Source organism: Alkalihalobacterium alkalinitrilicum (assembly GCF_002019605.1).
GTDB lineage: Bacteria > Bacillota > Bacilli > Bacillales > Bacillaceae_F > Alkalihalobacterium > Alkalihalobacterium alkalinitrilicum.
The window spans coordinates 4,200,218-4,257,888 of sequence record NZ_KV917368.1; the positions used below are offsets into that span (position 1 = coordinate 4,200,218).

A 57,671-nucleotide genomic window follows, 5' to 3' on the forward strand; every position below is an offset into this window, starting at 1 on the left:
AAAGGACAAGATATTTGAACAGGAAATTACCTTAATCTTGAACTAGTCAATAGCAGGATTTAATGAATAGTTTGTCGAAGTAAGTCTGTGGATTATTTGCTATTTTAAAATAAATTGAATAACGTATACATAATCAATACTTTTAAAGAGAGAGGTTATTTTCTTGAGTAAAATTGCTATCGTTACAGACAGTACTGCTTATTTGCCAGAAGAAGTTCGTGAACAAAACAATATCAAAATGGTTCCGCTAAACGTTGTGTTTGGGGAGGAATCGATCCAAGAAGAAGTCGAAATTACAGCTAGCCAGTTTTACGAACGCATGAAAACGACTGAGAAATTACCGACAACATCTCAGCCAGCGATTGGTCTTTTTGTTGAGTTATTTGAACAACTAAAGCAGGATGGCTACGAAGCGGCCATTTGTATAACGTTATCGAGTGATATTAGCGGTACATATCAGTCGGCTATGAGTGCTGTGGACATGGTAGACGATTTTACTGTAAAAGGTTTTGATTCAAAAATCAGTTGTTCTCCGCAAGGCTACTTTGTACTTGAAGCGGCCGAACTTGCGAAAGCTGGAAAAAATATAGAAGAAATCATAGCCACCCTTGAAATCATGCGAGATCAGGTTAACGCCTATTTTATGGTCGATGATTTGAACCATCTTCATCGCGGTGGTCGACTAAACACTGCACAGCTTTTTGTCGGAAGCTTGTTGAAGATCAAGCCTGTTCTTCATTTTGTGGATGGTAAAATTCAACCGTTTGAAAAAGTTCGCACGGAGAAAAAGGCACTTCAACGCATTTATAATTTGTTGGCTGAGGAAGTCGCTGGTCAACACTCAGCGAAAATTACTGTCATACATTCCAACCGTTTAAATGACGCAGAATCGATCGCGGATGAACTTAAATCCAAATACACTCAAGCGGAAGTGACAATCAGTTATTTTGGTCCTGTTATCGGTACGCATTTAGGGGAAGGAAGTTTAGGGGTAAGTTGGTTTGTGAAAAATGAGTAGTATGGTCATAGCTAAGCACCATTACGGTGTTTGGCTATTTTTTTGACTAAAAGAATGTAGGATTTTTGCGCTGATTGGAAAATTTAATAAAAATTTATATAAATTCATTAAACATTTGTCGTATAATGTCGATATAGAAAATGTATCATACGAAAAGGGCAAAATCATTGAAAAATGATGACGCAAAGCTAGAGGGGCTTCATTGAAGTTCTTTTCAATATGCCAGCCAGTTACCGAACTGATCGTCCTCCGTATGATGAAAAAACAATAGTGGAGGTTTAGAACGTGTATTTAACACCAGAAGAAATTCAAAAAAAGAAAAAACGTAACAAAATGATGGTTAATTTTGTGGTCATTCCATTAGTGGCAGTATTAGTAGGTGCTCTAGTGGCACTATTGGGTGCTGCTCTTTAGTCATTGATAAACGAACTTCCGTGCTTAGGTACGGAAGTTTTTTTGTTCGATTGGGCAGCATCAGCAATTTATTTTTGTAGATAATAGTATTAAAAAAAGAGTAAACCAATTAGAAACGAGCCAGTAAAATTGTTTCATAGAGCCTATAGGAATAGGAGGAACCAATGGAACGGTAACTATGAGGCGTTCATAGTGCCCAAAGTGAAGTAGGAGAAGCGAGAACGGTAACTATGAGGCGTTCATAGTGCCCAAAGTGGAGTAGAAAAAGCAAGAACGGTAACTATGAGGCGTTCATAGTGCCCAAAGTGAAGTAGAAAAAGCAAGAACGGTAACTATGGAGCGTTCATAGTTACCAAAGTGAAGTAGGAGAAGCGAGAACGGTAACTATGAAGCGTTCATAGTGACCAAAGTGGAGTAGAAAAAGCAAGAATGGTAACTATGAGGCGTTCATAGTTACCAAAGTGGAGCTGAAAAAGCAAGAACGGTAACTATGAGGCGTTCATATTTACCAAAGTGGAGTTGAAAAAGCTAAGAACGGTAACTATGGAGCGTTCATAGTTACCAAAGTGGAAGTGGAAAAGCAAGAACGGTAACTATGAGGCGTTCATAGTGCCAAAGTGGAGTAGAAAAAGCAAGAACGGTAACTATAGAGCCTTCATAGAACCCAACGAGTAGTTGAAGAGGCTGAACGGGGTCTAAAGAGTGATCCTATAGTTCAAGTGCGCGAGTCAGTCGTTACAATCGCTCCATTGTGATTGGAAATACTCTAGAATTAATCCCAAAATCTATCATTCCTATGGTAGAGTAGAGACTAAACAAAATTCAACATGATGACTAGGAAGGAAAATGATGAAAAAAGTATTAAAATGGTTCTTAATTATTTTTATTATTTTAGGTTTGCTTGGAGGTTATGACCAAAACAAAGATCGCCTCGTTGCGACACTGGCACCGAACAAAGCATGGGGACTGATTCAATTTTTAGTGAAGACGGGAGCCGATCCGAATTCCTACAATCGAGGTGATTTCCCAGCGCTCCATTACGCTGTCGCCGATGGAAATCTCGACATGGTACACTTTTTACTGGATCATAATGCTGATGTAAATTTAAAAACGACGTATCCGAGGATAGATTTTGTTTATCAGTTTGCCCCACTTGATCTAGCTATTATCGAACAACCTAACAACTTACCAATTTTCCAGGCGTTATTTGCTGCAGGAGCGGATCCGATTGCGTTAGCCCCATCAATTTCCTCGATGATTCAAGCAGAAATGTATGAGGTAATTGAACTCGCCTTAGCGGCAGGAGCCAATCCAGAGCCGTATATGCGAGAGGCGCAGTGGCACCAAAATCCGTATGTGTTGGAGCTCGCCACAACATATGCTGGTGTGCACGCAGAACCAGTGTCAACAACAGAAATCAATATAACGGATAAACATGTAGAAAATGCTGGGCCGTCTAACCCTAGTATTGATCTCATTTCGATAGAGTTAGGGATCCATCCTGAAAGCGCAATTCAGATTGGTGACTCCGTTGACCGAGTAACGAGTGTGTTAGGGCCACTTCCGGACGATGTGATTTATGATGTTGGGCAAACAGCATATATTTATGGGCAGCATTTTTATACGATAACAGACGATGAACCGCGGTATGTTACGTCGATGACGCTGAATTTAGAAATGGACCAACGTTTTTTTACCCATGAAGTGATCGGGTATTGGGGGCAACCGTTTCGGGAATTCGAGGATATCATCGATTTCCAACGCAACGGGAACATCATTCGGTTCTTTTTTGACCCTTCAACAAATGAAATAAACAAGATCATTGTTTGGAAACTAGAAGATTAATTCATTAGTAAATGACTATTTAGCAAAATACATAGCATACGTATTACACATACATATGGCTGGGGCTTGAACCGGATCAAGGACAAACTAGAAATTCCGTCCCTCCTAAAAATGAAAATGCCACAACAACACCAAACCCACCTAGCCGCAAAGACTCAATCCTGCGGCTTTTTTTCATCCATACAAAACCTTTACAAAAACTCCATCTCTTCTTAATAGGAATATAAAGCGAAATCGAGAATCAATATATTAACATTATAAAACTAGGTGGTGACTATTTTGCGTTTTGCTGTTGTAACGGTCGCAGGAAAAGAGTACCTCACCCCTGAGCCGTTATTGAAAGACCTCGTTGACCCTACCGTCATCTCTCCTCCTATATCCATTCGTCAGATTCCGTCTCTTCCCGAAACCCCAATCAATTCTCAATTTGCTTTTTCAAAAGAACTACAATCCTTCCTTGCAGGCCGTGAGCTACTATTGGATGAACTTCCGTATCCACTTCACGTCCTTCATGATCATTATCAAAATGGTTATATTCAGTATGAGTATGGAATTCAGTTTCGCGCTGGATATCCGCACTGTTCGCGGTGCGCCAATCAAGAAGCCGAATATTTTTTCGCTTTTGTTTGTGCCAGGTGCCGCCAAATGTGCACGTATTGTCGAAAATGCATTATGTTAGGACGCCTGTCGCAATGTACGCCACTGATCCGCTGGGCTGGACCACTACCGCCAGTGAAGATCGTTGAGCCGATCCTCGCTTGGGACGGGCAATTATCAGCTGAGCAATCGGTCGCATCAGATCAACTCGTACAAGCGATTGAAAAGAAAACACCGTTTCTCATTTGGGCGGTTTGTGGCGCTGGAAAAACAGAGATGCTGTTTCAAGGCATCGCTCAAGCACTTGCCAGAGGACGCCGTGTCTTACTCGCGGCGCCGCGTACCGACGTTATTACTGAATTAACCCCTCGTTTTATCGCGGCCTTTCCAACCACGGCGATTGTCTCCCTTTATGGCGGCAGTGACGATCGAGGAAAAAACGGTCAACTTTTCCTTTCCACGACCCATCAATTGCTTCGGTATCGTGATTACTTCGATGTCATTATTGTTGATGAAGTCGATGCCTTTCCGTATTCAATCGATCAAAGCCTTCATTGTGCTGTCCAAAAAGCGCAAAAAGAAGACGGTGTGACGGTGTTTTTAACGGCAACTCCTTCCAAAGAATTAAAGAAACTGCATCATCAAAAAGTCCCGAAACGGTATCATGGCTATCCGCTCCCTGTCCCCGAGTTTCAATGGTGCGGCAACTGGAAAAAGAAGCTGGCGAAAAGGCGTCTTCCACAGCCGCTCCAACTTTGGCTCACGAAGCGCCTCACGTCAAAAAAGCAGATGTTCCTTTTTGTTCCGACGATTGAAGTTGGCCAGCAACTCGTACCGATTGTTAGGGATCTCGGAATTTCAAGTGAAAGTGTTCATGCTGAAGATGAGAAGCGGCATGAAAAAGTCGCAAAGTTCCGCCGCGGTGAGCTGCAACTATTAGTGACAACTACCATTTTAGAACGGGGAGTGACCGTCCCTAATATTGATGTTGCGGTCCTCGGTGCGGAAGAAGCGATTTTTACCGAAAGTGCGCTCGTTCAAATCGCAGGTCGCGTCGGTCGGCATAAAGATTATCCTAGTGGTGATATTATTTTCTTTCATTATGGAAAAACGATGGCGATGGTGGAGGCGAAACGGCATATTGAGAGCATGAACGAGGAAGGAGGTTTTTCATAAATGTCCAATTGTTTGTATTGTTTTGCTCCGAATCGTTCACAGGCGAGTTGGGCGAGCTTTTGGGGGCTAGAAAAGGAAGACATGCTTTGTGAGTCGTGTCGCGCAAAGTTAGACCACTTGGCCGAGCCTCTTTGTCAGTTATGCGACAGGTCGCTCCGAAATTTAGCGAGTGATTTTCATGATGGGAAAAGGTGCCGCGACTGCATGAGGTGGGAACAAGCGGAAGAGTGGCGCGGTGTGCTGATGAAAAATCGTTCGCTTTATCCGTACAATGCGTTTGTAAAAGACGTGATGGCGCAGTACAAATATCGCGGAGATTATGCACTGGCCCAATTGTTTACTGAGAAGTTACGATTTCATTTTCGAGGTGACTTCAACGGTCGTCTTCTTGTTCCCATTCCGTTAAGTGAGGAGCGTCTATATGAACGTGGCTTTAATCAAGCAGAGGCACTAGCATGGCTCATTGGGGAACCTGTCCTTGCCCTCGAACGTCGGCATCATGAAGAAAAGCAAAGTAAGAAAAAAAGGAGTGAGCGTATCCATCGAAAAGAAAATCCGTTTGCGTTAGTAAAGAGCTTTCAAGCTCAAATAACTTCTCAACAACTTCTACTCGTCGATGATATTTACACAACAGGGGCTACGTTACGTTACGCCGCAAAGGTTCTTATTGACAGTGGAGCGAAGTCGGTGTCAGCGTTGACCATAGCGCGAGGGTAGTTGCACTGAGAATGGTCGTAACACAAAATAAAAAACGAAACACAGCTAGAAAAAACAAAAACTAAAAAATCCGATCACACTTGCCGATATATAAAATAGAGAAAAAGAAGCGAAGCCGTTCGTCAACCATGTACGACAACTAACATGAGCTCAAAGTATCCTAAATGAACCGCTTGTATAGTGCAGAAACCGATGTATATGGTAATTCATTATGAAATGGTTAGGATATACTAGGGATGTGAGGGGAAATCGTTATGATGCAAAATTTGGAAAATTGCCCACGATGTGGCAAATTATTTGTAAAAGCATTACGGTCGGTTTGTAATAAATGTCATAAAGAAGTCGATCAAATGTTTCAGACCGTTTATACATTTATACGGAAAAAGGAAAACCGGAAAGCACACATAAAAGAAGTGGTAGAAGGTACAGGGGTAAGTGAAGATTATATTTTTCGCTTTATCCGTGAAGGGCGTTTGCAGTTAGCTCAATTTCCGAATCTAGGATATCCATGTGAAGCGTGTGCAACCATAATTCGCGAAGGAAGAATTTGTACAAGCTGCCATACAAACATAAGAACGGGTATTGATCAGCATAATAAGGAAAAGGAAATTGCGAAACGAAATGAAAAACAGGAAAAAAGTACTCGGATGACCTACCATCTTTTTAACGATGAGGTAAGAAGAAAGTAGTATTTCACATAGAAGCACTTTCGCCAATACTACAGTCGTGAGATATTTAGATAGTAGAGAACTTCACAAAAACTCGCATAGGGGGTGTCATCATTGAAAATTAATCCTTATCAAAATATCCAAAACAACCCGTATCGTAAACAGGTTGAAAAGCAAGCCGCTCAACATGAAGTCCAATCGAAAAAGGATCAAATTCAAATTTCAAAAGCAGCATTAGAACTTCAACAAAGTACAAAGATCGATGCCGCTCGTCAAGAAAAAGTAAATCAATTAAAAGAGCAAGTTCAGTCAGGAAACTATAAAGTCGATGCACAAGCTGTCGCGAGTAAAGTGTATGACTACTGGATGAAACAGTAATTGGACACATCAGGAGGTAAAAGCGGCTTCATAAATATATAGTAAAATGTATAAATATACGATATGATTTACATATAAAAATTTACTATAGAGGGTGTTTTTTATGAGAGATAAAAACACTATGCTCAGTATCGGTGAAGATGCGGAATTACTGGGTGTGTCCGTTCAAACATTACTGAATTAGGAAAAAGAAGATATATACAATCCGAAAGAACTCCTTCAGGGCATCGAAGATACGCTCTTTAGGATGTCCGTTTACACATAGAAGATCAACCTAGTGAAAAGCAAGCCTTTTTATATGTTCGTGTTTCTACGAAAAAACAAGAGGAATCTGGAAATTATTAAGGCAGAATGAGCGTTTGATGAATTAGGTTGTAAAGTTATCATTGCGGAAGAAAAATAAATGAGTGAAGAACAAGAATTGGTAGATGATCTTATTGCCATAACAACTTCTTTTTCAGCCCGTATTTATGGTAAACGTGGCGGGAAGAAGGTATCAACTCAAATCATACAGGTGATTGAAGGAGGTGCTTCTGAATGAAAACAACTCGAGAGTTAAAACTTAAAGGATTGTCGAAACAGGATAAACGTGAGTTAGACGATTTATTGCGAGTGTTTTCTGCCATGTCGCGTTTTGCCTTTAATCGTTTACTCGAGGAGGAAAAACCTGGTGATTTAAACAAAACACTTCCTTCAAAATTTAAAATGAATAAGCGGTATGCGGAGGATGCGGTTTTACAAGCGCAGAGTATCATCGCCAGTCAAAAAGAACGACTGCCAGCTCGTATCGAAGATACGGATGTTAAACTAACTAAACTTGAGAAGAAGATTCACCTCTACCAAACTGGTCAACGAAAACCTAAAAAAGTTGACCTTCAAACATGTTTAAATGGTTTAAGTATGAGAAAGGAAAAGCTTGAAAGAAAACTCTTCGAGCTAAACAGCTATAAAGAGAAGGAAACAATCCCTCCTGTTATTTTTGGTGGAAAGAAGAATTTTGTCTTACGTCGAAAAGGGTTAATTTCTAAACAGGAGTGGAAGGATCTTCGGACCAATCACTTGTATGCCCGTGGAGATAAGGCTAAAAAGGGAAACTTAAATATTCGTTTGATCCATCATGATGATCGTTTCTTCTTAGAAATTGCGAATCCTCTTCTTACTCCAGGAGGTAAAAAATATGCCCCTCGGATGAAGGTAGAAGTAACGGTGCCAAATAAATACATGGAAGAAATCGTGAATATTGCTATAGCTAATGACCCAAAGAAAGGGCCGTTTCAGGCTTATTCGATAGAGATTGTCCGTAAAAATGGTGAGTATTTTGTTCATTTTACTTATGATGAAAAGGAGTACGGTGAAGCGGTTTATGAGATTCCTGAATATCACGACATCATTGCAGGAATTGACTTAAACATTGATCGAATCGTCGTCACGCTTCTTACGAAGCAAGGTAACTTCATTGAAAGCCATATCTTTTATTGCCATAAACTAGAATACACTTCTTCAAATAAGCGAGATAACATCGTTGGTGAAACGGTAAAAAATCTCTTTAACTGGTTAATCGAAAAGAAGGTCGGAGCGATTGTGTATGAGGATATCACACTTAAACAACAGCATGAATCTAATAAGCGCTTTAACCGTCAAACGCATACCTTTGCGAAGAAGAAGTTAACCAATGCGATTGTTCGTAACGCATTAAGAATGGGGTTTCACTTTAAAAAAGTAAATCCAGCCTACACATCGGTAATTGGTCGATTCAAATATAGTAAAAAGTATGGAATTTCTGTTCACGAAGCTGCCTCTTTTGTAATCGGTAGACGAGGGTTAGGTTATGATGAAAAACTTCCGAAGGAAGTTTTTCATGTCCTTCGTACGGTTGTAAAACCTTATTTGATTAGTAAACTTGGTTCAATGGAAGAATCCGTAAAGCGATCAAAACAAGGGAAAAAGCAACGTCAGTACATAGGTATGTTACTAAAGAACATCGATTCTTTTAAAGAACATCATTTATGGAAGATATGGAATGTCGTTCATAAGACATTACGTTTTGATCAATACAAATTTAAATTGAAGGAGGTGTAACCTGGAAGCTAAAATCTTTGGCGATGACTGATCGATAGAAGAAATGGTTAATCGCTAACGCCGTCCCTAACAGGGAGCCGCGGATCATCTTTTGCAATAGGTAAATGATAGGGTCCAATCCCCTTCCGGCGGAATGGAGTGAGAATCTCCACGGTATGTCACCTTTCACTTGGTTCGGTGGCGATTGTAGGTTTTTATAGATTTTAGTAACCAGGAATGAGTATGTCAGCGAAAGAAATCATAGCCGTCATAGCCGAGATGATTAAGCTTCATAAGACGTTTAATGAACTCGCTATCGAAAAAACAGACATCATTAAAAAAAGTGATATCAAAGCGCTCGATATGCTTATTAAAAAAGAGGGGGCCCTGATTCACCAATTAAATCAGCTCGAACAAAAGCGCATGTCAGTAGTCGAAGCGTTTTTAAATCGTAAGGGATTGGTAACAGAAGGCGTAACGATGGAGCAAGTGATCGAGATGGCTCCAAAAGAAGAACAACCGATTTTAACCAAACTTCAACGTGCGCTCATGTCAGAAATAGACAGATTAAAAAAGAATAATGAACAGAATCAACAGCTTATTGAAGACTCATTGCGGTTTGTGAACCTTTCCCTTGACTTATTGGCGCCAGAGCCAGAAGAAATCAATTATCAACGACCGGCACAAAAAAACTACGACTCAGATACGAAACGATCAATTTTTGATTCGAAGGCATAAAGGTTTGATACGGTATAGTTGAAGCAAAGTATTAGAATTAAAAGCTATTAATGTTTTTAGTAATTCAATTAAAATACTAGTTTAGTAGATCGAATAATACGGAGGATACGCAAATGATTTCTACATTTCACGGATTGGAAACGGCACGTCGTAGCCTGATGGCTCATCAAGCGGCGCTCCATACGACAGGGCATAATATTGCCAATGCAAACACACCAGGTTATTCCAGGCAGCGTGTCAACCTGACACCAGGTGAGCCATTTCCGAATACGTCTTTTCAACAGCCTGGAATTCCTGGGCAAATCGGGAGCGGGGTAAAAGTCGATTCGATCCAGCGGTACCGCGAACAATTTTTAGATTTGCAGTATCGAAATGAAAATGCCAAGCATGGATTTTGGGCGGCACGCTTCGATTCCCTTCAGAAGATGGAAGATATTATGAATGAACCTTCTGAAGACGGAATTGCCAATACAATGGACAGGTTTTGGAATGCGCTCCAAGATTTATCGGTTCATCCTGAAGATTCAGGTGCTCGTTCGGTCGTTCGTCAGCAAGGCTATGCGCTAGCAGATACGTTTAATTATATCTCTGATTCTTTGAAAACTGTTCAACGCGACCTTCAACAACAAATTGATGGAACGACACATGAAATGAACTCGCTCATTCGCCAAATCAATAATCTTAATTTACAAATCTCAAAAGTCGAACCGCACGGATATGTACCAAATGATTTGTATGACGAGAGAGATCTCCTAGTCGATCAGCTTTCGAAGATTGTTAACATTAAAGTCGAAACCGTTTCAAGTGGTGGAAACCCAACGAGTGTTGCCGAAGGTCTATATACCATTAAACTAGCGGATGAAAATGGTCGAGAGTTCGGTGTTACACTTGTGAATGGACAAACGTTTGAAACAAATGAAGTAAAAATCGGCTATGAACAAGGTACGTCTGCAGAAAAAGGATTAATCGAAAAAATCTATTTTGGGTCTCCAAATACGCTCAATTCAGGAGCGAACATAGAGACAACGGGCGGGGTTACCGCTTTTTCCGTGAATGATTTTAAAGCTCATGGAAAACTGGTCGCTGAAATGGAAGCCTATGGGTACTATGATGCTGCTGGAAGTGAGTTAGGCGTCTACCCTGATATGTTGTATCAGCTCGACTTAATGGTGCATACGTTTGTCGAAGAATTAAACGCGATCCATCGTCAAGGCTGGTCGTTAAATGATGTCGCAAACGGTACAAAAGTTGAAGCACTGGACTTTTTTACGTACGCAGGCGATCCGAGCACTTGGCCAACGAGTGACAATGCGAAAGGAGCCGCTTCAAATATACAAATTTCACGAAAAATCCAAGACGAACTCGATAATATTGCCGCTTCAGGTGCATCGAATGTTAAAAGTTTAGTAGCAGCTGATGGCACATACACAGGTCCTCTGCCGACCGCTGCTGGACTGTACACTGGTGAAGATCCGAAACAAATCGATGTGCGCTATGATGTGACTGAAAACAAGTGGTTTTATACGTTGGATGGGGCTGAGCAAGAAGTGGTGAACGGCCATATTTTTACAGACGGCATTGTTATTAATGTGCCGCGCAACCAACCAAGTGAAGATATGAATTGGTCAATTGGACTCGAAACGTTTAATCAGCGATCATTTTCAGGGGACGGGTCAAATGCCCAAGCATTAGCTAATGTGAAAGATCAAATACTGAACTACGGTGGTTCAACGACCAATGTGCAAAGCTTCTATCAAGCGATCATCGGTGATATGGCGGTTAACACAAGTGAAGCGAATCGAATGATGCGAAATGCCGACACGTTACGGACAACGGTTGATGAACGAAGAATGTCAGCGAGCAGCGTGTCACTAGATGAAGAAATGGCGAATATCATTAAATTCCAGCATGCGTATAATGCAGCGGCACGGAATGTGACGATGATTGATGATATGTTAGATCGAATTATTAATCGAATGGGCCGATCAGGTCTATAACAGGTTCAACAGATAATTAGTGGAGGAAAATAACCATGCGTGTGACACAAGCAATGCTTTCACAAAATACTTTGCGTCATATTAGCCAAGGCTATGATCGTCTTGGACAACTTCAAGATCAATTAGCAAGCCAAAAGAAAATTACCCGAGCCCATCAAGACCCTGTTGTAGCGATGAATGGCATGCGCTATCGTACGCAAGTAACAGAAGTCGATCAGTTTAAACGTAATATTGGTGAAGTGTATAATTGGATGGATACGGCTGATTCGACACTCGATAAAACAACCCAAGCCCTACACCGAATTCGTGAACTAATCGTTCAAGCATCGAATGATACGTATGAAGACACGCAACGTACCAATATTGGTAAAGAAGTGACGCAAATTCGCGAACATATCGCGTCGATGGCAAATACGAAATCGAATAATAAATATATTTTTAATGGCACAGATACATTAACCTCACCCGTTGATATGAAGAAAATGGATATGGGCATTGAAGAGATGGCAAACTTCCCAAATGACAGTTTAGAAGTCGCCTACAACGGTCGAATTTACACATTTGACGAAGAGGCCAATGCATTTGTAAACGGCACCCGAAGCATCACAATTGGTGCAAATCATGAAGTTCATCACACATATCCAGACCCAGACGATCCCACCAACGTTATCGCTGAAGAGTTATTAGAACGAGACATTGTCATCTCGCCAAAAAATGCTGTGTCTGAGAACAAAGATCAAGTTCAAATTGAATTACTGAAGGGCGTGAGTATGCCCGTTAACATCAATCCTGCCAATGTCTTTTCCAATGCCCTATTTGGAGATATTTTACGGTTAGAAAAGATGTTAAATGACCCAACGACGACAGGATCTGAACTAACAGGTATGCTCGACAACCTTGATAAGCATATCGACCAATTTGTAGCCGAACGCGCAGAACTAGGAGCACGCGTCAATCGCGTCGAAATGATCGACAATCGCTTAATGGAACAAGAAGTCATCGCCAAGCGCATCATGTCCCAAAATGAAGACGCGGATATCGAAAAAGTCATCATCGAACTGATGACCCAAGAAAGTGCCCACCGCGCCGCCCTTTCTGCAGGCGCAAGGATCATGCAGCCAACACTCATGGACTTTTTAAGGTAAAAAATAATACAGCAGAAGCAAAGAAGCAAAGGGCCTGACCCCTTGTTAGTCGGGGTCAGGCCCTTATGATACACTCCTATCAATGAATAAAAGGGGGAACGAATATGACCTTACCCCGCCTAGAAATTTCAACAACTCGTAGTGAGGTCGGTCTACAAACCGAGCGGCCGCAAATACAACTTCGCCAACAGGCAGCTGACTTACAAATCCAGCAACAGTACATGGATAATTTGCAAATCAGTAAAAAGGCGTCGAAGTTGTATATTGACCAAACCGAAGCATTTGCAGATGCAAATCTTAAGAGCGTCTTTCGTTTTACAAAAGATTTTTCGCAAAAGGCACATCAAAAAGTACTGAGTTACATCCAAAAACAAGCGCAACAAGGCGACCAGCTGATGAAAATTGAAAACGGAAATGGCGCAATCGGCCATATCGTAGCGGAAAATAGTCAGCGCAAGCCAAAGGAAATCAATTATGGCACGATTCCTAAACCGTTTGCGGTTAAGATCAACTATGATCCAGGAGAAACAAGTATTCGTGTCAATCGAAATACAGTCGATATTCAAATCAACAGAAACGAGCCGCAACTTACAATCCCAAAATGGCAAACTCAGGCCTATTTAAAACAAAAGAACAGCATCTCGTTTCAAGCTGTAGGAACCCAAGTGAATCGAGGGCTATAAGAAGTCACCAGAAAACATTGGTGGCTTTTTACGGTATATATTCCTCACCTGCTATAACAGCATCGCTCTAAAGGTATGGGGGTGAAGATATATGGTAGAATATTGAATATAATCTAAGGAAATTTGGTGATCGTCGTGAAATTAGAAACAAAATTTAAAGGTCAAGTTGAAGTCGCTGACGAAAAAATTATTATGTTTGCTAATGGCTTACCCGCTTTTGAAGCAGAAACCGAATTTGTGCTTTTGCCCTTTGATGAAGGCACACCTTTTTACATATTACAATCGGTAAAAACCGTTGATGTCGCTTTTATCATGGTCAACCCATTTAACTTTTTTCAAAATTATCAAGTAAAACTTACAGACGGACTGATTGAAAAACTAGAAATTGAAAAAGAAGAGGACGTCGCGATCTTTTCCATCGTTACCGTGAAAGAGCCGTTTTCAGATACAACCGTGAACCTGCAAGGCCCGATCGTCATTAATGCGAAAAAACAAAAAGGAAAACAATTCGTCATGGCTGACTCGGAATATGGCACGAAGCACTTACTTCTTGAACAACAAGCGGCTCACGCTGGGGAGGGGAAGTAAATGCTCGTACTCACTCGAAAACCAAACGAGTCCATCAAAATCGGCGATAACATCGAAATCAAAATCCTTTCCGTTGAAGGCGACCAAATCAAAATCGGCATCGACGCCCCGCGCAACATCGAAATCCACCGCAAGGAAATCTACCTTGCAATTCAGGAAGAAAACAGCCATGCCGCAGCTAGTACTTCGATTGCAGGGTTGAAGGATTTTATAAAAGGGCTTTAATCGAATTCATCTATCGCGAAAGATCTTCCAACAAGAAGACAGGTATTTGTCTAATATAGACAGGATCTGTCTTTTATTATTAAATTTTTAACGCGAAGCTTTAACTAGATTTAACAGTGGCTTTATATTCATTTGCTACACTTTTAGAAAGAGATGGTGGAGGTGTTGCAAATGAAAGTTCGGAAGGCGATTATTCCAGCGGGAGGCTTAGGTACCCGTTTTTTACCCGCAACGAAGGCACAGCCAAAAGAAATGCTGCCAATCGTGGATAAGCCGACAATCCAATATATTGTCGAGGAAGCTGTTCAATCAGGGATTGAAGATATTTTAATCGTCAGCGGTCGCGGGAAACGAGCGATTGAAGATCATTTTGATAAATCCTATGAATTAGAAAACACACTGGCTACTAAAGAAAAGTGGACGCAACTGGAAGAAGTTCAGTCCATTTCAAGTATGGCAAATATCCACTACATTCGGCAAAAAGAGCCGTTAGGATTAGGTCATGCGATTTTGTGCTGCCGTTCGTTTGTCGGAAATGAACCATTTGCGGTATTACTAGGAGATGATATTGTTCTTTCAGACGTTCCATGTACGCAACAACTAATCCATGTCTTTGACCGCTATCACTCTTCAGTTGTTGGCGTTCAACAAGTTGATGATGAAGACGTTTCTAAATATGGAATTATTGACCCTAATGGTGCTGATATAGAAGCAGGCGTTAAACACATCCACGGACTAGTTGAAAAGCCTTCCATTGATGTCGCCCAATCCAATGATGCCATTATGGGCCGGTACGTATTGCGACCCGAAATTTTTGATTACTTGTCCGCACAAAAGCCAGGTACAGGAGGAGAAATTCAGCTCACTGATGCTATCAATGAAATGAACCGAAATCATGCCGTGCTTGCTTATCATTTTCAAGGCACTCGCTATGACATCGGAGATAAGTTTGGATTTATTAAAGCAACCGTAGATTTCGCGCTGAAACGCGAAGACCTAGCACAACAAGTGAAAGATTATTTACAAACATTGATGGTTGAACAAGATACTGGCATTTAATTCATGACTTGGAGGGCTAGAGATGAATATTTCTGTCGTTGGTACAGGGTACGTTGGCTTAGTTACAGGTGTTTGTCTAGCTGAAATTGGTCATCAAGTAACGTGCATCGATGTCAATCAGACGAAAATTTTGAAACTCCAACAAGGAAAGTCACCAATCTATGAACCTGGTTTAGAAGATTTATTGAAACGAAATCTTGAAAATGGTAACTTAACTTTTACCTCACATCACTCAGAAGGGTTTGCTAATGCTGATGTCATTTATATCGCAGTCGGAACTCCACAACAAGAAGATGGGACGGCTAATCTATCTTTCATTTTTCAAGTAGCAGCAGATATAGCACGTAATATTAAAAAATCCACAATTGTTGTTACCAAAAGTACAGTTCCAGTCGGAACGAATCGAAAGATAAAAGAATTCATTCAGAGCAAGACGACCGTTCCAGTTGATGTCATATCTAATCCAGAATTTTTGCGTGAAGGTTCCGCTCTTCAAGATACATTTGAAGGGAGTCGTATCGTCATTGGTGCTGATAGCGAAGAGGCTGCGCGTACGATCGTGGAAATTAATCGTGCCTTCAATATTCCAGCTTTTATCACCGATATCGAAAGTGCTGAAATGATCAAATACGCATCCAACGCCTTTCTCGCTACAAAAATAAGCTTCATTAATGAGATTGCGAGCCTCTGTGAAAAACTCGGTGCCAATGTAGAAGATGTTGCTAAAGGTATGGGCATGGATGCACGGATTGGCAGTCAATTTCTAAAGGCAGGAATCGGCTACGGCGGCTCATGCTTTCCAAAAGACACAAAAGCACTCGTGCAAATCGCTGGAAATGTCGAACACGAATTCCACCTCCTTCGCTCCGTGATCGAAGTGAATAACAAACAACAAATGCTGTTGGTTGAAAAGGCAAAAGAACGGTTTGGAAGTTTACGAGGGTTAAAGATAGCCTTATTAGGATTAGCCTTCAAACCGAATACCGATGATATGCGAGAAGCGGCCTCGATTGTGATTGCTGAAGAATTGCATAAAGAAGGAGCAGAAGTAATGGCATATGATCCGATTGCAATCGATAATGCCAAACAAGAACTACCGCAAGCTGTTTCATTTGCTCAATTCATTTCAGAAGCAATTACTCACGCCGATGCCGTATTTATACTAACAGAATGGCATCAAATAAAAACATTTCCGCTCAGCGAATATAAAAAATCGATGAAAAATGCGATCATATTTGATGGAAGAAACTGCTTCACACTTGAAGAAGCAGCACAAGCAAGCGTTGAATATCATTCGATCGGGAGAAAAGCGTCCCTTTCCCCGATGACTAAACATTAACAAAACTTTTACACAATATTGTAGCTCATCTGTTTCCTTTGGTTCTAATAGTATGTATAATAAGAACGGGTGATCGCCCCTTTGTCGCGTGATTAAAATAAAGGGTGGGAAACATATGAGTCAAGAAGTGATTACTTATTTACAAAGGTTAGAACAAAAAATCGATGAAAAGTATAATCAAGTGAACATTAAATTTAATTCAATGGATGAAAAGTTCGAACAAGTAGACAAGAGGTTCGATCAAGTTGAAAAGCGTTTAAATTCAAATGAAAAAATGCTTGCGCAGCTCATAGAACTCGTAACCGTGACAAATCAGCGTTTAAAACATTTTGAAACAGAAGCGCATAAGCGTTTTGACACGCTTGAATCTAAAGTGTCCCGTATGGAATCAGATACGAATTTACTCTTCAAAGAAAGTACTGAAACCAAGCGTGATATTGAAAAGGTATTATCATGATGGAGTGGGTAAGTTTGTTAGTATTTGGTTGGATAAGGAAAACTAAAAGCTATTAGGAATGGGAATTGTCACTTAGTTTACAGATATTTTCCTACAACTTTTCCAACATACCAACTTCTCGTCCGAGCATCTCTCCTACCCAACTAACCACTATCCCCTAACCAACTAAATAAAAAAATTGTAAAAAACTATTAAACATCTATCGAACGATGACGATATTAGTAGTGTAATAGCAAATGGAAGTCGTGTTCGGCCGGCACCTCCTCCATATTGCCTATAAAACTACTATCCAACCACAAGGACGTGGGCGGAGCAAAACTCAAGGAGGAATTTTATTATGATTATCAACAACAATATCCCAGCATTAAATACGTATCGTCAGATGGGTGCTAATCAAAATGCAGCATCAAACTCAATGGAGAAACTAGCTTCAGGTCTTCGTATTAACAAGGCTGGAGACGATGCGGCAGGTCTAGCAATCTCTGAAAAAATGCGTGCTCAGGTTCGTGGGTTAGATCAAGCAAACCGTAACGCTCAAGATGGTATTTCTATGATTCAAACAGCTGAAGGTGCATTACAAGAAACACACAACATTCTTCAACGTATGCGTGAGCTAGCAACGCAAGCAGCGAATGATACAAATGTAGAAGTTGACCGTAACGAAATTCAGAAGGAAATGAATCAGTTAACTTCTGAAATTAACCGTATTGGTAATACGACTGAGTTTAATACACAGAATGTATTAGACGGTGGTGCGAAAGCTAGTCCAACTACATTAGGTAGTAATCAAGCTGTAGGTGAAGCTGCTAAAGGTGCTCTACTTCAATCTACTGATCCAGCTAGTGTTAAAGCAGCGGATTTTGTTTTAGCTGCTTCTGCTTCTTCAATTATTGTTAACGGATCTGTCTTTTCTTTAGACGCGACTTCTGGTGCTCACAACCAGGCTGTGCTTACTGCTTATAATAATGGAACTGGTGATTTTGCCGGTCTGGATGACAGTGCAGAAGGCATGAAATTAGCATTAGAAAGTCTTAAAACAGGTGCGACAGGGATCCAATTAAAAGATGTTGCAGATGTTAATGTAACTGAAAATGGTGTAGTATCTATCACAGCAAAAGCTGTTGGAGATGATTCTTTAATTGCTCTAGGTGATGATGCTGGAGTAGCAGGTAATGCTGCGCATGCAGATTTATATGCTCAATTAGGAATAGGGACTCCAGCAGCAGGTGCAACGTGGGAGGGAACAAATGGTACCACGGCAAAAATTGAAGGTAAGGATATTAGTGACCTTTTTGGCAGTGGAGCTAATGAAATTAACGCAGATACATTAGTAGGTAAGAAATTTGATATCACAGTAAACGGTGAACTTTATAATGTTACATTAGACCATGAGGCAGTTCAGGCTGGAAGCTCTGGTAATCCTACAAGTGCAGCACACCTTCAAGCAGTTATTGCTGATGCCCTTACACGTGCAAAAGATCAGGCTGGAGAAACTGTTGATCTTGTTGGTGATAATATGGTTCAAGTTACAGAGGCGAATGATGCAATTAGTTTCAATATTCATGCGGATGCTATTCCAGAAGATGGTTCGGTTCCTTCATTAAAGGTATCAGGTGACTATGCATCGACAATTCTCGGTGGAATTACTAATGGGCAAAACGCTGTTGGTGGTACATTTAACGCTACTTTCCAAATTGGTGCAAACCAAGGGCAAAGTATGACAATTGAAATAGCTGATATGCGTGCGCAAGCATTAGGTGTATCTGGTACAATTTCTGCTGGTTCTCAGGGTGATGTTGAAGGAGCGAAATTTACAGCAACTACAAGTGTTACAAATGGTACAAACAATGATAACGTAGAATATTCACTTGATGTTTCTTCTCATGAAGCTGCTACAGCAGCAATTAAAGTTATTAACAATGCTATTGAAAAAGTGTCAGCAGAACGTTCTAATTTAGGGGCAACTCAAAATCGTTTAGAGCACACAATCTCTAACTTAGGAACATCTGCTGAGAACTTACAAGCAGCAGAATCACGTATCCGTGACGTAGATATGGCTCGTGAAGTAATGGATATGACTAAGAACAACATCTTAGCTCAAGCTTCTCAAGCAATGCTTGCACAAGCTAACCAAGCTCCACAAGCTGTATTACAATTACTTGGATAATAGAAAAGTTAGTTAGTTGGTTAGCTAAACCACAAAACCAGCAATTTAGGAGGCTCTAGTTATGCTAGGGTCTCTTTTATATTTTAGAAAGATGTATGTCTCAACAAGTCTATAACCTTTTTTTATAAATAATGATGATGACATGGATTATAAAACTGATAGGAAAATAATAAGGCTAGTGGGGTTCTATTCCCCACTCAACTTGTATCAATGGTGCAGGAGAGGTTGCAGCAGGTTTAGCGCTTTTCGGGAAAATGCGTGGACAAATTCGTGGTTCAGTTCAAGCTTCTAGAAACGCTCAAGATGGAGTTTCATTTATTCAAACCCTGGGTAGAAGGGATGGAGGATATGACCTTTAAATGGAATTGACTGGGTACCCTTTATTTCTTCAATTTTCACCGAATACCTAGCCTTTATTTCAACTTGTGGAATAGGGCTTTTTCTATTTGATAAAGGGAGTAATGTGAACCATTATTATATAATGGAATAAAAAGTAAGGATGATGAAAATGACTTCGATGGATTCGCTTTGGATATTCCTATTGGCACAAGTCGCGAAGAAGTCATTTCAATTTTTGGCCAGCCTGAAGATGTTAATTCCTACTTTCCTGTGACGTTCTATTATGATGAGGAAAATAGAATGCAAGGGGTGCATTTCGCATACGCAATGCCTCATGGGTATGATATTACAAAAGAAGGTATCCAACGTGATGATTCCTTTGAAAAGGTTTATGAAACCTATCAACACTATGATAAGACGTTTCATTTTAATGATGTTCATGATTTTCCAAAGTTTATGTTTGTATATATTGGTGATGAAATTTTTACTTTTGAATTTTCGGAATGGGCGTATGATGGCACGATTTATTTAGTCGGATTCAAACGTGGAAATGAAGCCTTTATTGAACGCTCCCCAATTATTTCTCATCAAAACGTCGAGGAGAGACCGTATTAGTGCAAATTTCGGGGACTTCTCAATTGAGCTCTAGAGTCACACTTGAAGTTTTGTACTAGTACCATAGTCTTGTGTTTGATACGATAAAGATAGAGTGAGATTACTAGGTAGGAGGCTAGAAAATTGAGTGACGAAAATCAAGACTACAAAGTATTCCTAGAAGAGCAATTACAGTGCACGAAGGAACGGGTGCGGATTTTAGATGAGATTGACTTAAAGCTTCATCAGATGAAAAAAATGGCTGAGTATGCCGTGGAAAACACCCTCACTCCTGGTGAAGTGGACGGATTAAATAGGCAAATCAATGATTTGAAATACGAAGTGGATATGTTAGAAAAACAGTTACATACAGTTGATCATTAACAATCAAAAGGTGGTGTAGGAATGGATATTGCCTTATTATCAATGGCACTCAACCAAGGGCAAGTGCAACAACAAGCATCGATGTCAATAATGAAAAAAGCAATGGGAAACGCTGAGCAACAAGGAGAAGCTTTACAAAAACTAATGACAACAGCTGACCCTAAAGCCATTCAACACGCAGCTCAACCTCATTTAGGTGGGAACCTCGATATTAAGCTGTAGTTGTTTAGTTCGTCTAATAATAAGTGAAATACATAATACATCATTAAAATTGAAGTAGAGTCACCAGAATGCAGCTGGTAGCTCTTCTTTTTTTATCCTCGATTTCTTTTAATAAATCTTTGAGCTCTGTCATTTCCATCTGCAAAAATAGGTAATAATTGATATGTAAATACAACCATATACTAACCGTAAATGGAATGACGTTTATAATATTGTAACGGTTAACTTTTTCATCCTTATTCCTGATTTATTCATAAAAAAATAATATTTGCCTACTAATGTCCATTTAATAAGCTTTTTTGTTACTCGTTAACGCATCAAATAAATGAAAAAAGAACCCATTTCTGATAAGTTAAAAGTGCGAACCAATAACCATCAGAAAGGATTCTTATAATGGCTATTTTACCGCAATTAACACTTGATTTCAATCGTAAAATTAAATTATCTAATGACGGAGGAGAACTCTCGTCTGATACTGGTGAGTTCCTCTTTAGGGAATTTGATGAAAAGATTGGTTTCTCTAAAACATTGGCTGAACATTTAAACCTGAAAGACAATAGACGTTACTATATTCATTCGAATGAAAACTTAATTCGTCAAAAGATTTATCAAATCATTGCTGGTTATACCGACGATGATGCAGCTGATCAATTGACGAAAGACCCTGTATTTACTCAAATTATTGGTACAGATGCGTTAGCTTCTCAGCCGAGCTTATCTCGTTTCTTTAGACGGTTTGATAGCCAATCTATTGAAGAATTGAATCGAGCCAACCAAGAGCTTATTGACAAAGTGCATCAATTTAGAGAGTCAAAGGTACTTATTATTGATTTAGATTCTACGCATTCCGATACCTACGGAGACCAAGAAGCTGCGGCTTTCAATACTCATTATGGTACCGTTGGTTTTCATCCATTAGTTGCCTTTGACGGAGTAACAGGTGATTTCCTTAAAGCAAAGCTACGACCTGGAAACGTGTATACTTCAAATGGTGTCGTCGATTTTATTCAACCACTCATTGATCATTACAACGAAAAGTTCCCAGAGACAACACCTTTTCTTCGTGGTGATAGTGGGTTTGCGGTCCCAGCTTTGTATGAATTGTGCGAAAAAGAAAGCGTCTATTACGTGATTCGGCTGAAATCAAATGCGAATTTACAACGAATTGCGGATGAACTCCATCCTTCGTCTGTCATTTCCGATGTTTCAAAGGCGGAAATTTATTACGAAGAAACCATCTATCAAGCAAAATCTTGGTCGAAGCCTAGAAAAGTAATTGTCAAGTCAGTACGTCCAGCTGGTGAATTACTGTTTACTCATTCCTTCTTTGTGACAAATTTAGTTGATTCCTTTTCTCCTAAAGCGATCGTTCTTAGTTATCAAAAAAGAGGAACGATGGAGAACTATATCAAGGAAGCCAAGAATGGGTTCGGCTTTGATAAAATGAATAGCCACTCTTACCAAGTAAATGAAGTAAAAATGATGTTAAGTTTGTTGGCTTATAACTTAACGAACTGGTTGCGTACGCTATGTTTTCCAGAAGAACAAAAGACCATGCAAATCGATACCATACGTACACGAATTATTAAAGTTGCCAGTAAATTAGTAAAGTCAGGACGTTCCCTTTACTTTAAACTAGCCTCAAGTTTCGTGTATCAGGAATTCTTTTGGAAAGTACTTCAGCGAGTTCAAAAATTGAAATTCAATTAAAAATGATCAAATAACCAATTTTTAGAAACTACACACCAGACCAAGGGAGTAGTCTGCCTAAAAACAGATATTTTCAAGCAAAACTTTTAAAATCACAACTGAAGTAGCCAAGTTACTATGATTTCACTTTATAATGAAGTAATTTATTGGTTTTTTGAGTTCAATCGTGATTTAACTTCGAAGTATGAATAATTCAGGTTATTAGTTAGTGCATATAAAATAATAATCTATTAGGGCTAATTTTAATTTTCTCTTCAAAACTATGAGTAGGTGGCCGATATAATCAATAATTGAAAAATATTGTCGAAAACCTTAAAGGGAAGATGTTTCTATAGATAAGTTCGATTTAGATGGAAGGGGCAAAAAAATGAGAATTGCAGGTTTGGCAACGGGAATGGACATTAATCAAATTGTCAGTGATTTGATGAAAGCACATAGAATGCCCATAGATAAAATGATGCAGGATCGCCAACTCATTGAATGGCGTCAGGAGGGGTATCGAGAAATCAACCGGAAGTTTAATACTTTTAGAGATAACATCTTTGATACCGTCATGCGTTCAGCGAATATGTTAGCAAAAAGTGTATCGAGTAGTAATTCTAGCCTAGCAACCGCAACAGCCACTTCGACTGTGGGGAATATGTCGCTACGTCTGAGTAACGTCACGTCTTTAGCTAAAGCCGCCTCCTATAATAGTAGTGATAAAATTTCAGCGGATAATCAAAAAATTAATACTTCTGCAACGCTTGGATCTCAGAATTTTACAAAGGATGACTTTTGGGAGAAGGGGATTGTTCATCGTGAAAGTATAAGGCAATCATCCACTGGCAATACAGTTACATTAGCAAATCAAGATATTGTAAACCCAGATGACATTGTTGTTAAAGTGAACGGTAAAGTTTATGATATTGTTACGGATATCAATGATCTTGAGGATGGAAAAGTACTATTAAATGCAGAAAATGGTACGTTACAATTTAATCATACGATCCAACAGGGTACAACGGTTTCTACTACTTACATGACGGAAAAGGCGACAGAGGAATTTAATCCTTCGACGGCTCAGAATACGTTTCAGTTAAAAAAGGGCGGACTTGATTTAGAAAGTTTGAAGATCACTGCTGGAGGAACTGAGTTTACTTCTGCTGACATTGTTACAGATCGCTCTCAGCTAGAAGCAGGCAAAGTTTTTGTCAATGTAGATACGGGTCAACTTGAGTTTTTTGAAGCAAAGACCAATGTTTCCGTCGATTATACACAACGTTATACTACTGCTGGAATATCCGCTCATAATGAGAATGGACCAGTCAGTGATAAGTTTGTTTTTACCGCCAATCAATCATTAAATACTGTCTTTACTGAAATGAATCGTTCGAATGTTGGAGTACAAGGGTTTTATGATAATCACTCAGATCAAGTAAGTATTTCGCGTTCAAATACAGGTTTGTTTAATGTAGATGGAAATGGCAATCCTATAGGACCTGAGATTGAGTTCACTGGATTTTTTAATACTGTTCTAAAATTTGATAATAATCAAGGCAGTGGCGGTGCCCAAAATGCTGTATTTCAAATGAATGGGTTGCAAACACAGAGGCAATCGAACACTTTTACGGTTTCTGGAATGACGGTAACCTTAAACGATACCTTTACGAATGAAGTGACGTTAAGGGCATCCACAGATACGGATAAAGTATTCGATACGATTAAGGGATTTGTAAATGAGTATAATGAGCTATTGGATTTCGTGAATGGCAAATTAACAGAAGATCACCATCGTGATTTCAGACCACTGACCGAAGAGCAAAAAGCTGCGATGTCTGAAAAGGAAATTGAGCAATGGGAAGAGAGAGCTCAAAGTGGTTTATTGAGAAATGATCCTATCCTACGCGGACCAATGGATCGAATGAGAACTGATCTATATAATCCCGTCAATGGTGGATTTAATACGGATTTTAAACAGTTAGCTTCGATTGGAATTACTACGAGTAACAACTATATGGACCGCGGAAAGTTAGTCGTTAATGAGGATAAATTACGACAAGCTATAGAACAAGATCCAGAAGGGGTTTTTCAACTTTTTACAGCTGATGGTGCTATTCCAGCTGAACAAGGGATCGCTCGTCGTGTTCGTACCACATTGGATCAAGCGATAAACTCAGTTGCTGAGCGTGCGGGTGGTATGCGAGGAAAAACACAAAATAATCAATTTACCTTAGGGCGTAATATGAATCAAATCAATGACCAAATTTCTAGCTTTGAAAGACGACTGCAACAAGTGGAAGAGCGTTATTGGCGTCAATTCAACGCAATGGATGCGGCGGTTCAACGAGCAAACCAACAAGCCGAGACGTTATTTGCGCAGTTATATCCACAAGGTTAATAGGAATATATACTTTATAAAGTAATGGAAATGATTTTGAGCAGCCTCATGGGGGTGCTCTTTTTTATCGACCGTTAGAACTACTTGTGTAAGTATCTTTTTAACAACTACGATAAACTCCCAAATATCGTCAATTTTTTCTGCCTTTTTTCCTTAACATTTAGCGAATGATGCCGATATAAAGCATGTATCATTTCAATTGTACTTTTTAGTACGAAATGAAATGGATTTGAACCTGCGAAATTCATAGGTAGAAAACTTTATGTACAATAATTTTAAAACCATTTACGAGTGTTACATTGAACTTTGCAATGGGGAAGGTGGATATAAAAATGGCTATCAATTATCAAAATGCTTATAAACAAAATACGACAAATACCGCATCACCAGGGGAGCTAACGCTCATGCTCTATAATGGTTGTCTCAAGTTTATCAACCGTGCGAAAAAAGCAATGGAAGAAAATAATATTGAACAACGTAATGAGAACATCGCTCGTGCTGAAGCAATTATTCGCGAGTTAATGGTGACATTAAAAACCGAACACGAAACAGGAAAAAACATGTTAAGAATGTATGATTTTATTCTTAGTCGTTTAATTGATGCCAATATCAAAAATGATGTGGATGCTTTAAAGCAAGCGGAAGACTTCGTCACACAGTTCCGTGATACGTGGAAGCAAGTGCTTCAATTAGACCGTCAACAGCGACATGGTGCGACTGTTGGAGGAAAAGCATAGTGGTTTCTATCCGTGAATTGTATGACGTAACGAAACAACTTCATGAGTGTACGTTGAATCCTTTTCATAAAAATGATGAAGAAAAAAGTGACGCTTATATTTCTTCAGTTGAAGAATTACTAGAACAGCGACAAGCTTGCATCGATCAATTGCAGCAAGTCAAACTACAAGTGAAAAAGGAAGAAAAGGAACTTGTGGCTGAGATGATGAATATGAACGCAGTGATCGTTAAAAAACTAGAGGCGAACAAATTACTTTTAGGAAAAGAAATCGGTGCTTTGAAGGTGAAGAAAGCACAAGAGAAAAAGTATAATAATCCATACGATGGGCCAACTGCTGAAGGTGTTTTCTTTGATAAACGAGGATTGTAAAAAAACTTTTTAAAGTAAGTAAAATACTAGAGTGTATACTAATTTTCTAAAAGTACGATAGATGACCTTTGTTGCAGAAAAATGATTATCATGCTCAAGACATAATAACGAGATAGGTGAACCAAATGGAAAAGTATATAGATGTGATGAAGAAATCACTGGAGCTCTCGGAAACTATATTGGAAGGATTAGAGCACATACAAAAATTGTTAAGTGAAGGAAATTATGAACAATCGATCCTCCTAATGGAAGATGTACTTGTAGCCTATACAACGATAGGAAGATCAATAGAGCCAGTGAAACATGAGTTTGACAATGAAACTATTGGACACTTGCAAAATGGATTGAAGAAAACGATAGAACTCGTTGTAAATGCTTATGAGTCAAAGAGCTGTGTGAAAGTACATGAAATTATTCAATTTTCACTTTTACCTCAATTTAAGAAGTTCAAGCATGAGCTAGAACAGAACTTTCATTCCTACATTGTTTCTTAAATAGTTACATGTAAGTACTTACACGATAGTTTTATAGGAAATTAACGAGTTTAGAGTAGCCTTCAATAGGTTGCTCTTTTTTTAAGGGAGTCTATTCATAGTGTAATTAAGCTTATCGGTGATATGCTCGCATTTATTAAAAGAGGAGCCAATTTTCCGAAAATTATTCAAAAGTGTGGAATAAAAGGGAGTCCGAACCGATATAAGAAGAAACACTATAATTTTTGGCAGGGGGAAAATAAAATGGAAATCTCTAAAAACTTAATAAATGTTCAAAAACCAGCCAGTTTCAATACTACAGATCAAGGAAGTAAAGACAAAACTATTAACGAAAATAGTCAAGGTAAAACGGCATCTGAAAAAATAAAAGAAGGTGTTGAGAAAACAAAAGACCATCATTTTACAAAAGAAGAAATTGACGAACAAATCGAGAATATGAATAAGTTTTTAGAGTTAAACTCTACTTCTCTTAAATTTCAAGTCCATGAAAAGCTTGATCGTATCTCTGTGCAAATAGTTAACAAAGATACAGACGAAGTGATCCGCGAAGTGCCCCCTCAAGAATTACTAGATATGGTGGCTACAATGTTAGAACATGTCGGGCTCATTATTGATCAAAAAATATAGAGTAGATAGGCTGACAGTACTAACTTGACTTAGTACTGTCGTTCCTTTTTGTGTTGCTGTTCACGTTTAGGCTCACTATTTAGTCTACTTAAATTCAATCATGAATAAATGTTTCTACTCACTCGATGAAGGTACCTTGCTATTAATCACGGACTAAGAATCGCAAATCCACATGCCTATTAAGTAGGAAAGGTACCTATAATCATTTTCCTTCTATCACCCTTATGGCTTTAAGTTCAAAATAAGACATGGAACATCACGTACCAGTCTGCAACGTGCTTTCCGTCTTTTTTAATTTTTCATACTCATTTAACAGTTGGTCTAGCTCTTGACTGCATTGGATTGTCTGAGGTGAGGAAAATCCAAAAGTCATTGAAAGTTTTAACATTTCCTGTCTTTTAGATTCTATTTCTTTGGTTAACATGTTTAACTCCTCCATTTGACCGCATCTCCATTGTTAGGAATTCTCTACTAAGTATATTTAACCATATTTTAACTATATTAGGTGTGAAGTTCATCATACTGTAACTTATTAGTGTATTAAATTGTTGTAAACGTCGTAAATTCTCCATAATCGAAAGCCATTTTACTATAACGAAAACGCTAAAATAATAGTAATAACAACGGAAACGTAGAGGAGGTTGAAAGTTGAAAGAAACGAAATGGTTCAACATAGATGCAACTCAAGTCGTTAGGCAGCTGGAGACGGATACTAAAAAGGGCTTTCAGTTCAGGAATCGTCTGCCCGTCAAGAACAGTATGGGAAAAATGAGCTTCCAATTGGGAAGGTTGAACCGAAATGGAAGAAGTTTTTTAAACATTTTCATGATGTGCTCATTTATGTTTTACTTGCCGCAGTACTGATTACGTTTGTATTAGGTCATTACATTGATACGGCGGTTATTTTACTTGTTGCGGTTATTAATGCTGTGATTGGCTATGTACAAGAAAATAAAGCCGAGAAAGCACTCAATGGAATACGAAATATGTTGTCCTTGAAAGCAAAAGTCATTCGCGGGGGGCATCGTACGGAAATTCCTTCAAAAGATCTCGTTCCTGGTGATATGGTCTTGTTAAGTGCAGGAGATAAAGTGCCAGCGGATATCCGCGTGATCCGAGCAGATAATTTAAAAGTGGAAGAATCACCGTTGACAGGCGAATCAGTATCGGTTGAGAAAAAATCAGGTGTATGCCTGAAGATACCGTTCTCGGTGACCGTATAAATATGGTGTTTTCTGGGACGTCGATTGCATCGGGTTCGGGCTTGGGTGTTGTCGTTGCGATCGGTGAAGAAACGGAAATCGGAAAGATTAACACATCGATGGCTCAAGTGGAAGAAATTCAAACACCACTTTTAAAACAAACCGCAAAGTTCGGTAAAATGATTTCTGTCGTGATTCTGTTCGGCGCGGCGGCGATGTTTGTATTTGGTTATGTGTTTCATGATTATGAGGCAGCCGAGCTTTTACTTGCGGTGATTGGTTTAGCTGTTGCGGCAATTCCAGAAGGCTTGCCCGCAATCTTATCGATTATTTTAGCGTTAGGTGTGCAAACGATGGCGAATAACAATGCCATTGTACGAAATTTACCGTCCGTCGAAACGTTAGGGGCTGTATCGGTGATTTGTTCGGATAAAACAGGGACACTGACGAAAAATGAAATGACGGTCACTTCTTTAATTTTACGTGATCATGAATTTGATATTACAGGAACAGGTTATGCTCCTGAAGGACAGATCATCCTTGATGGTGTTGAAGCCGATGTGAAGGCTGATACGGCATTGAACCATTTCTTAACATGTGTGAAAACCGTCAATGAAGCGAGTTTGTATAAGGATGAAGAAGGTCAATGGGTCATGAACGGGGAACCGACGGAAAGCTGTTTAGTAACACTAGTCGAAAAAGCGAATGAACCGATTGAGCGTCTCGAACTGTTGGCGAAAATTCCGTTTGATTCTGCCTATAAGTATATGGCGGGATTAGTTGAATTCAATGGGGAGCGACTGATTTATGTCAAAGGAGCCCCCGATCGACTTTTTGAAATGGCGGGGTTAGAAATAGGTTCGGAGGAAAGAGCGTACTGGGAAAAGAAGATGTCACAACATGCTTCTATGGGAAAAAGAATGATTGGAGCGGCGATGAAAAAAGTCGGTTCTGATGTGACGACGATTGACCATGAGGATGTGCAGTCAGGTCTAACGTTGCTTGGATTAGCTGGCATTATTGATCCACCGCGGGAAGAAGCAATTGTCTCGGTGAAGGAATGTAAACGAGCAGGAATCGTTGTGAAGATGATTACAGGTGACCATAAAGACACGGCCATTGCGATAGGAAAAGAATTAGGCATTGGAGATGGAACACGAGCGATCGAAGGACGGGAACTTGACGCGATGACACCAGAAGAACTAATGCAAGCTGCAATTGAATATGACGTTTTTGCTCGGACGAGTCCAGAAAATAAGCTGCAACTCGTACAAGCCTTGCAAGAACACGGACATATTTGTGCGATGACAGGGGACGGGGGAAATGATGCGCCTGCGTTAAAACGGGCTGATATTGGGGTCGCAATGGGAATTAAAGGAACTGAAGTGTCTAAAGATGCGTCGCAAATGGTGCTTGTTGATGATAATTTTAACACGATTGTTAGTGCCGTCCGTGAAGGGCGCCGTGTTTATGATAATTTGAAAAAGACGATTTTGTTTATTTTACCGACGAATGGTGCCGAGGCGTTTCTTATTTTCGCGAGTATTTTGTTTGGAACGATGATGCCGCTAACGCCTGTGCAAATTCTTTGGGTTAACATGATTACCGCTGTGACAATTTCGCTGGCGATCGCGTTTGAGAAACTTGAAAAAGGAACGATGGATCGGCCACCTCGTGAACCTGAGACTAAGTTGTTGAGCGGATATTATATTTTCCGAATCGTGTTTGTCTCTCTTTTGATCGGTGGCGGAATTTTAGCAATGAATGCCGATTTAATCCAAAACGGATATGATCAGGCTGTAGTAAATACGGTGACGCTTCAAGTGTTAGTTCTTGCTCAGTTGTTCCATTTGTTTAACTGTCGAAGTGAACGCAATTTCGCATTAACGAAAGACTTTTTTACGAATAAAACCGCGTTTCTCGTCTCAGGGCTGCTCATCTTGATTCAGCTTGGCGTTACGTACCTACCGGTTATGAATACGATTTTAGGAACGGTACCGATCAGTGCAGAATATTGGATCATTCCGATTGCGATCGGACTTGTTGTTTTTATCATTGTGGAAATCGAGAAATGGGTAACGCGAAAAGTGATCGGTTATCGCTCGAAGCGTTGATTAGGGAACAAACAGGAGTCGCTCTTATGGTGAAGTATTAGTAGAAAAAGTAAGTGGCTAGCATCTGTATTCGCTTGTTCGCCATTACGCTTGCGAATAACATGTGAAGTGGACCCTCGTTTCTTTATTTTGTTAACATGCATGAAATTAGAGGAACGAACGAACTGTATATCACTTATTTGCTTTCGGAAGCGACTTTTTCGAATGAAATTCATGAAATAAAGGAACCTGTGTCCGCCAAGCGCGGCAAATAGATGTTTTTTCTGGCAAAAAGGGCTTCTCTGTCCTCAAAACTGAAGCAAGCCCAATAGCATCTAATAGAAAAATGGCTGAGAGCAATAACTCTCAGCCATTTTCAATCCATATAGTATACTGGTAATTCTGCGTAAAGCGCATCCTTTTACTGATCTTCTGTTTCGTCTGCTTCTTCTTCAAGGTCTTCAAAATTAAATTCTTCAAAGTCAAAGTCTTCCATATCTTCCATGTCTTCTAGAAAGTCGAAGTTGAATTCTTCAGCCGTGTCGAATACTTCTTGTGGAATGACGATTTCACCAACGTTGTTAAAGTTCGTCAAAACGCCTGTCATACGTTGCGTTGATTTCATCGTTTCATCTTCAATCGTCATTGACATACTGATTTCCATGTCCATTTTCGTTTGGTAGAACGTGTCTTTATCAATGTAGATCACGTAGTTAAAAGATTCGATTTCCATCATCGATAGTAGTTCATCCATCATGACGCCCGCTTCGTCCATAAAGCCCATCGCTTCTTGCGCCATTGCTTTAAAATTATCGTCTGACCCTTGAACTGTTAAGATATAGTGTGCATCATCGGCAGTTAATTGCGTGTCTTCTGCAAATTGTTGGAACATTTTCAGTTGCTCTTCGGCATTCATTTGCATTTGTGATGCATCGAGAATTTCTTGTGAGAATTCTTCAGGGAATTTGATCCATCCCCCTTGCATTTGATCGTTTACAAACATTCCGTCTTCTGTAAAATAGCTTTCGGTTTCAAGTGATTCCATTTCGGCCATTTCTTCTTCAAGTCCATTGATCGTCATTTTTTGATAAAGGCGTAGTGGCTCCATCGTGATGTCTGCAATCATCGTCATATTCATTTCAAAAGCTTCCTCGCCAGGAACTTCAAGTATTTGATCATTGTTCATTTCCATTGTATAGCTTTCCAAATCATTCATCGCTTCAATCGATTTTTGGATCACTTCATCAACGGATAAATCTACCGTTCCTACGTTATCGTTATCTGCATTATCCACGTTGTCATTGTTAGATGGTTCTCCACCACATGCAGCTAGAACTAAAACAAGTGCTAAGCTAGCCATTAGTGCTTTTATAGCTCTCATAAGTACCCCCTTAATAATAAACGATTTCAGCTTTTAACTTTAGCATAAACTTACTATTTTTAACAGTGGGAAATCTCAGGGTGCAAAAGACCTTATGGCAGGAAAACCCTTATCTGAATAGAAAAATGGGAAAAATAGATAAATTTTTAAAAAATTGCGGTGTAGTAGAAAATGGGGTTCTGTGCGATGACTGATCCTAGAAGAAGTTCTTTTGTCTAGTACACCGCTTTGAGGCTATTTACCTAGATCGGAACAACATAAAAGGTACCGAGTCTCGGGAGACGAGTGGTAAATAGTATTTCACAGCTCTTTCTAGAGGAAAGGGTGGCTGTGTTAGATATTTGAAGTCGACCTAAGCCCGAAAAAGAGAACAAATTGTCAGGATTTGGTGTATCTTTATATTACCAAATAAGGAATTGAATAAACCATTAAGTAATTTTGAAGATATTGTAAATGAAGTGTGACTTTTATTACAGATATATGATTAAATGCGCTGATCAAAGAAGGTCTTTTGGTTGATTGTTTCGACATTTGTCATTGTTTTATATGAAAATATGAGGAGGAAGAAGGTAATTGATGCGAAAAGCGATGAAGCGGATCTTATACAGTTATAGTTTTTTTTAAAATGGCAAATGGCCATTGCACTTCATTTTATTTTCTCATATACAACAAAAATTGAACCTCCTGAAAGGGGGAATCCATATAAACTTAACGGTTGAATGAAACGAATTAGAAAATGGTTCAAAAGAAAAAGTGTATAAATAATCGAATTTCAGAAAGAATAAATATCGAAAATCCACAGTTCACTATATTTAACATTTTAATAACATAATTTAGTTAAAGATCTCGATTTAGGGCGGAAATTCATAGGCAAAATTTTCGTCAATATTTGTCGCAAACTTTGGTGCGAAACGGGTTTGACGCCTATATAGAAGTTCTGATATAGTGAAACTGTGGAATATTTTCACAATGATTTAAATTACGAAGGGAATGTGAAAACATGCAAGGAAAAGTAAAATGGTTTAATGCAGAAAAAGGTTTTGGATTTATCGAACGTGAAGATGGTGACGATGTATTCGTACACTTCTCAGCTATCAATACTGATGGATTTAAATCTCTTGACGAAGGTCAATCTGTAGAATTCGAAATCGTTGAAGGTGCTCGCGGACCTCAAGCTGCAAACGTAACAAAGCTGTAATTCACATCCCAGGTTGGAAATGAATTCTTAGCTTTATGCATCATATACAACGAAATGTACAAACCTGTTCCTTTTATTGAGGGACAGGTTTTTTAATGAAGATTAATGATTTTAGTAACTATATAAAACATAGGGAAGATCAGATTTTTTGACACGATTCTGACATAAATATTATTGTGTTTATGCAGGAGTAAAGAAGGGGTATATAGAATATATTAGTACATAGGAAAGGAGGAGTTTCACTATGAACTTTAACATTCGTGGCGAAAACCTAGAAATAACTCCAGCTTTAAGAAGTTATGTAGAAAAGAAGGTAAGCAAAGTTGAAAAATATTTTGATTCAACCCCTCTATCTGAGGTACATGTAAGATTGCAGGTAATGAATAATGAAAACATTATTGAGGTTACAATCCCAATGCCGCAATTATTACTTCGTGCTGAGGAGAAACATGAAGATATGTATGCGGGGATTGACCTTGTTGTTGAAAAGCTAGAACGTCAAATCCGTAAGCATAAAACAAAAGTTAATCGCAAATTCCGCCAAGATGGCACGCTGAAATATATGTTTAAAAACGATATTGAGCCGTTAACTGAAGAGGGTATTGAAAGTGAAGACATTGATATCGTACGTACAAAGCGCTTCACGTTTAAACCAATGGATGCAGAAGAAGCAGTATTGCAAATGGACATGCTTGGCCACAGCTTCTTTGTATTCAATAATGCGGTAAACGGTGAGACAAACGTCGTGTACCGTCGTAAAGACGGTCGCTACGGCCTAATTGAGCCAGAGTGATTTTTTAAGAAAGAGTACAGCCTAATTCGACGGGTGGTTACCCCCAAATGTTAGAGTTTTTATTATGCAGCTGATTGGTTGGAGTGAGTTCGGTATTCAACTGGACTCATCCCAGCCAATTTTTCTTTTGATCGTTCATGGTTATACCAGTAGATATATTCTTCAATTCGTCTTTTTAATTCTTCATAGCTTACCAATTCTTCCCCATAATACATTTCTTGCTTTAAAATCCCAAAGAAGTTCTCCATCGAAGCGTTGTCTGCGCAGGTTGCTTTACGTGACATGCTTTGAAAAATTTTGTTTTCTTTTAACACCTTTACCCATTTGTTGTGCTGATAATGCCAGCCTTGATCGGAATGGATGGTGGTTCGATAGGTTGCATGACTTTTTATTACTTCTATAGTTTCTTTTAAAGGTTCCATGACAAGATCTAACGTTGGACGTTTCTTGATTCCATACGCAGTAATTTCTCCATTATAAAGGTCAAGAATTGGATTTAAATATAACTTATCATCGCCAAGACACTTGAATTCTGTAATGTCGGTTACTAACTTTTGAAGAGGAATAGGTGTACTAAAACGGCGTGATAATCGATTCTTCGCTACGTTTCCAACGTTCCCCTTATAGGAATTGTATTTACGCGATTTCCGCATAAATTTCACACATTTTAATCCCAATTCTCGCATGATGCGATACACTTTTTTATGGTTGATGGAATGACCTAATTTCTTTAATTCATTAGTGATTCGTTTATAACCATAACGTTCATTAAACTTTTTAAATAGATCTGTAATGATTTCTTTTAAGTTTGCGTCCGAATCTTCTTTGCCAGAATTTTTCACTTGGTAATGGTAAGTTGCTTCTGGGATGCCCACGACAAGGAGAACATCTTTTAATCGGAACCCTTCTTCTTTGAGTTCGAATGCGACCTTTGCTTGTGCTTTTCGTGGAAGGCACTCGGATTTTCCCGAAAAGCTCTCAACTTTTTTAAGTATGCTACTTCTAGCCTTAGTAATTCATTCTCTCGTTCTAATTCTTCTTCACGCGTCAGTTTTTTATTTTCGTTTTTCTTTTTGTTTGGTTTTTTAGACATAGAAGGTCGCCCCTTTGACTTTAGGTTCAGGCCTTCTATTCCTTGTTCATTAAATGTTTTCATCCAGCGGTGAATTAATGAAGGATTGTTCAATCTAAATTGATCAGCAGTTTCCTGATAAGAAGCACCTGTCTCTAGCATAAATTGTATCGTATCTAATTTAAATTGAATAGAATAAGCTTCCTTCACCTTTTTTCGCTTTAATCCCTCAATTCCTTGGGTCTTAAAGGCTCTTACCCAATCTTGTAATGGTGTTTGAGAGGGCATATTGTATTTTTTCGCCAATAATTTATATCCAAGATCTCCATGTAAATACTCAGTAACAAGCTTTATTTTAAATTCCTCACTATATTTAGCCATAAAAACACCCCCAAAAGTTAGTTTTCTACTCTAACTTTTGGGGGTCGGTACCACGCTGTACTCTTTTTTGCGTCAACCGATAGGAGAAAGTTAGACAAAACGATTGGGAAAAGGTCATTTAAGGTGTCGATTTCCCGAGAAATTATTCCCCTTCATCTTTGATTTTGTCGGAAAAGAAATAAAGGGTTTCTTTTTGAAGAAATCGAAGTAATAAAAACCATGCCAAAAGTGTGTTGCCTTGTAACGAAAGGCCCAAACTGCTAAAATTGAACTTAAGTGTGTAGAGTTGGTCGATAGGGTACTACAATCCTTCGCCATTCGTTGAATTGAGGGAAGAGAGGACGAGAATTACTATGATGGGATTATTAAAAAAAGTAATTGGTGATCCGAGTCAACGACAATTGAAAAAATACGAAAAAATCGTTGATGCGATTGAAGCGTTAGCTGATGATACAAAAAAATTATCAGATGATGGGTTGCGTGCAAAAACCGAAGAATTTAAAAATCGTTACAATAACGGTGAAAAATTAGATAAACTGTTGCCAGAAGCGTATGCGGTTGTGCGTGAAGCATCTGAGCGTGTGTTAAAGATGCGTCCGTTTCGCGTTCAGCTTTTAGGTGCCATTGTTTTACACAACGGAAATATTGCCGAAATGAAAACGGGGGAAGGGAAAACACTCGTTGGAACATTACCTGTCTATTTAAATGCACTGACTGGTAAAGGCGTTCACGTTGTTACGGTTAATGAGTATTTAGCACGTCGTGACTGCGAGATTATGAAAGAGCTCTATGAATTTTTAGGGTTAACCGTTGGCTTAAATGTAGGTGGTCTTACAAAAGAAGAAAAGCAAGAAGCGTATGCTGCTGATATTACATATGGAACAAATAATGAGTACGGTTTTGACTATTTACGAGATAATATGGTGCTATATAAAAACCAAATGGTACAGCGCCCGCTTCATTTTGCGGTAATTGATGAGGTTGACTCGATTTTAGTTGATGAAGCGAGAACACCTCTCATTATTTCGGGTTCGGTTGAGCGGTCAACGAATCTTTATATTCAAGCAAATGCATTTGTGCGTACTCTTCGTAAAGAGGATGACTATACATTAGATGAAAAAACGAAGTCTGTTCTTTTAACGGAAGAAGGGGTAAATAAAGCTGAAAAAGGCTTTAACATCGACAACCTCTTTGATCAAAAATATGTCTCACTCAACCATCATATTAATCAGGCGTTAAAAGCGCATGTCGTGATGCATCGTGATACGGATTATGTCGTTGAAGATGGTGAAATCGTCATCGTCGACCAATTTACGGGTCGTCTCATGAAAGGTCGTCGCTATAGTGATGGGCTTCATCAAGCGATTGAGGCCAAAGAAGGAATGGAAATTCAACGCGAAAGTATGACACTCGCATCGATTACCTTCCAAAACTATTTCCGTCGTTATCAAAAGCTAGCAGGGATGACGGGTACTGCGAAAACGGAAGAAGAAGAGTTCCAGCAAGTATATGGAATGGATGTTATGAGTATCCCAACGAATAAGCCGATTGCCAGGGATGATCGTCCTGATTTAATTTATAAAACGATGCCTGCGAAGTTCAATGCAGTTGTTAATCAAATTGAAGAACTTCATAAAAAAGGCCAACCAGTGCTAGTCGGTACGGTCAGCGTTGAAACTTCTGAGTTGGTTGCTAATCTTTTAAAGAAAAAACGTGTACCTCATCATGTATTAAATGCGAAAAACCATTTCAGTGAGGCAGAAATTATTGAAAATGCAGGCCAACGTGGAGCAGTTACGATTGCGACAAACATGGCAGGGCGTGGTACGGACATTAAACTTGGCGATGGTGTAAAAGAGTTAGGTGGTTTATTTGTTCTCGGGACTGAGCGCCATGAATCGCGTCGTATCGATAACCAGCTACGTGGACGTTCAGGTCGTCAAGGGGACCCGGGTTCATCTCAATTTTATTTATCAATGGAAGATGAATTAATGCGTCGCTTCGGTTCAGATAATATGAAAGCGATGATGGACCGACTCGGTTTAGAAGAAGATCAGCCGATTGAAAGTAAGCTCGTCAGTCGTGCGGTTGAACAAGCGCAAAAACGTGTGGAAGGCAACAACTTCGATGCGCGTAAACAAATTTTACAATATGATGATGTGATGCGTGAGCAACGTGAAATCATTTATAAACAACGGATGGAAGTACTCGAGTCAGATAACCTTCGCGCGATCGTGGAGAAGATGATCGAGTCTACTGTTAACCGTCATGTGGCGCTTCATACACCAGAAACCGAAGTGCCTGAGGATTGGGACATCGCAGCGGTGGAAAATTTCGTGAAAACGATGTTGTTACCAGAAGGCGTCATTACGGAAAAAGAGTTAAAAGGGCTAGATTCTGAAGAAATGGTAGAGCTTATTTTAGAAAAAGTAAAAGCTGCTTATGATGAAAAAGAATCACAGTTCACCAGCGAGCATATGCGTGAGTTTGAAAAAGTTATCATGCTTCGCTCCGTCGACCGTAAGTGGATGAACCACATCGACCAAATGGATCAACTCCGCCAAGGAATTCATTTGCGTGCGTACGGTCAAAACGATCCGCTTCGTGAATACAAGTTTGAAGGGTTTGAAATGTTTGAGCAGATGGTCGCTTCAATTGAAGATGAAGTGTCGATGTATATTATGAAAGCTCAAGTTGAGCAAAATCTAGAGCGTAAAGAAGTTGCAGAAGGTAAAGCGGTTCACATGAGTGCGGCGGCTGGTGAAGGTAAGGAAAAGAAAAAAATCCCAGTTCGTAATAACAATACAGTCGGACGAAATGATGCGTGCCCGTGCGGTAGCGGGAAGAAATATAAGCAATGCTGCGGTAGTTTATAATAAGCGGAGCAGATGCGTAGAGGCATCTGCTTCTTTGCACTCAATTTTTTTTTGCAATTGACATATATTAAAAAGGGTCGAAATACTTAATGAGGTGAAGGTAGATGGATTTAACAGAAGTGAAGCAAGAATTGGCGATAATGGCTAAGCGATTAGCGGACTTTAGGGGGTCTCTTTGACTTAGAAGCCAAAGAGACTCGAATGGAAGAATTGGATGAGCGAATGAGTGAGCCTGATTTTTGGAATGACCAAGATACAGCGCAGCAAATCATCAATGAATCGAATGCGTTAAAAGAGATGGTCGTGACGTATAAAGAATTACAGGAAAAATACGATGATCTCGAGGTCACATACGAGCTCGCCAAAGAAGAAGATGACGAGTCATTTAAGGATGAACTCGATGATGGGGTAAAAAGCTTAGCGAAAGCCTTAAATGAGTATGAGCTTCAGCTATTATTAAGTGAGCCGTATGATAAAAATAATGCCCTTTTAGAGTTACATCCTGGTGCAGGGGGAACGGAGTCTCAAGACTGGGCTTCAATGTTATTGCGGATGTATACGCGCTGGGCCGAGAAAAAAGGTTTTAAAGTGGAAACGCTCGACTACTTACCAGGTGAAGAAGCGGGTGTGAAAAGTGTAACCCTTCTCATCAAAGGTCATAATGCGTATGGCTATCTGAAAGCGGAAAAAGGCGTTCACCGTCTCGTGCGAATTTCACCATTCGATTCTTCGGGAAGAAGACATACATCATTCGTGTCGTGTGAAATCATGCCTGAGCTTGATGATAGTGTGGAAATCGATGTATCGCCAGAAGAGTTAAAAATTGATACGTACCGAGCAAGTGGTGCGGGTGGTCAGCATATTAATACGACAGACTCGGCGGTGCGGATTACCCACGTACCAACAAATACGGTTGTAACGTGTCAAACCGAACGTTCTCAGATTAAAAACCGTGAGCGTGCGATGAAAATGCTGATGTCGAAGCTTTATCAGCTGAAGATTGAAGAACAACAAGCGCAGCTGGCTGAAATTCGCGGTGAGCAAAAAGATATCGGCTGGGGAAGCCAAATTCGCTCGTATGTTTTCCATCCGTATAGCTTAGTGAAAGACCACCGTACGAATTTCGAAATCGGAAATACAAACGCCGTCATGGACGGAGAACTTGACGGCTTCATCGACGCTTATTTACGTTCGATGATGTAATAAAGTAATCTCGTAAAAAATTTATATAAGGCCATGATGTAAAGTAATGATGGTGTCAGGCACCTTTAGTCCGCTAAAGATGCCTGACACCATTTTTTGTATAGCGGTATGGAGCCCAAACAGAAACAGATAGGAAATAATGGTAAATGAGTAAGGTTCATAATGCCCGCAACGGCGAGAAAACGAGAACAGCGGTAACTAAGCAAGGTTCATAGTGACCGCAACGGCGAGAAAACGAGAACAGCGGTAACTAAGAGAGGTTCATAGTGACCGCAACGGCGAGAAAACGAGAACAGCGGTAACTAAGAGAGGTTCATAGTGACCGCAACGGCGGGAAAATGAGAACAGCGGTAACTAAAAGACGGTTATAGTGACCGACATGAAGCGAGGAAGGAATTAACGGTCACCATGAAGGCTTCTTGGGACCTTAAACGATTGGGAAGACAAGAATATGGTCGTTATAAAAGGTATCTAATAACAATTTCTCTTCAAACCATGTTGTTTGTCGTAAATAACGACCTTAATTAAATTTATAAAAATTTTTTCTTTTTTTTGCAACCTTTTAATCTTGAGGGGGCTCTACTGTATAGATACGCTAAAAGAAATAGGTTGAAGAGATGCTGGCGATATGGGAGAGATCATATGGAAGAGTTTGTACGGCGGATGAAAAATGGGGAAGAAGATGCCCTTCGAGAAGTGATGCGATTGTATGGGGATTACTTTCTTCGAATCGCTTTTCTGTTACTGAAAGATCGGTACGAGGCAGAAGAGGTCGTTCAGGACATGTTTGTGACAGCCTATGAAAAAATGGATACTTTACTAGAAGCAAATAAGCTCAAAAGTTGGATGACATCGATTACGCTGAATTTATGTCGGCGGCGGTTAAGGAGATGGAGTGTACGCCACATTTTTTTACGGTCCCGACAAGAGGATGATATCGACATGGTCAATGACCAATCGGCTGAAGATGTGGTCATTCAGCTTGAAGGTCAGGAAGAGCTTGCCCACCATCTACAGGCTTTAGAATACCAATATCGCGAAGTGCTTATTTTATATTATTTTTCAAGTTATCACATTTTGGAAATTAGTGAACTGCTGGGGATGAAAGAAAATACGGTAAAAAGCAACTTGGCTCGCGGCAGAAAACGATTAAAAGAACGGTTGGAGTGTGAGAAGTATGAACGATAATCGGAAGCAATGGAAAGAAAAACTCGATGATGAACTGAAAGACGTTACGTTTCAAAATGTAGAAACGGTCATAAAACGGACGCATCCAAAAACGTGGACGGAGCGGCTTCAGCATTGGTTAAACCAAGAAACACAATTTCCAATTGTGCCAGCGTCAGCCGTGCTCGGTGTGGTTCTCTTGCTTGTGACGATCCCGTTAAGTAATGGTGGTAACACCGCGGATGATAAAGGTCAGCTTGTGGATATGAAAAGTAGCATTTACTGGAGTGAAATGATTGAAGAAAAGTTAGGTGATCAGTGATGAACGTAAAATTTAAAAGAAAACATTTGTTGTGGGGAAGTCTAGGGTTTATGGCTCTTTTTCTCGTTGCAACGTTCATCATCGCACCGTTCATTCAAGAAAAGCAAGTGGATCGTTTGCTTGCAACGGGTGACCCTCAGGTTGGTAATGAAATTATCGATTTAATTGAAAACGCAAAAACCGATTCCCGTAAGTTAAACTTGATCCAAAAATACGTTCTTTCGTGGAGCACGAAAGGCTATGAACATCCCGTTTATATGAGCCCTGGGCTTTCAACTTGGCATGAAGCCGAGGAAACGTGGGGTGGTTTTACCCTTGAAGAAACGGAGCCGTACTTACTTATTTATCTGAATAAAGGCCCGAAAATGAATGCCTATTATGTTAATGCGGTGGTCGATTATGCTCACTATCTTCGGAAGACAGAAGGGTTGGAGGAAGCCACTCAGTTTTTAGAACAGAAGGAAGAAGAATGGAAGCGAAATCCGAATTATTATTGGGATGAAATGTTCATGTTAACACGACCGAAGATGTTGCTAGAAGCGGGTCAGACCGAAGCTGTAATTGCTCTATTACTAGAAATCGAAACCGAAGAAAAGCAACGATTGGCAGAGCACCAATACGAGTACGGACCTACTGAAATGTGGACGACTTACTTAGTGGAAGCACTCCTAAGAGAACATCGACTAACAGAGGCCCATGAGCGAATTGAAGCGTGGGAACAAGCCGACATGAAAATGAGAGAAGAGTGGGCCGAGTGGGAAGAGGAGGAAACTTACGCAGATGGTTTTGACCGACCATTGTCGGTACTCAAGCAACGGATAGAGAGATTGATAAAAGAAGGAAAAAATGAGGATTTTGGTACGGTTGAAGGACATATTTTGCGAGAAGATGGCACGCCGCTTGAAGGTGTTTTTGTGTACTTGCGAGACCCAGGGAACGCCAATCAAAGTGCGCATGCAGAGATGGACTATTATGTGACGCGTACGGATAGTTCAGGCTATTATCAATTTCAAGAGGTGTTGCCAAACAGCTATCAAGTTGGCTTAGGACTGCAATACTCCCATGTGGATGGTTATGCATGGCCTGTGGATATGTATGATTGGTTTCAGGTGGATTACGGAACGGAGCACACGTACAATATTACGTTTTTACCATTGATGGACGTGATTCAGCCTGTGAATAATGTTGAGGAAACAGAAGATGAAATTACCTTTGCATGGAAGCCAATGGAGGAGGCGAAAACGTATGAATTATCTATTTTTATTCCGTTTGAAAAAGGCGGTGGCTATTCCGTTCCTGTGAGAAGGCAAATTACTCAGTCTCCCATTACTTTACCGGTTCAAGAATTAGCAAATCTTCATACAACTGGATCGTATTCATTTGACGAAAACGGAGTGATTTTTGAACCTGAACGTCTGTTAGGACTTTCTAATCCTGATGGGAAATATTCATGGTCGGTTCGCGCCTTTGATGAATCGGGGCAAGAGGTTGGACGAAGTGTTGGCTATCGGCTGAGTGAAGAAACGATGGGTGATGTCCCGTTCTTCCACTTAATGCATCGCGAGTTGTCGGCAAGTGATCAATTATTATTAAAAAAACAGATCGAGGAAGCACTTGTTTCTTATAAACAAGATGTGGAACGAGATCCGCACGATGTTCATGCTTTACGAATGATAACGGTATTACTCGAGCATCAATCGCGAGAAGGCGATCAAGAGTTAAATCGTGAGCAGTACTACGACTATATGGAACGGTTATCAACATTAACGGACCATCCTAACCATTATTATCATCTTGTTGGTAAAGCAAGGGAGGAGAATGATTGGCTTGCTTATGACGAGTGGTTTGGGAAGTATGAAAAAGCACTTGAAATGCAGGGAGAACAACCAAATTACTATATAGCTAAAGAACATGCAAGGGCTTTAATGGAGCAGGAAAAGTGGAGCGAAGCAAAGGAATGGCTTTATTACGCATTGAAAAATGATCGTTCAAACGAAACGGTTATCGATTTACTTGCGTTAGAATTGTATCTTGGAACTAGCTTAGATGCTGTTGTTTCTTTAGCTGAAGATCATCCCGTGTTATCGGACGGCTTTGAGAATTGGACGCCTTATGTTCAAGACGTGGTCGTCGATGAAGAAATGAAGGCTGCGTTACACACGTATTTACGAAAAGGAGCAGAAGCAGTAGAACTTCCTCATTCAAAGGGGGCTAACCAAGTATTCCTACAGCAACTCGTTAATCATCGGTGATACCTTTTATTGCGTGCCTAGTCTCCAACGTCTTAGAGCACCCGTGAGACTGGGCACTTATAATTTTCGTTTGTTGTGAAAAGCTAAGTTGAAAGTAACGAATTTTACCTTTGTACAGCGTTAATGGGTTCGCGTTTACACTTTATTCATCCAGTGCTATACTATCCAACGGAATACCGAATAAGAGTGAAGTTGAGTGGTGCTGAAACCTTTCTCAGACATACTTCACGATAAAAGTGAGTGTAGACATATGATGATGATGACAAAACGAAGAAATAATAATGAATTGCCTCCATTGCTTAGTAAAGTGCTAGAGTATGGACAAATCCTATTGGGATCTGCGATCGTAGCAATCGCCTTTAATTTGTTCCTCCTTCCGAACCGAATTGCTTCAGGTGGAGTAAGTGGGATTAGTACGATTGTCTATGATGTTTTTGGAATTGAGCCTGCCTTTACGCAATGGGCTTTTAATATCCCGTTATTTATTTTAGGCATCTGGTTGCTCGGTGGAATGAAGTATGGAGTTAAGACATTAATTGGTACACTTTTTTTACCTTACGTCGTTTTTTTGACGCGACATATGGAGCCAGCTACAACTGATCCACTACTGGGTGCGTTGTTTGGTGGAATTGGTGTCGGTCTAGGACTCGGAATTGTATTTCGGGCTGCCGCAAGTACGGGTGGAACGGACTTAGCCGCACAAATCATTAATAAATATACGGGGCTTTCTCTTGGCGCGTGTGTGTTTATTTTAGATGGACTCATTGTCGCCACTTCTGCGATTGTTTTTAATATCGAATTAGCTCTTTATGCGTTGATCGCTTTATTTGTCACAGGGAAAACGATCGATTTAGTGCAGATGGGAGTCGGTTACGCAAAAGTTGCCTTAATTATTTCGAATAAACAAGAAGAAGTGAGGGAAAGTATATTAAGAGATGTGGATCGTGGGGTCACGAAACTGTCCGGTTATGGCGGCTACACGAATGAAAAGCGCCCTGTTCTCATGTGTGTTGTTCACCAAACGGAAGTCACAAAATTGAAACAAATAGTGAAAAGCGCTGACCCATCTGCATTTGTTGTTGTCACCAATGCTACCGAGGTACTTGGTGAGGGTTTTAAAAACCAATGATTGAGTTATAATTACAGCGTAGGTATATCTGATTGGATATATTTACAAAATATGCTAAGTGAGGAGGTCTTTGCTTTGAAGAAATTTTTAATAGCATTAACAGGGGCGTCTATTTTAGTGTTAGGAGCATGTGGTGGCGGTGCTGAAGAGCCAGCACCAGCTGAAGAAACACCAGCTGAAGAAGTACCAGCTGAAGAAGGTGCAGAAGAAACTGCAGGTGCTACATATGATGCACAAGAAGCCGAAGCGACGTACCAAGCGAAATGTATGAGCTGTCACGGTGGGAACCTTGAAGGTGGTGTAGGTCCTAAGTTAACGGATGGAGCGTACACATACGATGAAATCGTACATGTGTTAGCTGAAGGAGCTGGCCCAATGCAACCAAACATTGTTGAAGGCGCTGAGGCGGAAAACCTAGCTGCATGGTTAGCTGAACAATAAAAATAATCGATAATGCCTAAAGGACTTCTCAGATGTTGTGGGAGGTCTTTTTCGTGTTTTGGTGGATGTCTTCCATTAACTGGGGAGAGAAGTTTAGATGCTTCCACTAATTGAGTGAAAGCACCTAAAAGAGAACCACAAACTGGTAGAAAAAGCATCTAAAAGAGAACTTAGGATGAATAGCTTCCACAAACTGTAAGCGGAAGCATCTAAAAGAGAACTTAGGATGAATAGCTTCCACAAACTGTAAGTGAAAGCATCTAAAAGAGAACTTAGGTTGAATAGCTTCCACAAACTGTAAGTGGAAGCATTTAAAAGAGAATTTAGGTTGAATAGCTTCCACAAACTGGAAGTGGAAGCATTTAAAAGAGAATTTAGGTTGAGTCGCTTCACAAACTGGAAGCGAAAGCGTCTAAAAGAGAATTTAGGATGAATAACTTCCATAAACTGGAAGTAGAAGCGTCTAAAAGAGAATATAGGTCGAATATCTTCCACAAACTGTAAGTAAAAGCGCCTAAAAGAGAATTTAGATTGAATTCCTTCCACAAACTGTAATGAAAAGCATCTAAAACCAAAGTTAGCTCACATTAAATCCACTACACTATTTGGAAACCTATATTTCTAAACAACCAAATTTGACCTCAAAATACCTATCAATTCCCACTCGAATCCCTACCAAATCCCATTCCCACCCCCATGTTTCCCATAACCGACATGTTTATAGTTGCTTGCGAGTACTTTCTTTATTGTTTCCTTTGAAGGGATGATCTGGCACCACTCATGGATGGCGTTAGTGGTGATTTTTTTGTCTGGAAACAGTGACTTGAATTCTTCAACAGTACGTAAAAGGGCGTTTGGTATAGATTCCGTACTATGACATGAGGGACATTTTAATGATTATTTTTAAATAATTTTCCTAACTTTAAAGAGAACTAATGTTCGCTTATTCTTCTGTTTAATGATATAATCAATAGTAGATTAATCTATTGAATTGATGAGAAAGGTGGTGAACACAATGGCTAGAAAGAAACCCATTAAAGTATTGCGTAAACAAAAGAAAACCGAAAATATTCAACGTTTCACTCAGAAACAGAATATTGGACGTGGTAGCCTTACGGCTAAAGAATTTTGTCTGCTTCAACGCATGTCTCACAGTTCTAAGGCGTTACGTAATGTGGGATTGTACACGTTGAAACAAAATTACTTAATTCACAATAAGATGGCGTCCACAAAAGAAGTAGACGCTGCAATGAAGGCAGATGTTAACTATTGGGGTGTTCAATCGAACTCCGTTCAAGCGATTCGCCGAACGTTGTATTCGGACGTGAAGAGCTTTTTTGAGGCGCTAAAAAAATGGAAGACGAACTCAGATGCTTTCACTGGTCGTCCACAATTTCCGAAGTATTCTTCCACTACTGAGAAACGCATTATCGAAATCTACCAAGTTCCAAAAGTAGATAAAGACGGGTACTGGTCAATTCCGATGAACGTTGAATTTAGAAAACATTTTGGTTCGATTAAAATTCGTATGCCTAAAAATTTGTTAAACAAGAAAATCTCATACATTGAAATAGTGCCAAAGCAAAAAGGTCGGTTCTTTGAGGTGCATTACACATATGAAATGCAAGTCGCTCAAATGAAGAAACAACCAACGACAACGATGAATGCTTTGAGTTGCGATTTAGGTGTAGACTACTTGATGAGTTGTGCAACAAATCATGGCGATACGTTCTTGATGGATGGTAAAAAGATAAAGTCTATCAACCAATATTTCAACAAAACGATAAGTGAGCTGCAAGAAAAAAATATCGAAAACGGAATATCAAAACGTGTTGTAACCAACCGTATAGCAAAACTTTGGAACAAAAGAAGTAGTCAAATCAATGGTTATATCTCACAAGCCGTAGGCTTATTGTTTAAAAAAGTCAAACAGCTAAACATCGACACCATTGTTATTGGGTATAACGCTGGTTGGAAACAAGAGTCCGATATGGGCAAAAAGAACAATCAACAATTTGTTCAAATTCCATTTCATAAACTGATTTCTGCCATCGAAAACAAATGCCTGAAAGAAGGCATTCGTTTCAAAAAACAAGAAGAAAGCTATACATCAAAAGCTAGTTTCTTAGATAGAGACACTATCCCTGTTTGGTCGAAGGACGATAAGACGAACTACTTATTCAGTGGTAAACGTATACATCGTGGTCAGTATCAAAGTAAAACTGGACCATGTATCCACGCTGACATCAACGGGGCATTGAATATTTTGCGTAAATCAGAAGTCGTAGAATTGGATGGAAATCTTAAAGTCAAAACTCCAATCAAATTGGAAGTACAAAAACGTAAAACTGTTGCTTAGCGCATAGTTTAGTGGGTGCGTCAACCATCCATGTGTACTCGACTTGTCGGGGCTTGTAGCACACGCCAGAGTAATCTGAGTGGTGGTTTCTTCCGTAAGGAAGAATTGCTCTTTTTCGGAAGGGTGGTGCAAGTGGGAAAACGATAGATCGTCGCCAGTACCAACCAAAAACAGTGTTTGGGGAGTGCTTAATGACACTCGCTATTCAGAGCGTCAAATCGTCATAACGAGGAGACCTGAGTAGCAAACCCAAGTCCCCACTGAAATAGGAACCACAAGGTTCTCAGTGGGGGTACGTTGACCTTATAAAAGAGAGTCAATTTTCACAATACTGCAAAATAGTAAGATCAGGATTTTTACTAGAATGTAACATAATTTACATCCAGGGTACTATATACTACAAAAAATGCATCACATAGAATGGTTTTTCGCGCTAACAGCTATGAACATTATCCCCTACATTTTCCAATTAACTAGAAATAACCGTTAAACTTTACAGTGACCCCCTTCGAATTGAAATAAAATTGTAATAAAAATCAACACCTATGTAAAAATAATGGTGTTATAATGTATGAGATGAGAAAAAACGACATAAAGTGAGGTTGTCATTTAAGGTTCAACAGCAATCCTCATAGAATAACAGCTAGTGGAGTCCTTCATAAAAATGATTGACTTTTATTTTAATGAAAAAAAGAATTGAAGCGAAACTCAACCAGATGTAGGAAGTGATTGTGTTGATAGATATGAAAGATGTTTGGAAAACGTATCCTAATGGTGTTAGTGCTATTAACGGGATTGATATATCGATAGGTAAAGGCGAGTTTGTATATGTAGTAGGTCCTAGTGGTGCGGGGAAATCGACTTTTATTAAAATGATGTATCGTGAAGAAAAACCAACAAAAGGTGATATTTCTATTAATGGTACAAACCTTGCCAAGTTAAAAAATAGACAAGTTCCGATTTTTCGTCGAAACATTGGTGTTGTTTTTCAGGACTTTAAACTATTACCTAAACTATCAGTGTATGAAAACGTAGCGTTTGCGTTAGAAGTAATTGAAGAAAATCCGGCGACCATTAAGCGAAAAGTAATGAACGTATTGGAAATCGTCAAGTTAAAAAATAAAGCTCGGTTTCTTCCTGGTGAACTATCAGGTGGAGAACAACAACGGGTAGCGATTGCGCGTGCTATCGTCAATAGTCCGAACGTTTTAATTGCGGACGAGCCTACGGGTAACCTTGATCCAGATACAGCTTGGGAAATTATGGACACTTTAGAGGAAATTAATAATCGAGGAACGACGATCGTTATGGCTACGCACAATAAAGAAATTGTAAATACGATTAAAAAACGTGTAATTGCTATTGAGGGCGGAAGAGTTGTTCGCGATGAAATAAGGGGGAACTACGGATATGAAATTTAGAACCCTTACTCGACACGGTAAAGAAGGCTTTAAAAACATTGGCCGAAATGGTTGGATGTCCTTCGCTTCAATAAGTGCCGTTACGATTATGCTCTTTCTAGTAGGGATTTTTCTTTTGTTAATACTTAATATGAATCATCTCGCTTCAACAGTGGAAGAGGATGTTGAAATCCATGTTTATATTGATTTAACAGCTGATGAAGAGCAACAAGAAGAGTTGAGACAAGAAATAGAAGATGTGCAGTATGTTGAAAATGTCGAGTATGTTGACCGTGATGCAGGACTTGATCAGTTTATCGACAGTATGGACGAAATGGCACCTGTGTTTGAAGGGTTGCGTTCGGAAAATCCATTTAATGATAAATTTGTTGTAAGAGCAGAAACACCTCAGTTAACAGAAATGGTTGCTGCTGAAATTGAGGTACTTCCTAGTGTAGATACCGTTAATTTTGGTAAAGATGTCGTGGATCGACTATTTGCAGTGACTGATTTTATGCGTACGTTTGGTATTGTTTTAATTGCAGGTATGATGTTTACGGCTATGTTCCTTATTTCTAACACGATAAAAATGACAATCGTTGCTAGAAAACCAGAAATTACGATTATGAGATTAGTAGGAGCAACTAATGGGTTTATTCGCTGGCCATTCTTTGTTGAAGGCTTGTTAATTGGTGTAATCGGAGCTTTGATCCCTATTATCCTACTAATTACAGGATATTCTTATTTCTATGAGATTATGAGTACTAGACTTGAAGTTATGTTTTTTGAACTCATTCCTGTTTTCCCAGCTATCTATCAAGTGGCAGGTATACTCCTAGTTATCGGCGCGTTTATTGGCGTTTGGGGAAGTATGATGAGCGTACGAAAATTTTTAAAAGCTTAAAGAAAATAACAAACGATTAAGGACGAGGAGGACTGTTGGATGAGGCGAAGGAGTACTTTAGTCTTACTAGCGTTCATTATATCTGCAAGTACGATATTTACTGGAGTTGGATATGATTCAGTTCGAGCAAATTCGACAATAGAAAATAAACTAAAAGATATTCAAGATGAACGCCAAGAAGTGCAAAAAGAAGCTGAACAGAAAGCAGCGGAATTGAAAAAAGTTGAGGCGGAACAAAATCAAATCAGTGCTGACATTCGTAAGATAGATACGGAAGTTGCTGACACGGATAAAAAAATCAATCAAAAACAGGCAGAAATTGAAGAAGTTCGTGAAGAAATCGAGCTGTTACAAGAAGAGATTGTCATCATCGAAAAGCGAATCGAGGAACGTGATGAACTATTAAAAGATAGAGCCCGTTCGATGTACCAAAATGGTGGGAGTGTCAATTACCTTGAAGTTATCCTAGGTGCGAAGAGCTTTGGAGATTTTCTTGATCGTTTAAGTGCTCTTTCTATGATTGCTCAGCAAGACCGAAGTATCTTAGAAGCACATTTAGAAGATCATAGATTACTAGAAGAAGCAAAAGCAGAAATCGAAGAACAGTTAATTAAATTAGAAGGTCACCTTGTAGAACTTGAACGGTTAATGGCCCATCTAGAACAACAAAAGAAAGAAAAAGATCGTATGATGCAAAAACTCATTGAACAAGGTGAAGAAATTCATGCTCATCTTGGTAAAATTGACGATGAAGATCAAGTTTTAGCTCAACAAGAAAGAGCGATGCAAGAAGAGCTAGAAGCTTGGAAAGAGCGAGAAAGACAAAAAGAGTTAGAAAAGCAACGTGAATTAGAAAGACAAAAACAAGAGCAACAACAAAACCAACAGCCAAGTCGTAGTAGTACTCCAACTTCTACCTCTACAGTGGAGTCTGCTCCTTCAAGTGGAAGTGGCGTCTTGATGCGTCCAGTAAATGGACGAGTTTCCTCTTCTTACGGTATGCGAATTCATCCTGTTCATGGTGGAGGAAGAATGCACCACGGGATTGATATAGCGGCTAGTACAGGAACACCAATTTATGCTTCGGAAGCTGGAACGGTGATTGCTGCTAGGTATATGAATGGCTATGGAAATACGGTTATGATTTCACATAATGTAAATGGACAAGTATTGACGACTCTTTATGCTCATATGAATTCGATGTCGGTCTCGAATGGACAACGTGTCAGTCGTGGTCAATCGATCGGTACAGTGGGAGCAACGGGAACAGCAACAGGTCCTCACTTACATTTTGAAGTTCATGCTGGTCCATGGAATAACGCTAAGTCCAATTCGGTGAACCCGATGAACTATATCCAATAGTTTCATCCTATTAATAAATACAAGAAGCGTGTTAATCATGAATGAGTGATTAGCACGCTTTTTGTGAGGATCATAAGTAAAACCCGATTGTATAAATTACAATCGGGTTTTCGTTATTACTTGGTTGTTTCGTCCATGTTAATCCATGTTTGCGACCACTTTTCGATTTCCTGCATAAGTGGTTCTAAAGATAAGCCTTTTTCGGTCAATGAATATTCAATTCGAACAGGAGTTTCTGGGAAAATTTCACGTTTAACAATTCCTTGACTTTCCAATTCTTTCAATCTCTCTGAAAGAAGTCTTCCACTAATGCCTATGGCTGATTCGATCGTGCAAAACCGTTGTTGACCTGAAAGTAATTGATAAATAATCAAGCCAGTCCAACGCTTACTTAAAATACCCATAGCTTCTTCAAATCTAGGACAGAGTTGAGATTTGTTCATATTCAATCACTCCTAATACGTTTATCATACCATAAAAATTAAAAAACGATAACAATATTACTTTTTATAAATAAGTTACTTGACACAGGTGAATTATTAAAATATACTTACTTACATAAAGTAAGTTAATAACTAAACTTACAATATATCAATCATAAATATAGAAACTAAAGGAGTGGAGCACATGTTAAAAAAGCACGAAGTAGGTGCATTTATTTTAAGGGTAGTTTTAGGTCTTTCGTTTTTCATTCATGGGTTAGATAAATTCCAAGCGGGGATTGGGAATATTGCTGGATTTTTTGAAAGCCTAGGGATCCCTGGTTTTCTAGCTTATGTGGTTGCTTTAATAGAGCTAGTTGGTGGGATTGCCCTCGTTTTAGGAATTGGGACAAGAGTGGTTTCTATCTTAATAGCTATTATTATGGTTGGAGCCGTATTCACATTTAAATTTTCAGTAGGGTTTTTAGATGGATATGAATTGGACTTAGCATTTTTAGCAATGTCTATTTATCTAGCAATTACGAATAAATCAGCGTATGCAGTAGATAATGTAATTTTCTCTTCTAAACAAGAATAAACGAGAAACTCAAATATTGTATAAGAGGTGTTTTTAATGGGATTATTAACTAAATTTTTTGGAGAGTCATCTGCAGAAGCAAACGGTGGCAATCATGCAACAGATTTTTATTCAGCAGTGGAAGCAAGACGTTCGATCTATGGTATTAGTAAAGAAGCAGTAGTTTCTGATGCTAGAATTCAAGAAGTGATCGAGTATGCGGTTAAGCACACTCCTTCAGCATTCAACGCACAAACACAAAGAGTTGTTGTATTACTAGGGGAACATCATGATAAATTATGGGATATAACGACAGAAACGTTGAAAAAAATTGTTCCTGAAAATGACTTTGCAGATACGCAAGGAAAAATGGACGCTTTTAGAAGTGGATACGGAACTATTCTTTTTTTTGAAGAACAAAGTATTATTGAGTCTTTACAAGAGCAATTTCCATTATATGAAGATAAATTTCCAGTGTGGTCGAGTGAAGGAAATGGAATGCTTCAATATGTTGTTTGGACTTCGTTAGAATTAGAAGGCTTTGGAGTAAACTTGCAACATTACAACCCACTAATTGATGAAGAAGTAAAACAACAGTGGGGTATTCCAACGACTTGGAAGCTAGCGGCGCAAATGCCATTTGGTAAGCCGACTACACCAGCTGGAGCAAAAGAATTTCAACCAATAGAAGAGCGTATGAAAGTATTTAAATAAAAAATTGAGTCAACGCCACTAAACGTTCGATAAAAATACAGTTGTACATTTAACCGAATCATTGATCATTCTTAAGTAATTGAAGGAGGTGAATGAAATGGGGAAATGTGCATGTGGAAACACGCAAGACGCTAAAGGAAATTGCGATGGTTCGCATTTAAAGATTAAAACGCAAGACAAAAAGTAAGCGGCAATGAATGACCTAACATATTAACACGACTATGCCATGTAAAAATCGTCGATAAGCCGTGTTGAACTGAGACGTCCTCCCTAATAAGCTTGTCTCAATTTAAATAGTACTAAACTCTGCTAAACAATGGCCTACCTTTAAAAAAGGTAGGCTGTTTATTTTATCCCGCAACAACTGGCAGTAATACCCGCACTTCAGGACTTTTAGGAATTAAAGAAGGATAAGTGGGGGATAAACTGCCAGTAACAAAATGAACACAGACTAAATGCGCCACGTCATGTGGCAACGTCTGTGTGACCCACATCGTGTGGGCCTCAACTAACCATCAGTAAGGGAAAAGGAAAACCCATCCCTGATGGAAGTTTCTCTTAAAAAAAACTAAATTCAAGACTCCAAAACTCAGTTCACCCTATAATTAATACAAGTTTGTTTAGTTACAGAAGGTTCACTTTATTCTCGACTCAGCTTGTAGTATAGTAGTAAATAGGAAAAATCATAAATTGTACAGGCTAACATATACTAACTATATGAATAGTAGGGCATTGCATCTATTGGATGTAGTGCCTTTTCTGCAAGAGAGGTGGAGAGCATGAACAATATTCGAGGAAAAACACTAGCGTTTGCTATCATTATCTCACTATTAATCGGTGCAAGTGGGACGTATGTGTTTCTTAATGGGCTAGATAATCAAGTAGGCGATGATAAGCAACCTGTGTTAGCAGAAACAGTCGATGCAAAGGAAGATCTTGATGCTGTTACGAAGTTTTTAAGTGCTATGGAACTAATCACCGAACGTTATGTTGATGAAGTCGATGAGAAAGTGCTACTAGAAGGTGCAATAGCAGGAATGGTGAATGCACTAGAAGATCCGTATTCAGTGTATATGGATGAAGAAGCCGCTTCACAATTTATGGAAGCACTCGATTCACATTTTGAAGGAATTGGTGCAGAAGTAAGTATGACGAACGGACAAGTTACAATCGTGTCACCAATCCGGGATTCGCCTGCTGAAAAAGCTGGTATAATGCCAAAAGACCGTATTGTTGAAATTGACGGAGAAAATATTGAAGGACTTACATTATATGATGCTGTTTTAAAAATCCGTGGTGAAAAAGGAACGAATGTTGTGTTGACGATTGATCGACCAACAAGCTCGGAACTCATTGAGATTTCGGTTAAACGTGACGTTATTCCCCATGAAACGGTTCGTGTAAAAACGATGGATCACAAAGATAAAACAATCGGTGTGTTAGAAATTACATCATTTTCGAATGATACTTCAGAACGTTTTGAACGAGAACTGTTAGCATTAGAACAACAAGGAATCGACGGTCTTATTATTGATGTTCGTGGAAATCCAGGTGGACTTTTAAATGTTGCTGAAGAGATTGGGAAATTGGTGATCCCAGGAGGAAAACCGATCGTCCAAATCGAAAATCGAGACGGAGAAAAAGTCAGATATATTTCTTCATTAGAAGAAGAGAAAGACTATCCGATCATTGGTCTGATTGATAACGGAAGTGCATCAGCGTCTGAAATTATTGCAGGTGCCTTGAAGGAAGCAGGGAACTATGATTTGGTTGGAGAGACAACGTTCGGTAAAGGAACAGTTCAACAAGCGCTGAAATTAGGAGATGGAAGTGAAATTAAGCTCTCTCTTTTTAAGTGGTTAACGTCAGATGGAAACTTTATTAACGAAGTGGGCGTTGAGCCGACTGTGAAAGTATCTCAACCTGAGTTTTTCTATTTACCACCGTTACATGTTAAAGAAGATTTAACTCATGATATGCTGAACGAGCAAGTAAGAAGTGCGCAGCATATGTTAAAAGGTTTAGGTTTTGAACCTGATCGTACCGATGGTTATTTTAGCAAGCAAACGGAGAAAGCTGTAATGGCTTTTCAAAATACAAACAATTTAGAGGCTACAGGCGTCATTGATGAAGATACTGCCTCTGCTATACATGAAGCTATTGTTGAAGCAGTCCGTGATGAAAAAAATGACCATCAACTTCAAGCTGCTATTGAGTTAATCATTAAACAAAGTGAATCGTAAAAAGCAGGAAATGAATAGGCTGTTGTCGAAGTACATGTGTAGCAAGTAAGGCTACACATGTACTTTTTTCTTCACCATCAAGAGGAAGGACTAGGAAAATGATTATCGATTGGTTCATTGCATTACTACAAGGGATTGGCTATGTTTTTTTACATCCGCTATTTTATATTGGTTTTTTCACAATGCTTTTGATTGGAATTGCGCGAGTAAAACGTGAGCGGAAAGATTTCCATACAAAAGTTTATAATTTTATTGATGAAACAGTCATTTCGTTAGTGCCTGGGATTGTTACAGGCGTACTGATTTCACTAGTTGCGATTGGGTTAGGCATTGTGGTATCCAAAGAGTTTTTAATTCTCGTAACGCTCATCTATCTTGTAACTGTTGTTACTACTCAAGTAAGATGGATTACGCCATCTTATGTGATTCCTATTGTTTTGTTTGTACTGATTTTATTTATGTTTAAACCTTGGACGATATCTGCACCACTGTTGGGCGATCTATCTTTTGCTTTTAGTGAAACCCTGGTTGTCTATGCGGTCCTTTTAATGGCGTTACTTCTTATCGGTGAAGGAGTTCTCATTCGAACGAATGGTCATAAAAATACGTCACCGAAATATCTGCATAGTAAACGAGGAAAACTCATCGGGGGACACGAATCGAAGCGATTATGGTTTGTTCCAGTGTTTCTACTGTTACCTAATGGCGTCCTGCCAAGTATGGACTTTTGGCCAGTACTAACGATTGGGGAACAAGGAACGTATTCGATTATCCTTGTGCCGTTTCTCGTCGGCTTTCATCAGTTAATCAAAAGTTCAATGCCTGTTCCTTTTATTAAAAAAATCGGAACGAGTGTCATTTTACTAGGGGTCGTTATGAGTTTATTAAGTATCGCTGCGTATTTTTATCCAATTGCCGCTCTTGGCGTTGCAGGTGCGGCGATAGTTGGACGAGAATTACTTTGGGTTCGTTTCAAGAAACAAGATGAACGGAAAACAGAATACTTTACGCCACAACCAGCAGGAGTCATGGTCCTAGGGGTGATCCCGCGTTCTCCTGCAGCGAAACTTCAATTGCAAGTCGGTGAAATGATTGTAAAAGTGAATGGCCAAAAAGTGAATGATCAAATCCAATTCTATGATGCACTGCAAAGAAATTCAGCTTTTTGTAAGTTAGAAGTCAAAGATGAAAATGGTGAAATTCGCTTTGCGCAAACAGCGCTCTATGATGGACAACATCATCAACTGGGTGTACTCCTATTAAAAGCAGAATATGAATTACAAAACTCGGTCATTTAAACCGATCGTAGACTTTAACATGATTCAGCTATCTTTGATGGCTGAATCGTTTTTTATCCTTAGCGAATAAAACAGAAAAAACACCAAGTTTCGCCAAGATTGGTGGTTTAGCTCGCATCAAACTGCAGTAAGCGCCCCACTTCAAGACTTGGAGGAATCAAACAAGGATAAGTGGGGGAAGAAGAAAACCCTCACGGATGAAAGTTTTACTTTATCTCGTAAGTTAGTAACCAAGTAAGTGATAGAGAGAGATCTGTATGACAAGTAAAAAATTAGAATAAGCTTTTTCGTTGGTCTAAGACGAGAGGGTAGTATCTATAATTAGAATTACACTAAAAATTACGGTATCGAAAGGGGAAGCATATGGTAAATATTTTTTTAGCAATTGGATTACCTGTCTTATTAATGGTTGTAGGAACTAGAATAGCTTATAGTGTTATAGGTGCAATGATTGTCACGCTCATGATTATGATTTTCGCGGTACAAATTCATCATATGTCATCAATTCCCATTACATTAGCGATTATTTCTTTTTTGGCAGGACTTAGAATTTCAATGCAAATGAGAAAACGAAGTGGTTGAAATAGCTGTAGGGAGATTGTCTCTCTACAGCTTTTCGAAGTATCTGCACGATACTTTCAAATCGATACACTAATATTGACATCAAAAAAATTCCTCAAAATAACTTAACGTATTTCCCTCTCTATAAATCATTTACTCTCACATGAAGCAAGACTTAATACTCGTTCCAATTCCAAAACGTCACTTCATCGACTTGTAAGTTTCTAATCCACGATTCTTCCTTTAAAGTAAGAATTTCTTTAGTTGGTCCCGTAATGACAACTCCGTAATGGGCAATGCCTTCATTTTCAAGAAACTCAATTTTTTCCGCAAGGTCGAAACGATAGCGTGCAAGTTGGTTTACTTGCGATTCGTGAGGTTGTAAGAACTTTAGCGTTTTTAAAAATTGCTCGTGAAGCATTGTTTCATCGCCAACTTCATATTCAGGAGAAACTGCACCCTCTGAAACGATACTGCCAAATAAGCCTTTCTCCTCTGTTCGCGACGTAACGATCATATCGTCTTCATGCCAGATCGGATAAGACGGGAAACCAATCGTTTCGAAAATCACACCGCCGTGAAAATCTCTTTGATCATCAAGACCAGTATCAACAGGGAACCATGATAAATCAAGATCCTTTTCTTCAAATAATTGAAACACTTCGCTCGTTCCATATAGCTGATTAAACGATACATATGCAGAAGCTACGGTACCTTCTGGTAACTGTTCTAGTTGAGTCCAGTTTACATCATCGTACATTTCGGAGTTGTTTGGATGAATAAAGTGTGGTTGGGATTGACTTTGTCTGCCGTAATAGGTAATCTCGGGAAACGCCATCATCGAAAATAAAAAGTTCACTTTCATATCACCAACCGTTATCGTCTCATGTCCAACCCTTTTTCGGATATCGCGAGTCGCTTCCATTCTAAAAAACGTTTTCGCGTTTGTACTTGTTCCACCGAGATATCCGTCAGGCTGTGTGATGGTTAACGTATGATCAATCACATTGCTAAGCACTTCACCGCGATCTGGATTTCCCCAAGTATAGTAGAGTGTCGTTAAAACCGATGTAACAATAAGCACAGCTAAAAATAACAGTAATGCGGTAACGGCAGTTTGGAAGCGGGCTTTCCATTTGCTTCGTCGCAAAATTTTTCGTTGCTTTTTATCACCTACTGTTGGAGGCGATGCTT

The 57,671-nt window shown here is 39.4% G+C and carries 54 protein-coding genes and 1 riboswitch (1 of these 55 cut by a window edge); of the genes, 48 read left to right on the forward strand and 6 right to left on the reverse strand.

Going from position 1 to position 57,671, the window contains the following annotated elements; genetic code table 11:
* The first annotated feature begins 163 nt into the window (after positions 1-163).
* The 28 genes from BK574_RS20355 (at position 164) to BK574_RS20480 (ending at position 27,127) form a co-directional block, all read left to right on the forward strand.
* Positions 164-1,018: a DegV family protein gene (locus tag BK574_RS20355; protein ID WP_078429876.1), complete on the forward strand. Its 855-nt coding sequence runs from the start codon at positions 164-166 to the stop codon at positions 1,016-1,018.
* A 147-nt stretch (positions 1,019-1,165) separates the two neighbouring features.
* Positions 1,166-1,256: riboswitch (cyclic di-GMP riboswitch) on the forward strand.
* Positions 1,257-1,303: 47 nt separating this feature from the next.
* The gene (locus BK574_RS28920) at positions 1,304-1,432 is read left to right on the forward strand and encodes a hypothetical protein (RefSeq protein ID WP_274379180.1); all 129 of its coding nucleotides are present in this window, start codon (positions 1,304-1,306) and stop codon (positions 1,430-1,432) included.
* An 849-nt stretch (positions 1,433-2,281) separates the two neighbouring features.
* Positions 2,282-3,277: an ankyrin repeat domain-containing protein gene (locus tag BK574_RS20360; RefSeq protein WP_218970603.1), complete on the forward strand. Its 996-nt coding sequence runs from the start codon at positions 2,282-2,284 to the stop codon at positions 3,275-3,277.
* A 279-nt stretch (positions 3,278-3,556) separates the two neighbouring features.
* Positions 3,557-5,050: an ATP-dependent helicase ComFA gene (locus tag BK574_RS20365; RefSeq protein ID WP_078429878.1), complete on the forward strand. Its 1,494-nt coding sequence runs from the start codon at positions 3,557-3,559 to the stop codon at positions 5,048-5,050.
* Positions 5,051-5,767, forward strand: a complete 717-nt coding sequence (locus tag BK574_RS20370) for a ComF family protein (protein WP_078429879.1) — start codon at positions 5,051-5,053, stop codon at positions 5,765-5,767.
* Between the two features lie 254 nt (positions 5,768-6,021).
* Complete coding sequence (locus BK574_RS20375) at positions 6,022-6,456, forward strand: TIGR03826 family flagellar region protein (protein WP_338020607.1); 435 nt, start codon at positions 6,022-6,024, stop codon at positions 6,454-6,456.
* 93 nt (positions 6,457-6,549) lie between these two features.
* Positions 6,550-6,813 carry a flagellar biosynthesis anti-sigma factor FlgM gene (flgM, locus tag BK574_RS20380; protein ID WP_078429880.1) on the forward strand — a complete coding sequence of 88 codons (264 nt, stop codon included), beginning with the start codon at positions 6,550-6,552 and terminating at the stop codon, positions 6,811-6,813.
* A gap of 403 nt (positions 6,814-7,216) precedes the next feature.
* Positions 7,217-7,354: a resolvase gene (locus BK574_RS27125; protein WP_142248008.1), complete on the forward strand. Its 138-nt coding sequence runs from the start codon at positions 7,217-7,219 to the stop codon at positions 7,352-7,354.
* Positions 7,351-8,892, forward strand: coding sequence for an IS200/IS605 family accessory protein TnpB-related protein (locus tag BK574_RS20385; RefSeq protein WP_078429881.1), 1,542 nt, complete (start codon positions 7,351-7,353; stop codon positions 8,890-8,892). Before BK574_RS27125 ends, BK574_RS20385 begins: the two co-directional genes overlap by 4 nt.
* Positions 8,893-9,108: 216 nt before the next feature.
* Entirely contained in the window at positions 9,109-9,609 is a 501-nt protein-coding gene (locus BK574_RS20390) for a flagellar protein FlgN (RefSeq protein WP_078429882.1), read from the forward strand.
* A 113-nt stretch (positions 9,610-9,722) separates the two neighbouring features.
* A complete protein-coding gene (gene flgK / locus BK574_RS20395) occupies positions 9,723-11,606 on the forward strand; it encodes a flagellar hook-associated protein FlgK (protein WP_078429883.1) in 1,884 nt (627 codons plus the stop codon).
* A gap of 35 nt (positions 11,607-11,641) precedes the next feature.
* Positions 11,642-12,751: a flagellar hook-associated protein FlgL gene (gene flgL, locus BK574_RS20400; RefSeq protein ID WP_075386926.1), complete on the forward strand. Its 1,110-nt coding sequence runs from the start codon at positions 11,642-11,644 to the stop codon at positions 12,749-12,751.
* 104 nt (positions 12,752-12,855) lie between these two features.
* On the forward strand, positions 12,856-13,434 hold the full coding sequence (locus BK574_RS20405; protein ID WP_078429884.1) for a DUF6470 family protein: 579 nt from the start codon (positions 12,856-12,858) through the stop codon (positions 13,432-13,434).
* Positions 13,435-13,569: 135 nt separating this feature from the next.
* Positions 13,570-14,022: a flagellar assembly protein FliW gene (fliW, locus tag BK574_RS20410; protein ID WP_078430930.1), complete on the forward strand. Its 453-nt coding sequence runs from the start codon at positions 13,570-13,572 to the stop codon at positions 14,020-14,022.
* Positions 14,023-14,247 (forward strand): carbon storage regulator CsrA, encoded by a 225-nt coding sequence (gene csrA / locus BK574_RS20415; protein WP_078429885.1) that lies wholly within the window; start codon positions 14,023-14,025, stop codon positions 14,245-14,247.
* 171 nt (positions 14,248-14,418) lie between these two features.
* Positions 14,419-15,306, forward strand: a complete 888-nt coding sequence (gene galU / locus BK574_RS20420; protein WP_078429886.1) for a UTP--glucose-1-phosphate uridylyltransferase GalU — start codon at positions 14,419-14,421, stop codon at positions 15,304-15,306.
* A 22-nt stretch (positions 15,307-15,328) separates the two neighbouring features.
* Positions 15,329-16,645 (forward strand): UDP-glucose dehydrogenase family protein, encoded by a 1,317-nt coding sequence (locus tag BK574_RS20425; protein ID WP_078429887.1) that lies wholly within the window; start codon positions 15,329-15,331, stop codon positions 16,643-16,645.
* 115 nt (positions 16,646-16,760) lie between these two features.
* Positions 16,761-17,102 (forward strand): hypothetical protein, encoded by a 342-nt coding sequence (locus tag BK574_RS20430; protein ID WP_078429888.1) that lies wholly within the window; start codon positions 16,761-16,763, stop codon positions 17,100-17,102.
* Between the two features lie 337 nt (positions 17,103-17,439).
* A complete protein-coding gene (locus BK574_RS28925) occupies positions 17,440-19,269 on the forward strand; it encodes a flagellin N-terminal helical domain-containing protein (RefSeq protein WP_078429889.1) in 1,830 nt (609 codons plus the stop codon).
* A gap of 528 nt (positions 19,270-19,797) precedes the next feature.
* The gene (locus BK574_RS20440; RefSeq protein ID WP_078429890.1) at positions 19,798-20,223 is read left to right on the forward strand and encodes a hypothetical protein; all 426 of its coding nucleotides are present in this window, start codon (positions 19,798-19,800) and stop codon (positions 20,221-20,223) included.
* Between the two features lie 123 nt (positions 20,224-20,346).
* A complete protein-coding gene (locus tag BK574_RS20445) occupies positions 20,347-20,586 on the forward strand; it encodes a hypothetical protein (protein ID WP_078429891.1) in 240 nt (79 codons plus the stop codon).
* 21 nt (positions 20,587-20,607) lie between these two features.
* Positions 20,608-20,808: a YjfB family protein gene (locus BK574_RS20450; RefSeq protein WP_078429892.1), complete on the forward strand. Its 201-nt coding sequence runs from the start codon at positions 20,608-20,610 to the stop codon at positions 20,806-20,808.
* Between the two features lie 393 nt (positions 20,809-21,201).
* The gene (locus BK574_RS20455; protein WP_078429893.1) at positions 21,202-22,518 is read left to right on the forward strand and encodes an IS1380 family transposase; all 1,317 of its coding nucleotides are present in this window, start codon (positions 21,202-21,204) and stop codon (positions 22,516-22,518) included.
* 367 nt (positions 22,519-22,885) lie between these two features.
* Positions 22,886-24,898: a flagellar filament capping protein FliD gene (gene fliD / locus BK574_RS20460; protein WP_078429894.1), complete on the forward strand. Its 2,013-nt coding sequence runs from the start codon at positions 22,886-22,888 to the stop codon at positions 24,896-24,898.
* A 332-nt stretch (positions 24,899-25,230) separates the two neighbouring features.
* Positions 25,231-25,635, forward strand: a complete 405-nt coding sequence (fliS, locus tag BK574_RS20465; protein ID WP_075386939.1) for a flagellar export chaperone FliS — start codon at positions 25,231-25,233, stop codon at positions 25,633-25,635.
* On the forward strand, positions 25,635-26,006 hold the full coding sequence (fliT, locus tag BK574_RS20470; protein WP_078429895.1) for a flagellar protein FliT: 372 nt from the start codon (positions 25,635-25,637) through the stop codon (positions 26,004-26,006). The genes fliS and fliT overlap by 1 nt, the downstream gene beginning before the upstream one ends.
* A gap of 125 nt (positions 26,007-26,131) precedes the next feature.
* Positions 26,132-26,500, forward strand: coding sequence for a DUF8042 domain-containing protein (locus BK574_RS20475; RefSeq protein ID WP_078429896.1), 369 nt, complete (start codon positions 26,132-26,134; stop codon positions 26,498-26,500).
* Positions 26,501-26,743: 243 nt separating this feature from the next.
* Positions 26,744-27,127: a flagellar protein FlaG gene (locus BK574_RS20480; RefSeq protein WP_158211709.1), complete on the forward strand. Its 384-nt coding sequence runs from the start codon at positions 26,744-26,746 to the stop codon at positions 27,125-27,127.
* A gap of 256 nt (positions 27,128-27,383) precedes the next feature.
* Here BK574_RS20480 and BK574_RS20485 read toward each other — a convergent pair whose 3' ends face one another.
* On the reverse strand, positions 27,384-27,566 hold the full coding sequence (locus tag BK574_RS20485; protein ID WP_238458061.1) for a Spo0E family sporulation regulatory protein-aspartic acid phosphatase: 183 nt from the start codon (positions 27,564-27,566) through the stop codon (positions 27,384-27,386).
* A 391-nt stretch (positions 27,567-27,957) separates the two neighbouring features.
* On the opposite strand from BK574_RS20485, the gene BK574_RS29085 reads away from it, so the two are divergent.
* Both BK574_RS29085 and BK574_RS20490 read left to right on the forward strand, forming a co-directional pair.
* Positions 27,958-28,350 (forward strand): HAD-IC family P-type ATPase, encoded by a 393-nt coding sequence (locus BK574_RS29085; RefSeq protein ID WP_338020608.1) that lies wholly within the window; start codon positions 27,958-27,960, stop codon positions 28,348-28,350.
* Positions 28,317-30,443: an HAD-IC family P-type ATPase gene (locus BK574_RS20490; RefSeq protein WP_338020609.1), complete on the forward strand. Its 2,127-nt coding sequence runs from the start codon at positions 28,317-28,319 to the stop codon at positions 30,441-30,443. The genes BK574_RS29085 and BK574_RS20490 overlap by 34 nt, the downstream gene beginning before the upstream one ends.
* 400 nt (positions 30,444-30,843) lie before the next feature.
* Here the strand turns inward: BK574_RS20490 and BK574_RS20495 are convergent, their stop codons facing one another.
* Positions 30,844-31,803 carry a DUF6612 family protein gene (locus BK574_RS20495; RefSeq protein WP_078429899.1) on the reverse strand — a complete coding sequence of 320 codons (960 nt, stop codon included), beginning with the start codon at positions 31,801-31,803 and terminating at the stop codon, positions 30,844-30,846.
* Positions 31,804-32,803: 1,000 nt separating this feature from the next.
* Between BK574_RS20495 and BK574_RS20500 the strand changes: the two genes are divergently transcribed.
* Both BK574_RS20500 and hpf read left to right on the forward strand, forming a co-directional pair.
* The gene (locus tag BK574_RS20500) at positions 32,804-33,001 is read left to right on the forward strand and encodes a cold shock domain-containing protein (RefSeq protein WP_075386945.1); all 198 of its coding nucleotides are present in this window, start codon (positions 32,804-32,806) and stop codon (positions 32,999-33,001) included.
* A gap of 244 nt (positions 33,002-33,245) precedes the next feature.
* Positions 33,246-33,794 carry a ribosome hibernation-promoting factor, HPF/YfiA family gene (gene hpf / locus BK574_RS20505; RefSeq protein WP_078429900.1) on the forward strand — a complete coding sequence of 183 codons (549 nt, stop codon included), beginning with the start codon at positions 33,246-33,248 and terminating at the stop codon, positions 33,792-33,794.
* A 62-nt stretch (positions 33,795-33,856) separates the two neighbouring features.
* Here hpf and BK574_RS20510 read toward each other — a convergent pair whose 3' ends face one another.
* Positions 33,857-34,789: an IS3 family transposase gene (locus tag BK574_RS20510; protein WP_238458136.1), complete on the reverse strand. Its 933-nt coding sequence runs from the start codon at positions 34,787-34,789 to the stop codon at positions 33,857-33,859.
* Positions 34,687-35,247 carry a helix-turn-helix domain-containing protein gene (locus BK574_RS20515; protein WP_078428007.1) on the reverse strand — a complete coding sequence of 187 codons (561 nt, stop codon included), beginning with the start codon at positions 35,245-35,247 and terminating at the stop codon, positions 34,687-34,689. Before BK574_RS20515 ends, BK574_RS20510 begins: the two co-directional genes overlap by 103 nt.
* 353 nt (positions 35,248-35,600) lie before the next feature.
* On the opposite strand from BK574_RS20515, the gene secA reads away from it, so the two are divergent.
* The 11 genes from secA (at position 35,601) to BK574_RS20575 (ending at position 50,662) form a co-directional block, all read left to right on the forward strand.
* Positions 35,601-38,123: a preprotein translocase subunit SecA gene (gene secA / locus BK574_RS20520; RefSeq protein ID WP_078429901.1), complete on the forward strand. Its 2,523-nt coding sequence runs from the start codon at positions 35,601-35,603 to the stop codon at positions 38,121-38,123.
* 104 nt (positions 38,124-38,227) lie between these two features.
* A protein-coding gene (gene prfB, locus BK574_RS20525; protein WP_420796969.1) for a peptide chain release factor 2 occupies positions 38,228-39,326 on the forward strand; the annotation gives its coding sequence in 2 pieces (ribosomal slippage) (positions 38,228-38,299 and positions 38,301-39,326; 1,098 coding nt in all).
* 642 nt (positions 39,327-39,968) lie between these two features.
* On the forward strand, positions 39,969-40,514 hold the full coding sequence (locus BK574_RS20530) for an RNA polymerase sigma factor (protein ID WP_078429902.1): 546 nt from the start codon (positions 39,969-39,971) through the stop codon (positions 40,512-40,514).
* Complete coding sequence (locus BK574_RS20535; RefSeq protein ID WP_078429903.1) at positions 40,504-40,815, forward strand: hypothetical protein; 312 nt, start codon at positions 40,504-40,506, stop codon at positions 40,813-40,815. Before BK574_RS20530 ends, BK574_RS20535 begins: the two co-directional genes overlap by 11 nt.
* On the forward strand, positions 40,815-43,067 hold the full coding sequence (locus tag BK574_RS20540) for a hypothetical protein (RefSeq protein ID WP_078429904.1): 2,253 nt from the start codon (positions 40,815-40,817) through the stop codon (positions 43,065-43,067). Before BK574_RS20535 ends, BK574_RS20540 begins: the two co-directional genes overlap by 1 nt.
* A gap of 259 nt (positions 43,068-43,326) precedes the next feature.
* The gene (locus BK574_RS20545) at positions 43,327-44,196 is read left to right on the forward strand and encodes a YitT family protein (RefSeq protein ID WP_078430931.1); all 870 of its coding nucleotides are present in this window, start codon (positions 43,327-43,329) and stop codon (positions 44,194-44,196) included.
* Between the two features lie 75 nt (positions 44,197-44,271).
* Positions 44,272-44,637, forward strand: a complete 366-nt coding sequence (locus BK574_RS20550) for a c-type cytochrome (protein ID WP_078429905.1) — start codon at positions 44,272-44,274, stop codon at positions 44,635-44,637.
* 1,015 nt (positions 44,638-45,652) lie between these two features.
* Positions 45,653-46,996, forward strand: a complete 1,344-nt coding sequence (locus tag BK574_RS20555; RefSeq protein WP_078429906.1) for an RNA-guided endonuclease TnpB family protein — start codon at positions 45,653-45,655, stop codon at positions 46,994-46,996.
* Positions 46,997-47,730: 734 nt separating this feature from the next.
* Positions 47,731-48,417, forward strand: coding sequence for a cell division ATP-binding protein FtsE (gene ftsE / locus BK574_RS20565; RefSeq protein ID WP_078429907.1), 687 nt, complete (start codon positions 47,731-47,733; stop codon positions 48,415-48,417).
* A complete protein-coding gene (gene ftsX, locus BK574_RS20570) occupies positions 48,407-49,300 on the forward strand; it encodes a permease-like cell division protein FtsX (protein ID WP_078429908.1) in 894 nt (297 codons plus the stop codon). Before ftsE ends, ftsX begins: the two co-directional genes overlap by 11 nt.
* Positions 49,301-49,339: 39 nt before the next feature.
* Positions 49,340-50,662, forward strand: a complete 1,323-nt coding sequence (locus tag BK574_RS20575; protein ID WP_078429909.1) for a murein hydrolase activator EnvC family protein — start codon at positions 49,340-49,342, stop codon at positions 50,660-50,662.
* 116 nt (positions 50,663-50,778) lie between these two features.
* On the opposite strand, the gene BK574_RS20580 is transcribed toward BK574_RS20575, so the two are convergent.
* Entirely contained in the window at positions 50,779-51,105 is a 327-nt protein-coding gene (locus tag BK574_RS20580) for a winged helix-turn-helix transcriptional regulator (protein WP_078429910.1), read from the reverse strand.
* A gap of 184 nt (positions 51,106-51,289) precedes the next feature.
* Here BK574_RS20580 and BK574_RS20585 point away from each other — a divergent pair, with 184 nt between their 5' ends.
* The 5 genes from BK574_RS20585 (at position 51,290) to BK574_RS20605 (ending at position 56,498) form a co-directional block, all read left to right on the forward strand.
* Positions 51,290-51,682, forward strand: coding sequence for a DoxX family protein (locus tag BK574_RS20585; protein WP_078429911.1), 393 nt, complete (start codon positions 51,290-51,292; stop codon positions 51,680-51,682).
* A 36-nt stretch (positions 51,683-51,718) separates the two neighbouring features.
* Complete coding sequence (locus BK574_RS20590; RefSeq protein ID WP_078429912.1) at positions 51,719-52,375, forward strand: nitroreductase family protein; 657 nt, start codon at positions 51,719-51,721, stop codon at positions 52,373-52,375.
* A 779-nt stretch (positions 52,376-53,154) separates the two neighbouring features.
* Positions 53,155-54,618, forward strand: a complete 1,464-nt coding sequence (locus BK574_RS20595; protein ID WP_075386958.1) for a S41 family peptidase — start codon at positions 53,155-53,157, stop codon at positions 54,616-54,618.
* Between the two features lie 98 nt (positions 54,619-54,716).
* The gene (locus BK574_RS20600) at positions 54,717-55,916 is read left to right on the forward strand and encodes a PDZ domain-containing protein (protein ID WP_075386959.1); all 1,200 of its coding nucleotides are present in this window, start codon (positions 54,717-54,719) and stop codon (positions 55,914-55,916) included.
* Between the two features lie 363 nt (positions 55,917-56,279).
* Positions 56,280-56,498 (forward strand): DUF2198 family protein, encoded by a 219-nt coding sequence (locus BK574_RS20605; RefSeq protein ID WP_075386960.1) that lies wholly within the window; start codon positions 56,280-56,282, stop codon positions 56,496-56,498.
* 154 nt (positions 56,499-56,652) lie between these two features.
* Here the strand turns inward: BK574_RS20605 and BK574_RS20610 are convergent, their stop codons facing one another.
* Positions 56,653-57,671, reverse strand: partial view of an anti-sigma factor gene (locus BK574_RS20610; RefSeq protein ID WP_238458062.1) — the 3' portion only. Its footprint extends 145 nt past the window's final position; the window shows 1,019 of its 1,164 coding nt (coding positions 146-1,164); the start codon falls outside the window, past its right edge; its stop codon occupies positions 56,653-56,655.

What these genes read in the sequence shown, in the direction of transcription:
- BK574_RS20360 (WP_218970603.1), top strand. Translation starts at nt 2,282, where the DNA reads ATGAAAAAAGTATTAAAATGGTTCTTAATTATTTTTATTATTTTAGGT.
- BK574_RS20370 (WP_078429879.1), top strand. Translation starts at nt 5,051, where the DNA reads ATGTCCAATTGTTTGTATTGTTTTGCTCCGAATCGTTCACAGGCGAGT.
- BK574_RS20375 (WP_338020607.1), top strand. Translation starts at nt 6,022, where the DNA reads ATGATGCAAAATTTGGAAAATTGCCCACGATGTGGCAAATTATTTGTA.
- BK574_RS27125 (WP_142248008.1), top strand. Translation starts at nt 7,217, where the DNA reads ATGAGTGAAGAACAAGAATTGGTAGATGATCTTATTGCCATAACAACT.
- BK574_RS20385 (WP_078429881.1), top strand. Translation starts at nt 7,351, where the DNA reads ATGAAAACAACTCGAGAGTTAAAACTTAAAGGATTGTCGAAACAGGAT.
- BK574_RS20390 (WP_078429882.1), top strand. Translation starts at nt 9,109, where the DNA reads ATGAGTATGTCAGCGAAAGAAATCATAGCCGTCATAGCCGAGATGATT.
- flgK (WP_078429883.1), top strand. Translation starts at nt 9,723, where the DNA reads ATGATTTCTACATTTCACGGATTGGAAACGGCACGTCGTAGCCTGATG.
- flgL (WP_075386926.1), top strand. Translation starts at nt 11,642, where the DNA reads ATGCGTGTGACACAAGCAATGCTTTCACAAAATACTTTGCGTCATATT.
- BK574_RS20405 (WP_078429884.1), top strand. Translation starts at nt 12,856, where the DNA reads ATGACCTTACCCCGCCTAGAAATTTCAACAACTCGTAGTGAGGTCGGT.
- csrA (WP_078429885.1), top strand. Translation starts at nt 14,023, where the DNA reads ATGCTCGTACTCACTCGAAAACCAAACGAGTCCATCAAAATCGGCGAT.
- galU (WP_078429886.1), top strand. Translation starts at nt 14,419, where the DNA reads ATGAAAGTTCGGAAGGCGATTATTCCAGCGGGAGGCTTAGGTACCCGT.
- BK574_RS20425 (WP_078429887.1), top strand. Translation starts at nt 15,329, where the DNA reads ATGAATATTTCTGTCGTTGGTACAGGGTACGTTGGCTTAGTTACAGGT.
- BK574_RS20430 (WP_078429888.1), top strand. Translation starts at nt 16,761, where the DNA reads ATGAGTCAAGAAGTGATTACTTATTTACAAAGGTTAGAACAAAAAATC.
- BK574_RS28925 (WP_078429889.1), top strand. Translation starts at nt 17,440, where the DNA reads ATGATTATCAACAACAATATCCCAGCATTAAATACGTATCGTCAGATG.
- BK574_RS20450 (WP_078429892.1), top strand. Translation starts at nt 20,608, where the DNA reads ATGGATATTGCCTTATTATCAATGGCACTCAACCAAGGGCAAGTGCAA.
- BK574_RS20455 (WP_078429893.1), top strand. Translation starts at nt 21,202, where the DNA reads ATGGCTATTTTACCGCAATTAACACTTGATTTCAATCGTAAAATTAAA.
- fliD (WP_078429894.1), top strand. Translation starts at nt 22,886, where the DNA reads ATGAGAATTGCAGGTTTGGCAACGGGAATGGACATTAATCAAATTGTC.
- fliS (WP_075386939.1), top strand. Translation starts at nt 25,231, where the DNA reads ATGGCTATCAATTATCAAAATGCTTATAAACAAAATACGACAAATACC.
- BK574_RS20475 (WP_078429896.1), top strand. Translation starts at nt 26,132, where the DNA reads ATGGAAAAGTATATAGATGTGATGAAGAAATCACTGGAGCTCTCGGAA.
- BK574_RS20480 (WP_158211709.1), top strand. Translation starts at nt 26,744, where the DNA reads ATGGAAATCTCTAAAAACTTAATAAATGTTCAAAAACCAGCCAGTTTC.
- BK574_RS20485 (WP_238458061.1), bottom strand. Translation starts at nt 27,566, where the DNA reads ATGGAGGAGTTAAACATGTTAACCAAAGAAATAGAATCTAAAAGACAG.
- BK574_RS20490 (WP_338020609.1), top strand. Translation starts at nt 28,317, where the DNA reads ATGCCTGAAGATACCGTTCTCGGTGACCGTATAAATATGGTGTTTTCT.
- BK574_RS20495 (WP_078429899.1), bottom strand. Translation starts at nt 31,803, where the DNA reads ATGAGAGCTATAAAAGCACTAATGGCTAGCTTAGCACTTGTTTTAGTT.
- BK574_RS20500 (WP_075386945.1), top strand. Translation starts at nt 32,804, where the DNA reads ATGCAAGGAAAAGTAAAATGGTTTAATGCAGAAAAAGGTTTTGGATTT.
- hpf (WP_078429900.1), top strand. Translation starts at nt 33,246, where the DNA reads ATGAACTTTAACATTCGTGGCGAAAACCTAGAAATAACTCCAGCTTTA.
- BK574_RS20515 (WP_078428007.1), bottom strand. Translation starts at nt 35,247, where the DNA reads ATGGCTAAATATAGTGAGGAATTTAAAATAAAGCTTGTTACTGAGTAT.
- secA (WP_078429901.1), top strand. Translation starts at nt 35,601, where the DNA reads ATGATGGGATTATTAAAAAAAGTAATTGGTGATCCGAGTCAACGACAA.
- BK574_RS20530 (WP_078429902.1), top strand. Translation starts at nt 39,969, where the DNA reads ATGGAAGAGTTTGTACGGCGGATGAAAAATGGGGAAGAAGATGCCCTT.
- BK574_RS20535 (WP_078429903.1), top strand. Translation starts at nt 40,504, where the DNA reads ATGAACGATAATCGGAAGCAATGGAAAGAAAAACTCGATGATGAACTG.
- BK574_RS20540 (WP_078429904.1), top strand. Translation starts at nt 40,815, where the DNA reads ATGAACGTAAAATTTAAAAGAAAACATTTGTTGTGGGGAAGTCTAGGG.
- BK574_RS20545 (WP_078430931.1), top strand. Translation starts at nt 43,327, where the DNA reads ATGACAAAACGAAGAAATAATAATGAATTGCCTCCATTGCTTAGTAAA.
- BK574_RS20555 (WP_078429906.1), top strand. Translation starts at nt 45,653, where the DNA reads ATGGCTAGAAAGAAACCCATTAAAGTATTGCGTAAACAAAAGAAAACC.
- ftsX (WP_078429908.1), top strand. Translation starts at nt 48,407, where the DNA reads ATGAAATTTAGAACCCTTACTCGACACGGTAAAGAAGGCTTTAAAAAC.
- BK574_RS20575 (WP_078429909.1), top strand. Translation starts at nt 49,340, where the DNA reads ATGAGGCGAAGGAGTACTTTAGTCTTACTAGCGTTCATTATATCTGCA.
- BK574_RS20580 (WP_078429910.1), bottom strand. Translation starts at nt 51,105, where the DNA reads ATGAACAAATCTCAACTCTGTCCTAGATTTGAAGAAGCTATGGGTATT.
- BK574_RS20585 (WP_078429911.1), top strand. Translation starts at nt 51,290, where the DNA reads ATGTTAAAAAAGCACGAAGTAGGTGCATTTATTTTAAGGGTAGTTTTA.
- BK574_RS20590 (WP_078429912.1), top strand. Translation starts at nt 51,719, where the DNA reads ATGGGATTATTAACTAAATTTTTTGGAGAGTCATCTGCAGAAGCAAAC.
- BK574_RS20595 (WP_075386958.1), top strand. Translation starts at nt 53,155, where the DNA reads ATGAACAATATTCGAGGAAAAACACTAGCGTTTGCTATCATTATCTCA.
- BK574_RS20600 (WP_075386959.1), top strand. Translation starts at nt 54,717, where the DNA reads ATGATTATCGATTGGTTCATTGCATTACTACAAGGGATTGGCTATGTT.
- BK574_RS20605 (WP_075386960.1), top strand. Translation starts at nt 56,280, where the DNA reads ATGGTAAATATTTTTTTAGCAATTGGATTACCTGTCTTATTAATGGTT.